This is a genomic window from Geodermatophilus sp. SYSU D00697 (assembly GCF_054050175.1).
Window position 1 is genome coordinate 114,717 of the sequence record NZ_JBJGYV010000008.1, and the last position, 50,782, is coordinate 165,498.

General features: G+C 75.3%; 51 protein-coding genes (1 of these 51 running past the window's edge). 33 read left to right on the plus strand and 18 right to left on the minus strand.

Going from position 1 to position 50,782, the window contains the following annotated elements; translation table 11 throughout:
* A protein-coding gene (locus ACI79C_RS09570) for a DUF998 domain-containing protein (protein WP_456945410.1) crosses the window boundary here: on the plus strand, positions 1-86 show its end. Its footprint begins 577 nt before the window's first position; only the last 86 of its 663 coding nucleotides appear in the window; the start codon falls outside the window, past its left edge; it ends in the stop codon at positions 84-86.
* Between the two features lie 35 nt (positions 87-121).
* Here ACI79C_RS09570 and ACI79C_RS09575 read toward each other — a convergent pair whose 3' ends face one another.
* The 3 genes from ACI79C_RS09575 to ACI79C_RS09585 form a co-directional block, all read right to left on the minus strand.
* Positions 122-1,492 carry a wax ester/triacylglycerol synthase domain-containing protein gene (locus ACI79C_RS09575; RefSeq protein WP_456945411.1) on the minus strand — a complete coding sequence of 457 codons (1,371 nt, stop codon included), beginning with the start codon at positions 1,490-1,492 and terminating at the stop codon, positions 122-124.
* Positions 1,493-1,555: 63 nt separating this feature from the next.
* Positions 1,556-1,768, minus strand: a complete 213-nt coding sequence (locus tag ACI79C_RS09580; RefSeq protein WP_456945412.1) for a hypothetical protein — start codon at positions 1,766-1,768, stop codon at positions 1,556-1,558.
* Positions 1,769-1,833: 65 nt separating this feature from the next.
* Entirely contained in the window at positions 1,834-3,435 is a 1,602-nt protein-coding gene (locus ACI79C_RS09585) for a DUF4389 domain-containing protein (protein WP_456945413.1), read from the minus strand.
* 349 nt (positions 3,436-3,784) lie between these two features.
* Here ACI79C_RS09585 and ACI79C_RS09590 point away from each other — a divergent pair, with 349 nt between their 5' ends.
* Positions 3,785-4,393, plus strand: a complete 609-nt coding sequence (locus tag ACI79C_RS09590; protein WP_456945414.1) for an Rv1733c family protein — start codon at positions 3,785-3,787, stop codon at positions 4,391-4,393.
* 30 nt (positions 4,394-4,423) lie between these two features.
* On the opposite strand, the gene ACI79C_RS09595 is transcribed toward ACI79C_RS09590, so the two are convergent.
* Both ACI79C_RS09595 and ACI79C_RS09600 read right to left on the minus strand, forming a co-directional pair.
* Positions 4,424-4,780, minus strand: coding sequence for a universal stress protein (locus ACI79C_RS09595; protein ID WP_456945415.1), 357 nt, complete (start codon positions 4,778-4,780; stop codon positions 4,424-4,426).
* 41 nt (positions 4,781-4,821) lie between these two features.
* Positions 4,822-5,070, minus strand: a complete 249-nt coding sequence (locus ACI79C_RS09600) for a hypothetical protein (protein ID WP_456945416.1) — start codon at positions 5,068-5,070, stop codon at positions 4,822-4,824.
* A gap of 270 nt (positions 5,071-5,340) precedes the next feature.
* Between ACI79C_RS09600 and ACI79C_RS09605 the strand changes: the two genes are divergently transcribed.
* The 10 genes from ACI79C_RS09605 (at position 5,341) to ACI79C_RS09650 (ending at position 16,706) form a co-directional block, all read left to right on the plus strand.
* Entirely contained in the window at positions 5,341-5,556 is a 216-nt protein-coding gene (locus ACI79C_RS09605) for a PLDc N-terminal domain-containing protein (protein WP_456945417.1), read from the plus strand.
* Between the two features lie 97 nt (positions 5,557-5,653).
* Entirely contained in the window at positions 5,654-6,814 is a 1,161-nt protein-coding gene (locus ACI79C_RS09610; RefSeq protein WP_456945418.1) for a site-2 protease family protein, read from the plus strand.
* A 61-nt stretch (positions 6,815-6,875) separates the two neighbouring features.
* Positions 6,876-9,296 (plus strand): phosphatase PAP2 family protein, encoded by a 2,421-nt coding sequence (locus tag ACI79C_RS09615; RefSeq protein WP_456945419.1) that lies wholly within the window; start codon positions 6,876-6,878, stop codon positions 9,294-9,296.
* Entirely contained in the window at positions 9,293-10,372 is a 1,080-nt protein-coding gene (locus ACI79C_RS09620) for a lysylphosphatidylglycerol synthase transmembrane domain-containing protein (RefSeq protein ID WP_456945420.1), read from the plus strand. Before ACI79C_RS09615 ends, ACI79C_RS09620 begins: the two co-directional genes overlap by 4 nt.
* A gap of 5 nt (positions 10,373-10,377) precedes the next feature.
* Positions 10,378-11,049, plus strand: coding sequence for a phosphatase PAP2 family protein (locus ACI79C_RS09625; RefSeq protein ID WP_456945459.1), 672 nt, complete (start codon positions 10,378-10,380; stop codon positions 11,047-11,049).
* A gap of 5 nt (positions 11,050-11,054) precedes the next feature.
* Positions 11,055-11,966, plus strand: coding sequence for a polysaccharide deacetylase family protein (locus ACI79C_RS09630; protein WP_456945421.1), 912 nt, complete (start codon positions 11,055-11,057; stop codon positions 11,964-11,966).
* 4 nt (positions 11,967-11,970) lie between these two features.
* On the plus strand, positions 11,971-14,586 hold the full coding sequence (locus ACI79C_RS09635) for a cation-translocating P-type ATPase (protein WP_456945422.1): 2,616 nt from the start codon (positions 11,971-11,973) through the stop codon (positions 14,584-14,586).
* A gap of 50 nt (positions 14,587-14,636) precedes the next feature.
* Positions 14,637-15,206: a flavodoxin domain-containing protein gene (locus ACI79C_RS09640; RefSeq protein ID WP_456945423.1), complete on the plus strand. Its 570-nt coding sequence runs from the start codon at positions 14,637-14,639 to the stop codon at positions 15,204-15,206.
* Positions 15,207-15,369: 163 nt separating this feature from the next.
* Entirely contained in the window at positions 15,370-16,368 is a 999-nt protein-coding gene (locus ACI79C_RS09645; protein ID WP_456945424.1) for an Acg family FMN-binding oxidoreductase, read from the plus strand.
* Between the two features lie 68 nt (positions 16,369-16,436).
* Complete coding sequence (locus ACI79C_RS09650) at positions 16,437-16,706, plus strand: DUF1876 domain-containing protein (RefSeq protein WP_456945425.1); 270 nt, start codon at positions 16,437-16,439, stop codon at positions 16,704-16,706.
* Between the two features lie 119 nt (positions 16,707-16,825).
* Here the strand turns inward: ACI79C_RS09650 and ACI79C_RS09655 are convergent, their stop codons facing one another.
* Positions 16,826-17,593 (minus strand): GAF and ANTAR domain-containing protein, encoded by a 768-nt coding sequence (locus tag ACI79C_RS09655; RefSeq protein WP_456945426.1) that lies wholly within the window; start codon positions 17,591-17,593, stop codon positions 16,826-16,828.
* Positions 17,594-17,889: 296 nt separating this feature from the next.
* Between ACI79C_RS09655 and ACI79C_RS09660 the strand changes: the two genes are divergently transcribed.
* Positions 17,890-18,780, plus strand: coding sequence for a universal stress protein (locus ACI79C_RS09660; protein WP_456945427.1), 891 nt, complete (start codon positions 17,890-17,892; stop codon positions 18,778-18,780).
* Between the two features lie 159 nt (positions 18,781-18,939).
* Positions 18,940-19,524, plus strand: coding sequence for a hypothetical protein (locus tag ACI79C_RS09665; RefSeq protein WP_456945428.1), 585 nt, complete (start codon positions 18,940-18,942; stop codon positions 19,522-19,524).
* A gap of 55 nt (positions 19,525-19,579) precedes the next feature.
* Here ACI79C_RS09665 and ACI79C_RS09670 read toward each other — a convergent pair whose 3' ends face one another.
* Positions 19,580-21,106: a carboxylesterase/lipase family protein gene (locus ACI79C_RS09670; RefSeq protein WP_456945429.1), complete on the minus strand. Its 1,527-nt coding sequence runs from the start codon at positions 21,104-21,106 to the stop codon at positions 19,580-19,582.
* Positions 21,107-21,166: 60 nt separating this feature from the next.
* On the minus strand, positions 21,167-24,400 hold the full coding sequence (locus ACI79C_RS09675) for a cation-translocating P-type ATPase (RefSeq protein WP_456945430.1): 3,234 nt from the start codon (positions 24,398-24,400) through the stop codon (positions 21,167-21,169).
* 233 nt (positions 24,401-24,633) lie between these two features.
* Between ACI79C_RS09675 and ACI79C_RS09680 the strand changes: the two genes are divergently transcribed.
* Together ACI79C_RS09680 and ACI79C_RS09685 are read left to right on the plus strand one after the other, a co-directional pair.
* The gene (locus ACI79C_RS09680) at positions 24,634-25,566 is read left to right on the plus strand and encodes a universal stress protein (RefSeq protein ID WP_456945431.1); all 933 of its coding nucleotides are present in this window, start codon (positions 24,634-24,636) and stop codon (positions 25,564-25,566) included.
* Entirely contained in the window at positions 25,563-26,333 is a 771-nt protein-coding gene (locus tag ACI79C_RS09685; protein WP_456945432.1) for a hypothetical protein, read from the plus strand. The genes ACI79C_RS09680 and ACI79C_RS09685 overlap by 4 nt, the downstream gene beginning before the upstream one ends.
* An 87-nt stretch (positions 26,334-26,420) precedes the next feature.
* Here the strand turns inward: ACI79C_RS09685 and ACI79C_RS09690 are convergent, their stop codons facing one another.
* Positions 26,421-27,239 carry a DUF6544 family protein gene (locus tag ACI79C_RS09690; RefSeq protein ID WP_456945433.1) on the minus strand — a complete coding sequence of 273 codons (819 nt, stop codon included), beginning with the start codon at positions 27,237-27,239 and terminating at the stop codon, positions 26,421-26,423.
* On the minus strand, positions 27,220-27,402 hold the full coding sequence (locus tag ACI79C_RS09695; protein WP_456945434.1) for a hypothetical protein: 183 nt from the start codon (positions 27,400-27,402) through the stop codon (positions 27,220-27,222). Before ACI79C_RS09695 ends, ACI79C_RS09690 begins: the two co-directional genes overlap by 20 nt.
* Before the next feature lie 641 nt (positions 27,403-28,043).
* On the opposite strand from ACI79C_RS09695, the gene ACI79C_RS09700 reads away from it, so the two are divergent.
* Positions 28,044-28,379, plus strand: a complete 336-nt coding sequence (locus ACI79C_RS09700) for a TraR/DksA family transcriptional regulator (RefSeq protein WP_456945435.1) — start codon at positions 28,044-28,046, stop codon at positions 28,377-28,379.
* A gap of 149 nt (positions 28,380-28,528) precedes the next feature.
* Positions 28,529-28,993: an anti-sigma factor antagonist gene (locus ACI79C_RS09705; protein ID WP_456945436.1), complete on the plus strand. Its 465-nt coding sequence runs from the start codon at positions 28,529-28,531 to the stop codon at positions 28,991-28,993.
* Positions 28,994-29,178: 185 nt separating this feature from the next.
* On the opposite strand, the gene ACI79C_RS09710 is transcribed toward ACI79C_RS09705, so the two are convergent.
* Positions 29,179-29,532 carry a hypothetical protein gene (locus tag ACI79C_RS09710; protein WP_456945437.1) on the minus strand — a complete coding sequence of 118 codons (354 nt, stop codon included), beginning with the start codon at positions 29,530-29,532 and terminating at the stop codon, positions 29,179-29,181.
* Positions 29,533-29,695: 163 nt separating this feature from the next.
* Between ACI79C_RS09710 and ACI79C_RS09715 the strand changes: the two genes are divergently transcribed.
* The 3 genes from ACI79C_RS09715 (at position 29,696) to ACI79C_RS09725 (ending at position 31,749) form a co-directional block, all read left to right on the plus strand.
* Complete coding sequence (locus ACI79C_RS09715) at positions 29,696-30,919, plus strand: PucR family transcriptional regulator (RefSeq protein WP_456945438.1); 1,224 nt, start codon at positions 29,696-29,698, stop codon at positions 30,917-30,919.
* Positions 30,920-31,085: 166 nt separating this feature from the next.
* The gene (locus tag ACI79C_RS09720; protein ID WP_456945439.1) at positions 31,086-31,298 is read left to right on the plus strand and encodes a hypothetical protein; all 213 of its coding nucleotides are present in this window, start codon (positions 31,086-31,088) and stop codon (positions 31,296-31,298) included.
* Positions 31,299-31,404: 106 nt separating this feature from the next.
* On the plus strand, positions 31,405-31,749 hold the full coding sequence (locus ACI79C_RS09725; RefSeq protein ID WP_456945440.1) for a VOC family protein: 345 nt from the start codon (positions 31,405-31,407) through the stop codon (positions 31,747-31,749).
* 50 nt (positions 31,750-31,799) lie between these two features.
* On the opposite strand, the gene ACI79C_RS09730 is transcribed toward ACI79C_RS09725, so the two are convergent.
* Positions 31,800-32,312 (minus strand): DinB family protein, encoded by a 513-nt coding sequence (locus ACI79C_RS09730; RefSeq protein ID WP_456945441.1) that lies wholly within the window; start codon positions 32,310-32,312, stop codon positions 31,800-31,802.
* A gap of 625 nt (positions 32,313-32,937) precedes the next feature.
* Between ACI79C_RS09730 and ACI79C_RS09735 the strand changes: the two genes are divergently transcribed.
* Positions 32,938-33,705: a hypothetical protein gene (locus ACI79C_RS09735; protein WP_456945442.1), complete on the plus strand. Its 768-nt coding sequence runs from the start codon at positions 32,938-32,940 to the stop codon at positions 33,703-33,705.
* A 488-nt stretch (positions 33,706-34,193) separates the two neighbouring features.
* The gene (locus tag ACI79C_RS09740) at positions 34,194-34,571 is read left to right on the plus strand and encodes a tyrosine-type recombinase/integrase (RefSeq protein ID WP_456945443.1); all 378 of its coding nucleotides are present in this window, start codon (positions 34,194-34,196) and stop codon (positions 34,569-34,571) included.
* A 404-nt stretch (positions 34,572-34,975) separates the two neighbouring features.
* Here ACI79C_RS09740 and ACI79C_RS09745 read toward each other — a convergent pair whose 3' ends face one another.
* Both ACI79C_RS09745 and ACI79C_RS09750 read right to left on the minus strand, forming a co-directional pair.
* Positions 34,976-35,227, minus strand: a complete 252-nt coding sequence (locus ACI79C_RS09745) for a Txe/YoeB family addiction module toxin (protein WP_456945444.1) — start codon at positions 35,225-35,227, stop codon at positions 34,976-34,978.
* A complete protein-coding gene (locus tag ACI79C_RS09750; RefSeq protein WP_456945445.1) occupies positions 35,224-35,469 on the minus strand; it encodes a type II toxin-antitoxin system Phd/YefM family antitoxin in 246 nt (81 codons plus the stop codon). The genes ACI79C_RS09745 and ACI79C_RS09750 overlap by 4 nt, the downstream gene beginning before the upstream one ends.
* A 377-nt stretch (positions 35,470-35,846) precedes the next feature.
* Between ACI79C_RS09750 and ACI79C_RS09755 the strand changes: the two genes are divergently transcribed.
* Positions 35,847-36,224, plus strand: coding sequence for an STAS domain-containing protein (locus ACI79C_RS09755; protein ID WP_456945446.1), 378 nt, complete (start codon positions 35,847-35,849; stop codon positions 36,222-36,224).
* 332 nt (positions 36,225-36,556) lie between these two features.
* Here ACI79C_RS09755 and ACI79C_RS09760 read toward each other — a convergent pair whose 3' ends face one another.
* A complete protein-coding gene (locus tag ACI79C_RS09760) occupies positions 36,557-37,342 on the minus strand; it encodes an enoyl-CoA hydratase/isomerase family protein (RefSeq protein WP_456850537.1) in 786 nt (261 codons plus the stop codon).
* Positions 37,343-37,639: 297 nt separating this feature from the next.
* On the opposite strand from ACI79C_RS09760, the gene ACI79C_RS09765 reads away from it, so the two are divergent.
* Complete coding sequence (locus ACI79C_RS09765; RefSeq protein ID WP_456945447.1) at positions 37,640-38,071, plus strand: hypothetical protein; 432 nt, start codon at positions 37,640-37,642, stop codon at positions 38,069-38,071.
* 60 nt (positions 38,072-38,131) lie between these two features.
* On the opposite strand, the gene ACI79C_RS09770 is transcribed toward ACI79C_RS09765, so the two are convergent.
* Positions 38,132-39,586, minus strand: coding sequence for a sugar porter family MFS transporter (locus ACI79C_RS09770; RefSeq protein ID WP_456945448.1), 1,455 nt, complete (start codon positions 39,584-39,586; stop codon positions 38,132-38,134).
* Positions 39,587-40,014: 428 nt separating this feature from the next.
* On the opposite strand from ACI79C_RS09770, the gene ACI79C_RS09775 reads away from it, so the two are divergent.
* Positions 40,015-41,145, plus strand: a complete 1,131-nt coding sequence (locus tag ACI79C_RS09775) for an FUSC family protein (protein ID WP_456945449.1) — start codon at positions 40,015-40,017, stop codon at positions 41,143-41,145.
* Positions 41,146-41,246: 101 nt separating this feature from the next.
* On the opposite strand, the gene ACI79C_RS09780 is transcribed toward ACI79C_RS09775, so the two are convergent.
* Positions 41,247-41,639, minus strand: a complete 393-nt coding sequence (locus ACI79C_RS09780; RefSeq protein WP_456945450.1) for a tautomerase family protein — start codon at positions 41,637-41,639, stop codon at positions 41,247-41,249.
* A gap of 238 nt (positions 41,640-41,877) precedes the next feature.
* On the minus strand, positions 41,878-42,615 hold the full coding sequence (locus ACI79C_RS09785) for a GntR family transcriptional regulator (protein WP_456945451.1): 738 nt from the start codon (positions 42,613-42,615) through the stop codon (positions 41,878-41,880).
* 215 nt (positions 42,616-42,830) lie between these two features.
* On the opposite strand from ACI79C_RS09785, the gene iolC reads away from it, so the two are divergent.
* Genes iolC through ACI79C_RS09820 form a run of 7 tightly spaced genes read left to right on the plus strand, consistent with a single transcriptional unit; the run spans position 42,831 to position 50,607 of the window.
* Positions 42,831-43,817: a 5-dehydro-2-deoxygluconokinase gene (gene iolC, locus ACI79C_RS09790; protein WP_456945452.1), complete on the plus strand. Its 987-nt coding sequence runs from the start codon at positions 42,831-42,833 to the stop codon at positions 43,815-43,817.
* Positions 43,810-44,733: a class I fructose-bisphosphate aldolase gene (locus tag ACI79C_RS09795; protein WP_456945453.1), complete on the plus strand. Its 924-nt coding sequence runs from the start codon at positions 43,810-43,812 to the stop codon at positions 44,731-44,733. The genes iolC and ACI79C_RS09795 overlap by 8 nt, the downstream gene beginning before the upstream one ends.
* 19 nt (positions 44,734-44,752) lie before the next feature.
* On the plus strand, positions 44,753-45,697 hold the full coding sequence (gene iolB / locus ACI79C_RS09800) for a 5-deoxy-glucuronate isomerase (protein ID WP_456945454.1): 945 nt from the start codon (positions 44,753-44,755) through the stop codon (positions 45,695-45,697).
* Positions 45,694-47,643 carry a 3D-(3,5/4)-trihydroxycyclohexane-1,2-dione acylhydrolase (decyclizing) gene (gene iolD / locus ACI79C_RS09805; RefSeq protein ID WP_456945455.1) on the plus strand — a complete coding sequence of 650 codons (1,950 nt, stop codon included), beginning with the start codon at positions 45,694-45,696 and terminating at the stop codon, positions 47,641-47,643. Before iolB ends, iolD begins: the two co-directional genes overlap by 4 nt.
* 26 nt (positions 47,644-47,669) lie before the next feature.
* Entirely contained in the window at positions 47,670-48,650 is a 981-nt protein-coding gene (locus ACI79C_RS09810; RefSeq protein ID WP_456945456.1) for a sugar phosphate isomerase/epimerase family protein, read from the plus strand.
* Positions 48,647-49,735 carry a Gfo/Idh/MocA family protein gene (locus tag ACI79C_RS09815; RefSeq protein WP_456945457.1) on the plus strand — a complete coding sequence of 363 codons (1,089 nt, stop codon included), beginning with the start codon at positions 48,647-48,649 and terminating at the stop codon, positions 49,733-49,735. Before ACI79C_RS09810 ends, ACI79C_RS09815 begins: the two co-directional genes overlap by 4 nt.
* Positions 49,732-50,607 (plus strand): sugar phosphate isomerase/epimerase family protein, encoded by an 876-nt coding sequence (locus tag ACI79C_RS09820; RefSeq protein ID WP_456945458.1) that lies wholly within the window; start codon positions 49,732-49,734, stop codon positions 50,605-50,607. The genes ACI79C_RS09815 and ACI79C_RS09820 overlap by 4 nt, the downstream gene beginning before the upstream one ends.
* Positions 50,608-50,782: the final 175 nt, after the last annotated feature.

A 50,782-nucleotide genomic window follows, 5' to 3' on the forward strand; every position in this document is an offset into this window, starting at 1 on the left:
TCTACCCCGTCGCCCTGTCGCTGGTCGTCCTGGGCAGCGCGCTGGCCGGCGCCGCGCCCGCCCCGGCCCCGACCTCGGACCGATGACGTCGGCGTCCTGACGGGGCCCGCCGCGATCCCGCTCACCCACCTCCAGCCGGACCACTCCTCCGCGGACCGTCCGCTGGGCGGCCGACGAGCGCCTCGAACTGCTGCTGCAGCGCTGCGGTGAGGACGGGCAGGTCGGGGACGCGGTCGGCGTCGACGACCGCGGTGACCGCCAGCATGCCGGCGTAGGACAGCGCGTCGAAGGCGACGGTGACGTTGCCGGCCTCCCCCGCCGCCACGGGCACGATCGCCTCGACGGGCCGGCCGGCGAGGGCGAGGGGCACCTCCGGCCCCCGCACGTTGCTCACCAGCGTGTGGAACCGGCGCTGGTGCCGGAGGTAGCCGCGGTAGCCACCGGCCGCGGCCACCACCCGGAACACCGGCCCCAGCAGCGCGATGAGCGGCGGTCCGGTGGCCGCGTCCCGGGCCGCGCGGACGGTGCCGGCGAACCGTGCCAGCCGGTCGGCCGGGTCGCCCTGCACCGGGACGGCCACCACGAGGGGGGTGGTCGCGTTGCCGAGGTCGGCGAGCCCGGCCGACCGCCGTGCGGTGACCACCACGGTCACGACGACGGGGTCGACGGTCTCCCCGCGGCTGTCCAGCAGCGCCCCGAGCGCGCCGGCGACCGCCACCAGCAGGACGTCGTTGACCGTGCCGCCGGCCCGGTGTGCCGCCGTCCGGAGCGGCTCGAGCGGGACCCGGACCACCGCGACGCGGCGGCGCGGCCCCGTCGGGGCCAGCAGCGAGCAGGGTGCGGCCCGCGGGCCGCGCATCCCGCGGGCGGCCCGCACCGCGTCCCGGACCTCGGCGGCACCCGCGCGCCACCGCGCGACCGCCCGTGCACGGGCCCGCAGCGCGTCGGCGGCCAGCCGTCGGTAGGGGGCGCGCGGAGCAGGCGGCGACGGCCCGGACGGCGGTCCGCCGTCCGCCGCGGCCCCGAGCAGCGCCAGCCCGCCGATCCCGTCGGCGAGCACGTGCGAGAGGACGACCACCACCCCGGTCCGCCCGCCGGCCAGGCCGGGGACGACGACCGCCGCCCACGCCGGCCGGTCCCCCGGCAGCCGCTCGGCGACCAGTCCCGCCGCGAGGTCCAGCAGCGCCTGCTCGTCGCCCGGCCACGGGCAGGCGGCTCGCCGCACGTGGGCGCCGGTGCTGAACCGCGGGTCGTCGACCCACACCGGGCGGCCGGCACCCGGCGGTACCCGCACCAGGCGCTGCCGGAGTCGCCGCACGCCGCCCAGCCGCTCGGCCAGCACCCGAGCGAGGTCGTCGGCCCCGGCGTCGGGACCTCCCGGGCGGGGGCCGAGCACCAGCACGGCGCCGAACTGCATCGGCACGTCGCCGCCGGCGTCGATGGCACCCATCGCCAGGTCCGCCGCGCCGGCCCGCGCGATCGGCACGGTCACACCACCTCCGCCCCGGCCCGCCGTCATCGCCGGCGGGCCGGGGCCGGCACCCGGCCGCACCGGTCAGGTCCCCGCTGCCCCGAGGCCCCGCAGCGGCTGGTCGACGGTCAGCTCCCCGACGTGCAGCCGGGCGATCCGGAGCTCCTGGATCTCGCCGCGGCGCAGGACGAGCCGGCCCACGGCGAGGGCGCCCACCGCCAGGGAGCCGACGGCGAGGCTGCCCAGAGCCAGACCCCCGGCCGCCGCGGCCGCGGTCGCCGCCGAGCGGACCGCCACGGCCCGGAGCCGGAGCTCCGGGGCAGGAGGCTGCCTGCGCCCGGCGCGGGCACTCCGGGCGCGCGTCACCGGTCACCGCCCGACGAGGTGCCGATCGCGGAGTCGGACGCCGGCGCACTGCGCGGTGCGGGTGCGCCCGCTCCGGGGACCTCCGGTGCCGGTGCGGGCGCCGGAGGCGGAACGGGCTGCGCCGACGCCGCTCCGGCCGGACCGGACCGTGCCCGGTGCACCGCGAGGGCGACGAGCAGCGCGCCGACGAGGGCGAGGACGCCGCCCGCGAGCAGCAGCCCGCCCCACAGCCACGGCAGTCCCGGGGCGGTGATGCCCGCCCGCGCCTCGACGTCGATGCCCGCCGACCCGTCGGCGCGCATCACGACGACGGTCCAGTCGCCGTCGGCCGGCGTCCACTCGAGCGTCCGGGTGCCCGGCCCCTGGGACTGCGCGACCCAGATGTCCTGCCCGCCGGGCGGGGACGACGGTGGACCGCCGGCCAGGTCCGCGCCGCCGGGGGTGCCGTCCGGGCCGATGGCGTCGAGCGCCCGCCGGCCGACCCCCTCCAGGTAGCCGCGGACGTCGGCGCTGGGGGCGACGCCCACGAAGACCTCGGTCGCGGGGTCCTCGGCGGTGACCTCCAGCCGGGCGTTCCCGAGCACGTCGTCCACCAGCCACTCCTCCCCCGCGGTGTCGAGGGTGAACGACCCGGCGACCAGTGCGTACCGCTCGGTGCTGAGGTCCTCGGTCGGCGCCCAGACGTACCCGTCCTCGCGCTGCGCGGTGTCGGCCCAGGCCAGCCCCGCTCCCCCCGCCAGCAGGCCGGTGGACGTGAGCAGGAGGACCGCGCCGACGACGACGGTGACCACCCGGCCCGCGCTCCACGACGTCGGCGGACGGTGCTGCGGCGGCCCCGTCGGGACGACCGCGGCTCCGGTGGGCGCGAGCACCCCGCCGCCGGCAGGGGGCGGCCCCACCGGACCCACGGGCTGCGTACCGGGGTCGGCGCCGCCCATGTCGAGCCGGAAGGGCGGGTAGCGGTCGGTCATGAGCGCGACGTAGGCGGCCACCCGCAGCACCCAGCGGTCCATGCCCAGCACGAAGTCGTAGACCGGACGCGGGTAGCGCCCCGAGAACAGCAGCACGATCCCGGCGACCAGCACCAGCAGGCCGACCAGCCCACCGGCGCCCCAGCCGTCGTCCCAGACGCCGTCGTCGGTGGCCGACGACGTGCCGATCCACAGCCCGCCGCCGACGAACAGGGCCACCACCAGCCAGTGCGGCAGCGCGAGCAGCCACGACTTCACCAGGACCAGCCCACGGGAGAGCCGCTCCGGGTAGGGCACCTCGAGCCGGGCCGGGTAGTCGGGCACGTCGGCCAGGGTGAACGGCGGGTACCGGTCGGTCCCCAGCGCGGCGTAGCCGTAGTAGTGCACGCGCCACGACCAGCGCAGGACCCCGACGTTGAAGTCGAAGACCGCCCGCGGGTACCGGCCGGTGACCAGGATGGCGAACCACGCCACCACGGTGAGCACGGTGAAGGCGATCCACAGGAACGCCAGGACGATCGCGTGCGGGATGAGCAGGAACCACTTCACGAGCCACAACCAGCGCGAGAGCGACGCGTCCATCGACGCGTCGACCCGCACGGGGTAGGGCGGGTGCTGTTCGGTCACCGTGTCCTCTCCTCCGCTCTCCCGCGCCGGGCCGGGCGGCCACCGCGGGGCGTGCCCAGCCTCCGGGCGACCGAGGGAGCCGGACACCGACCTCGGTCGGCCCCGGGCACGACGGAGGTCCCGCCGGGCCAGGGCCCTCGCACCCTCGGCTGCGCCGGGGCCGTCCCGTCAGGGCGCGGCGGGACGAACGTCGTCGGCGGCGTGGACCTCGGTCCCCCCGCAGGTGCTCCGCGAGGCGACCTGCGGCGACGGGGTCGGGGACCTGCGCCCCTCGGCGCCCCCAGCGGTCCCCCGCGACGCTCGTCCCGGGCCGGGGACCGGCCCGCGCCAGCTGGGAGAGGAGTCCTCCATGGCCACTCCGCAGGCTGGCCGGGTGCTGCGCTCCCTCCGGTGGTTCACCCTGGGTTCCGGCCCGCTCAAGCGCGGCAGCGACCGGGTGGAGTTCCTCGCGCGGCTGCTGGTGCTCGCGGTCGTCCTGCTCTCCGTGCCGGTGGCGCTCGCCGTCGGCACCGCGGTCCGATCCGACCTCGCGTCCGCCGCCGCGCGTCAGGCCGGGGAGCTCACCCGCACGTCCGCGACCGCGCTGGTGGACGCGGACGGGTACGCGGCATCGACCCCGCCCGCCTCGCACGGCCACGGCAGCGTCGTCCCCGCCCGGTGGACCACCCCCGCCGGGGCGCAGGTCGAGGAGCAGCTCCCCGCGCCCACCGGCACCCGTGCCGGTGACGAGTTCCCGATCTGGACGACGGCCGAGGGCCTGCGCGCCGAGGAGCCGATGAGCTCGTCCGACGTCACGCTGGCCGCCGTCGTCCCCGTCGTCCTCGGGTGGAGCGCGGGACTCGCCGTCACCGCACTGGCGCACTCGGTGCTGTGCTGGGTGCTCGGCCGGCAGCGGGACCGCCAGTGGGCCCGGGAGTGGGCGGCGGTCGAGCCGACGTGGACCCGCCGGGTGTCCTGAGGCGCCGCCTCCCGGGGGCTGCCCGGAGGCTCACGGAGGCGACGGCGCCTCGGGGCCCGGCTCGGAGTGGTGCTCGCCCAGGACGAGGACGTCGGACCCCGCAGCGAACGCCGTGAGCACCTCCGCCACGGGGCCGGCCACCAGCTCCGCGAGCGTCCGCCCGTGCACGCCGGTCTCCTCCACGGCCCGGCGGACGCGCTCGAGCAGCCGTGCCTCCTCGGCGGCGCGGGCCACCTCCGGACCGCCGGACCAGACGGTGACCGCGAGCACCCGGCCGTTCCGCCGTTCGGCCTCGCGCAGCGCCCAGAGCAGCGCGCCGTGGCTCTCCGCGGACGGCCCCACGCCGACGACCAGCCAGGGCGGTCGCGGGTCCGCCGGTGGGGACACCGGTGTCAGGGCACCCGGGAAGGAGTCCATCCCCGGTGGGTTCAGGCCCGACGGCGGAACAGCCGTCGCAGCAGTCCCCGCGTGCGACCCGCCGGTCGGACGGTGCCCGAGGCCCCCTCCTCCTCCGGTGCGGGAGGCCGCGGCCGCGGCACGGCCGACGCCGGCTCCCCGTGGGTCAGCCGCTCGTGGGCGAGATGGTGCTGGACCACGTCGGGCGAGGCCCGGTGACCCCGCGCGGCCACGTCGTGCCGCGCCTCCCACTCGGCCATCCGCTTCTCCGCCTCGGTCATACGCAGGGGGTCGCGGGCCGCGGACGGCCGCGGGCGGTGTGGGTGCTCGGATCCGTTGACGGTGCTCACCAGGCCTCCTCGCGCCGGTCCGTGGGCACCCAGGGTCACCCGTCGCACCGCCCACCGCGCAGGGCCCGAGGTCCTGGAGCGGGAGGACGCCCTCCCCCTGCCGGCGCCGCCCGGGTGCCCCTGCCGGACCAGGTGTGGGTCGGGCAGTGTGGCGGCGCCACACGAGAACGGCGCCACACGAGAACTCGGAGGGAGCCCGCCATGGCACTGCGCCGATGGCACGACCTGGGACCCCGGCAGCGCGCCGCACTCCTGGCGCTGGGAGCGGTGCAGCTCGCGCTGGTCGTCGCTGCCTGGGCCGACCTGGCCGGCCGCGCCCCGGCGGAGGTCACCGGCCGCAAGGGCGTGTGGGCGGCGGTCATCGCCGTCAACTGGGTGGGCCCGCTGGCCTGGTTCCGCTGGGGCCGTCGGCGCTGAGCTCTCCCGGTCGGGAGGGCCCCGCCGGTACCTCCGGCGTCCCGGGCGGGCCCTTCGGCCCTCACCCGGGGCCGCTCGCACGCCCAGAGTCGTCCCCATGGGAGGCACCGTCGCCGTGGGCCGGATCGCCGGCGTCGCCGTCAAGGCCCACTGGAGCGTCCTGGTCATCGCCGGCCTGCTGGCCTGGTCGATGTCCACCCGCGCCTTCCCGGACGCCGCGCCCGGCTCCTCGCCGCTGGCCTACTGGATCGCCGGCACGGCTGCTGCCGCGGTGTTCCTGCTGGGGCTGCTCGCGCACGAGCTCTCCCACGCGATCGTGGCCCGCCGGCACGGCGTGGCCGTGGACGACATCACCCTGTGGCTCTTCGGCGGGGTGGCCCGGTTGCGCGGCGAGGCGCCGGACCCGCGCGCGGAGCTGCGCATCGCCGGCGTCGGTCCGCTGGTCAGCCTGCTGCTGGGCGTGGGCTTCGGCGTGCTGGCGATCGGGCTGGCGGCCATCGGCGTCGCCGGGCTGCCCCTCGTCACGCTGAGTTGGCTCGCCGGCATCAACGTGCTCCTCGCCGTCTTCAACGTGCTCCCCGGCGCGCCGCTGGACGGCGGCCGGCTGCTCCGGGCCGCGCTGTGGCGCTGGCGCGGCGACCGGCTGTGGGCCACCGTCGCCGCCTCCCGCGCCGGGCGGGCGCTGGGCCTGGTGCTGATCGGGCTCGGGCTCTGGGAGTTCCTCGCGTACCGCGCGGCGGCAGGGGTGTGGCTGGCCCTCATCGGCTGGTTCATCCTCGGCGCCGCCGGTGCCGAGCAGCAGCAGGCGCAGCTGACCTCGGAGCTCGCTGGTGTGCGGGTGCGCGACGTGATGACGCCACAGCCGGACACCGCGCCGCTGGCGCTCGGTGTGGCCGCGTTCATCGACGGCTGGCTGCTCCAGCGCCGGCACTCGACGTTCCCGCTCCTCGACAGCAGCGGGCGGCCGGCCGGGCTGGTGACCGCCGCGCGGGTGAAGGCGGTCCCGCCCGCCCGACGCGCGACGACCGCGCTGTCGGAGGTCGCCCTGCCGATGGCCGACGTCCCCGTCGCGACCCCGGACGAGCCGCTGGCCGACCTCCTCCCCCGGCTGAGCAGGCGGACCGACGGTCGCACGCTGGTGGTGGACGACGGCCACCTGGTCGGCATCGTCTCGCCGGTGGACATCACGTGGGCCGTCGAGCGCGCGGCGGTGCGGGGCCGCCCGTCGGTCGCCACCCCCGGTCCGCGGGACCCGTGACGCACCCCCAGGGGCCGGAAGTCCCTGCGCGGCCCCGGACCCCGCAGGGTGGACTCTCGGCATGACCTCCCCCGTCGTCACCCTCTCCGGCCCCGAGCGGCGCGCGCCCCGCCCACCGGGTCCGGGTCGCCGGGCGGTGCAGCGGCACCCGGTCGACCTGGTGCGGGTGGTGCTGGGGCTGGCCGTCCTGGGGCTGGGCCTGCTGGTCGCCCAGCGCGGGGAGCTGCCGGTCCTCGAGCGGGACGTGTTCCGGCTGGTCAACGACCTGCCCGCGCTGGTCTTCCCGATCGTGTGGGTGGTCATGCAGCTGGGCAACGTGGTCACGGTGCCCGTGCTGGCCGGCCTCGCGGCGGTCACCCGGCGCTTCCGCCTGGCCCGCGACCTGCTGGTCTCCGGCGTCCTGGCCTACCTCGCCGCCGACCTGGTGAAGAGCCTGGTGCAGCGGGAGCGCCCGGGCGGCCTGGCCGGACAGGTCAACTTCCCCGAGGGGCCGGTCACCGGGCTGGGCTTCGTCTCGGGCCACTCCGCGGTGGCCGCGGCGCTGGCCACCGCCGCCGTGCCGTACCTGTCCCGGCGGGGACGGCGGTGGGCGTGGGCGCTGGCCTGGACCGTGGCGCTGGCCCGCGTCTACGTCGGCGCGCACCTGCCCCTCGACGTCGTCTGCGGCCTCGGGCTGGGCTGGGCGATCGGCTCGCTGGTCCACGTGGTGTTCGGCGTGCCCCGCCGGGAGGTGTCCGCGGGCCCGGTCGGGCGGCTGCTGGAGCGCTACGGCCTGCCGGTGACCGAGCTGCGCCCGGCGGCGGTGCGGGCGCGCAGCTCGCACCCCTTCGAGGCCCTCGACGAGCGCGGCCGCCGGCTGTACGTCAAGTTCCTCGAACCCGACCGCGCCGAGCGCGACTGGCTCTACCGGCTGTGGCGGCTGCTGGCCGTGCGCGACGTCAAGGACGCCGACGCCGTCGCCCCCCTCGGCCAGCAGGCCGAGCACGAGGCGGTCGCGGCGATGACCGCCCGGGAGCGCGGCGTCCGCGTGCCACCCGTGCTGCTCGCCCGCGGCACCGACCGCGGCGCCGTGGTCGTCCAGGAGTACGTGTGCGGCCGCGGCCTGGACGACCTGCCGCGCGAGCAGTGCACCCCCGCCCTGCTGGGCCGGGTCTGGCGCGAGGTGGCGCTCCTGCGGGCCGCCCGCGTGGCCCACCACGACCTGGTCACCGCCAGCGTCCTGGTCGACGCCGGCGGAAGGCCCTGGATCGTCGACTTCGGCAACGCCCTCACCGGCGCCGACGACGACGCGCTGGCCGACGACGTCGCCGAGCTCATGGCCTCCCTCTCGCTCCGGATCGACCCGGCGCTCGTGGCCGACACCGCCATCGACGTCCTCGGGGCCGACGCCGTGGCCGCCGCCCTGCCCGGCCTGGCACCGCTGAGCCTGTCGTCGGCCACCCGTGCACAGGTCCGGGAGGACCGCTCGCGGCTGGAGTCCCTGCGGACCGCCGTCCGCCGCCGACTGGACCTGCCCGACCCGGAACGCCCGGAGTTCGGGCCTCCGGGAGTCGGGGCGCGGGTCGCCGTCGCCACCGGAGCGGGCCTCGTCCTCGTCGGGGTGCCGCTGCTGGCGGGAACGACGCCGCTCCTGGAGTCGGTCGAGCACGGCGGCTGGCGGTGGCTGGGCGCGGCCCTGACACTGGCCGTCCTGGCCCGGGCCGCGCACGCGGCCGCGGCCCTGCTGACCGTGGACCGGCGGCTGGCCCTGGGCCGCACCTACGGTGCCGGCATGGTCGCCGACTGGGCGTCGCTGCTGCACGGCCACGAGGGATGGCGGCGGTCGGCGGCCCGCTTCCTCGAGCGCGCGGGGGTGCTGCCGGCGGCGGCCCGGGCAGCCATCGACCGGTTCGTCACCGGTGCCATCGTCGCCGCCGTCCTCGTCGCCGCGGGCACGCTGGCGCTGGCGGTGGTCGAGGGCGGGCTGGGCAACTGGCGGGCGCCGCAGGCCCTCGTCCCCGCCGTCGCGCTGGGCCTGTGCGCCTGGGGACTGGTCCTGGTCGGCCAGTGGATGGCCCGCCGCCACGACCCGGCCGGGGCCGGGCGGCGGGACCTGACGCACACGCTGCGGGAGGGCCTCACCCTGATGCGCGCCGGCACGGGCGCCCCGTGGCGGCGCGGCGAACAGCTGGCCTGGGCGGTCGTCGGCGTCGGTCTCGAAGGCGCGGCACTCGCCGCCGCCCTGCACGCGGTGGGTGGCTCGGTACCGCTGCTGGCCACCGCCACCGTGTACGCCGGGCTGCACATGCTCTGGTCGGTGCTGCCCGTGACCGGTGCACCGGGTGCCGCGGAGGTGGCGCTCGTGCTGGCGCTGACCGCGCTGGGCGCACCGCTGGCCAGCGCCTGCGCCGCTGCCCTGGCCTTCCGGCTGCTCACCTTCTGGGTGCCCGCCGTGCTCGGCGTGCTGCTGTCGGCTCGCTACGAGCACCGTTTCGGCGCGTGATCACGACCGCGCCACGCCCTCCGCGCAGCGCCGCCCGGCGGCTGCTACGCGGGCCGGCCGCCCGGACCGCCCTGGCCCTCGCCGTGGTCGTCGCGGTCTTCGCGGGGGTGCTGCCCCGGATCGCCGACTACTCCGCGGCCTGGGACCTCGTCCGCGGCATGACCGTTGCCGAGACGGGAACCGTGGCCGCCGTCGCCCTGGTCAACCTCTTCTCCTACGCGCCGCTGTGGATGGCGGCGATGCCCGGGCTGACCGTGTACCGCGCGGTGATGTCGGACTCGGCGTCCACCGCGGTGTCCAACACCGTGCCCGTGGGCTTCGCCTTCGGTGTCGGGACGAACGTGGCGATGTACCACTCCTTCGGCTTCACGGCCGGTGAGATCACCCGCGCGGTGGCCCTGACCGGCGTCTGGAACAACCTCGTGAAGCTCGCGATGCCGGCCGTGGCGCTGGCCGGGGTCGCCCTGGTCGGCGACGTCGACACCGGGCTCGGGGTCGCCGCGGTGCTGGGCAGTGCGACGCTGGTGCTGGCCGTCACGGGCCTCGTGCTGGTGGTGACCCACGGCCGGGCCGCCGCCGCGGTGGCCTCGGCGGGCGAGCGGATGGCCGGCCGCGCCGCCCGGGCCGTGCGTCGGCGGCCGCCGTCGGGGTGGGTCGCGGCCGCCGAGCGGTTCCGGAGCGCGTCCCGCGACCTGGTCCGCGCCCGCTGGCCGCACCTGACGGCCGCGGCCGTGGCCAGCCACGGCGCCCTGTTCCTGGTCCTGCTGACCTGCCTGCGCGCGGTCGACGGGCAGGGCGCGGACGTGCCCTGGGTCGTCGTCCTGGCGGTCTTCTCCATCACCCGCCTGGTGACCATCGTGCCCGTCACGCCCGGGGCACTCGGCGTCGCCGAGCTGAGCTACGTCGCCGGGCTGACCGCCGTGGGGGTGGATGCCTCGGCAGCGACCGGCGCCGTGCTGCTGTTCCGCTTCCTCACCTGGTTCCTCCCCATCCCGCTGGGCGCGGCGATGTGGCTGCTGTGGTCCCGCGGCGCCGGCCGCGCGTCCCGTGCCGACCCGGGCCGAGCCACCTGGTGACCGCGATGGCCCACCGCCGCCGCGCCGGTGACGCCTGGACCCTCCTCGCCGCGGCCGCCGCGACCGCGCTCTGCTCGTGGGCCGTCTCCTCCGGGGAGGTGGGCCCGTGGGAACGGGCGGTGTTCGCCGGCGTCAACCGCTGGCCCGATGCACTGGGAGGACTGCTGTGGGCCTTCCAGCTGGTCGGCGTGCTGGGGATGCCGCTGCTCGTGGCGGTCCCCGCGCTCCTGCTGCGACGGTGGCGGCTGGTCCTCGCCCTGGTACTGCTCGTGCCGCTCAAGCTGCTGGTGCACGGCGAGTTCATCAAGGGCCTGGTGCAGCGGGAACGCCCGGGCAGCACGATCCCCGGCGCGATCCTGCGGGACGTGCCGTCGGCCGGTGTCGCCTATCCGTCCGGACACGCGGTCATCGCCGCGGGCGTCGTGGTGCTCCTGGCCCCGTACGTGCGTCGCCGCTGGCTGGTCGTGCTGGTCGCACTCGCGCTCCTGAACTCGGTGGCCCGCGTGTACCTGGGCGGGCACGCGCCCCTGGACGTGGTCGGCGGCGCGACGACCGGCATCGCCATCGGCGCCGCGCTCAACCTCGTCGTGGGCGTCCCGGCGTCCCGGCGTGCCGTTGGTCCCAGCGCCGCGAGCCGTGTGCCACTGCCCGGGTCACCGACGGTGACGCTGGACTGACGGTCATGGACCGGTCGGGGACCAGGCGGTGGTGGGCGGTCGCCGCCGCGGTCGTGATCGCGCTGGCGGTCGCCGTGGGCGTCGTCCTCGCCGGTGGCGGGGGCGACGACGGCAGTCCCTCGGCCACCGGCACGAGGCCCGCCGGACCCTCGACGACCGCGGTCCCGGACACGACGACGGCTCCGGACACGACGACGGCTCCGGACACGACTGGGCCCGGGGCGACGACGCCCCTGCCGACCACGGGCCCGTCTCCGACGACGGCCGGGCAGGTCGGTCTGCCCCCGGAACTGCTGGGCCAGGACCTGACCGTCCTGCCGACCTCCCGCCGGGTGGTCGCCCTGACCTTCGACGCCGGGGCGGACTCCGCTGCCCTGCCCCGCATCCTGGCAACCCTGGCCGACGAACGGGTGCGGGCGACGTTCTTCCTCACCGGCCAGTGGGCGGCGGCCGACCCCGGAGGCGTGGCCTCGATCCGCGCCGGCGGGCACCGCGTCGGCAACCACTCGATGACCCACCCCGAGTTCACCAGCCTGTCCGACGCCGCGATCGCCGAGCAGCTCCGCAGCGCCGAGCAGGTGATCTCGGCCCGCGGCGCCGATCCCCGGCCGCTGTTCCGGTTCCCGTTCGGAGCGCGCGACGCCCGCACCATCGCTGCGGTCAACGACGCCGGTCACGTCGCGGTCCGCTGGACGGTGGACACGCTCGGCTGGCAGGGCACCAGCAGCGGACGCAGCGCCGAGGAGGTGGCCGACCGCGCGCTGGCCGGGCTGCGGCCCGGGGAGATCGTGCTCATGCACATCGGCAGCAACCCCGACGACGGCTCCACCCTCGACGCCGACGCGCTGCCGGCGGTGATCGACCGCACGCGGGCGGCGGGGTACGACTTCGTCACCCTCGACGCACTGTTCGGGTGAGCCGGTGAGCTGCGAGACGACGAGGACGGCCACGCCGTCCCTCCCGCGTGGGCTGACCTCCGCCGAGGCCACCGCCCGGCGGCTCCCCGGCGGCAACCGGCTGCCCGTGGAGTCCGCGCCCCACCCCGTGCGGCTGCTCGTGGCGCAGCTGGTCCACTTCTTCGCCCTCCTGCTCTGGGGCGCGGCCGTCCTGGCCTTCGTCGGGGGCATGCCGCAGCTGGCGGTGGCCATCGCCGTGGTCGTCGTCCTCAACGGCGCCTTCGCGTTCATCCAGGAGTACCGCGCCGACCGGGCCGCCGAGGCCCTCCGCGGCTTGGTGCCGCACCGGGTCACGGTGGTGCGCGACGGGCTGCGCCAGGAGATCGACGCGGTCGACCTGGTCCCCGGTGACGTGGCCGCCCTGCAGGCCGGCGACCGCATCGCCGCCGACCTGCGGGTCACCGAGGCGCACGCGCTGCGCGTCGACGAGGCGTCGCTGACCGGGGAGAGCGAGCCCGTCGGCAAGGACTCCGGCGACGCCGCCCACGCCGGGTGCTTCGTCGTCGAGGGAGAGGCCTGGGCGAGCGTCGAGGCCGTCGGGGCCGACACCCGCCTCGCCTCCATCGCGACGATGACCCGGTCCACCGCCCGGGCGCGGACGCCGCTCGCCCGCGAGCTGGCCCGGGTCGTCCGCATCGTGACGGTGATCGCCGTCGGCCTCGGCGTCGTCTGCTTCGGCGCGGGCCTGCTCATCGGCCTGCCGCTGAGCGACGGCTTCCTGTTCGCCGTCGGTGTCACCGTCGCGCTGGTCCCCGAGGGCCTGCTCCCGACCGTCACCCTCTCCCTCGCGCGCGGCGCCCAGCTGCTGGCCGGCCGGCAGGCCCTGGTGCGGCGGCTGGAGTCGGTGGAGACCCTCGGGTCGACGACGTTCATCTGCACGGACAAGACCGGCACCCTGACCCAGAACCGCATGGCCGTCGTGGAGGTGTGGACGCCGCGGGGAGGTGTCGCCGTCCGCGGCGAGGGCTACGAGCCGGTCGCCGAGCTCATCGGGCAGCCGGCCGCCGTGGTCGCGGCCCGGGAGCTGGCGCGGACGGCGGTGCTGTGCTCGACCGGGCGGATCCGGCAGGCCGACGGGGACTGGACCGCGATCGGCGACCCCATGGAGGCCGCCCTCGACGCGCTGGCCCGTCGAGCCGGCGCCACCGGGCTGGACGCCGCCGACGGGCCGGGCACCCGCCGCTTCCCGTTCGACCCGCGGCGCCGCCGCATGTCGGTGCTGGTGGACGGCGTCCTGCACGTCAAGGGGGCGCCCGACTCGGTCCTGGCCCGCTGCACGGACGTCCCTGCGGCGGCGCACGAGACGGCCGCCGCCCTCGCCGGCCGCGGGCTGCGCGTCCTCGCCGTGGCGCGGCGTGCGGTCCCCGCACCGGCCGGCACCGTCGCCGGCGCCGACGACGCCGAGCGGGACCTGACCCTGCTCGGCGTCGTCGGGCTCGAGGACCCGCCACGGGACGGCGTCGACGCGGCACTGGCCGACTGCCGCCGCGCGGGGATCCGCGTCGCCATGGTCACCGGCGACTCCGGCGCCACGGCCAGGGCCATCGCGCGCGAGATCGGCCTGACCGGGGACGACGCCCTGGTGGTGGAGGGACGCGACCTGCCGCAGGACCCCGGGGAGCTGGGCGCGCTGCTCGACCGGGACGGGGTCGTGGTGTGCCGCGTGGCCCCGGAGGAGAAGCTGCGCATCGCCCAGGCCCTGCGCGACCGCGGCCACGTGGTGGCCATGACCGGCGACGGTGTCAACGACGGGCCGGCCCTCCGCGCGGCCGACATCGGCGTGGCCATGGGGATGAGCGGCACCGACGTCGCCCGCCAGGCCGCGGACCTGGTCCTGCTCGACGACCACTTCGCCACGATCGTCACGGCCGTGCGGCAGGGCCGGACGACGTTCGCCAACATCCGCCGGTTCCTCACCTACCACCTGACCGACAACGTGGCCGAGCTGACGCCGTTCGTCGTCTTCAGCGTCACCGGCGGCGGGATCCCCCTCGCCCTGAGCGTCCTGCAGGTGCTCGCGCTCGACATCGTCACCGACCTCCTGCCCGCGCTGGCGCTGGGCGCCGAGCCCTCGTCGTCCCGGGTCCTCGACGGCCCGCCGCCGCGCCGCCGGCTGATCGACCGGAGCATCCTGCGGCGGGTCTTCGGGCTCCTCGGTCCCGTGGAGGCGACGGTCTCGATGGGCGCCTTCCTCGCCGTGCTGCTGGGCGCGGGGTGGTCCTACGGCCGGCCGGTGTCCGCGGCGCTGCTCGCCACGGCGTCGGGGGCGGCCTTCACCGCTGTCGTGCTGGGCCAGTTCGCCAACGCCTTCGCCTGCCGGAGCACCAGCAGGCCGCCGTGGCAGCTGCGCGGGCGGCCCAACCGCCTGCTGGTCTGGGCGGTCGGCATCGAACTGCTGGTGCTCGTCGCGGTGCTCGTCGTCCCGCCGGTGGCCGACCTCCTCGGCCACCGGCCGCCCTCACTGGTGGGTCTGGTGCTCGCGGTCTGCGCGGTCCCCGCCGTGCTCGGCGTGGACGCCCTCGACAAGGAGCTGCGGCGCCGGCGCCGGGCCCGCGGGTCGGCGACGTCCGGCACGTCCTGACGGGCCCTCCGTCCCTCCCCCTGGTCCCGCGGAGCCAGCAGCGTGGACCCATGGCAGCGGACACGCGGGTCCTCGTCGGGTACGCCACCTCGGCCGGCTCCACCCGGGGCATCGCCGAGCGGATCGCCGCGGGCCTCGCCGAGGTCGCCGACGTCACCGTCGGCCCGCTGGGGCCGGACGTGGACCCGGCCCGGTTCGACGCGTTCGTCATCGGTAGCGCGGTGCACGACATGGCCTGGCTGCCGGCGGCCGCGGAGTTCCTCCGAAGCGGGCGCGCCGTCCTCGGGGACCGGCCGTTCTGGTGCTTCAGCGTGGCCGGCGTCGCCCCCCGCGGGCCGGTCAGCCGTGCCGTCGTGGGCATGGAGGTCCAGCGGATCGGCAGCACGTTCCCCTCGGGCCTGACCCCCCGGGACCACCGGGTCTTCGCCGGCGTCGTCGCCCTCCAGGGGATGCCGCTGTGGGGCAAGCTCTTCTGGCTGGCCGTCGGCGGCCGTCCCGGCGACCACCGGGACTGGTCGGCCGTCGACCGATGGGCCGGCGAGGTCGCGGCGGCGCTCCGCGACCTGCACCCCGGCCGGGACCGGACGCCGGCCGGGCCCGTGGAACCGCCCGCTGTCTGACCAGGACGGCGATCGGCGCCGCGGGGGTCGCGCCGTCGACCCGGTCGCCCGCGGGGACGAGCGGCCCACCGGCCCGGGACCTCGGCCACTCCCCCGCTCCCCCGACGCCGGCGGAGGCTCGGCACCAGCCCGCCCCTGCTCGAACCGGCCCCGAGGAGCGACCGTGCTCACCGCCCACCTGGACCGCACCACCGCCCGGACCGTCGTCGCGCTGGCCAACCGTGCTCCCTCGGTGCACAACTCGCAGCCGTGGCGGTGGCGGATCGCCCCGACCTCGATCCACCTGTTCGCCGACCCGACCCGCGCCCTGCCCGCCACCGATCCCGACGGTCGCGACCTGCGCATCAGCTGCGGCGCTGCGCTGCACCACCTGCGGGTGGCGCTGCTCGCCTCGGGGCTGTCCACGCGGGTGCACCGCATGCCCGACCCGGCGCACCCGGGGCACCTGGCAGCCGTGGAGACCGCTCCTGCCCAGCCGACCGCCGACGACCTGGCCCTGGCCCGGGCGATCGAGAGCCGCCGGAGCGACCGCCGGGTGTTCTCCACCTGGCCCGTGCCGGCGCAGTTCCTGGCCGACCTCGTCCGAGCCGCCGACGCGGAGGGCGCCGCCCTGCACGTCCTCGACCGCGAGACCGAGCGGTGGAGCGTCAGGCGGCTGGTGGAGCGCGCGGCGGTGGAGCAGGCCCTGACACCCGGGCTGGACGGGGAGACGGCCGGGTGGACCGGTCGCAGCCGCTTCTCGCGGGAGGGCGTCCCTGCGCAGAACGTCCCCGAAGTGCCCGGCGGGACCGTCCCGGTGCGGCACTTCGCCGGTGGGGAGCAGCGGCAGAACGAGCTCGGCGCGGAGGAGTCCGACGGGACCGTCCTGGCGGTGCTCGCGACGTCCACCGACGAGCCGGTCGACCAGCTGCGCGCCGGGGAGGCGCTCAGCGCCGTCCTGCTCACCGCCACGCGGTACGGGCTGGCCACCGACCCGATCAGCCAGCCGCTGGAGGTGCCCGCGACCCGCGCGGAGCTGCGCCGGGTCTGTCAGGACGGCGAGGGGGAACCGCAGCTGCTGCTGCGCCTGGGCTGGGCACCGATGAGCGCCGTCCCCGTGCCCCTGACCGGCCGACGGCCCGTCGACGACACGATCGACCCGCTCGACGCCCCGTGGGCCTGACCGCGCGCACCGCGGTGGACGCGGCTGTCCGGATCGTCGGCCCAGGACACCGACCGGAGGAGGACGGCATGGGCGAGGTGACGACATGGACGGTCTCGATCGAGCTCGACGAGCACGACGGCCACACCCGTGCGGTGGCGCGGCTGCACACGCGGGACACCGACCGGCTGAGGGGCGTCGGCCTGGCCCGGCTGGACCCGGCCGACGCCGACGTGCCGGAGATCGGTGAGGAGATCGCCGCCGCCCGGGCGCTCTCCGACCTCAGCCGACGGCTGCTCCAGACCGCGAGCGAGGACGTGGAGCAGTCCACGGGCACGCCGGCCCACCTGACCATGTGACGGCCGGTGTCGTCGACCCGGACGCGGCCGGGTCGGCGACGCCGGACGGCCGCGCGGCCAGCTCCCCCACGCGCGGTGCTGCGCCGCCCGCGCGCCGGCTCTCGCCCGGAGGACGACGGTCAGCGATCCGGGACGGCCGGGTCGGGCGACCCGGGCTGCGGCCCCCTGCCGGGGTGCGGTTGGACCGAGGCGACCAGGTCGGCCGCCACCAGCCGCAGCTTCCGGCCCTTGCGCTGCGACTTCGTCACCAGGCGCTCGAAGGCCTCGTCGGGGGTGCACCCGTGCCGCTCCATCAGGACGCCCTTGGCCTGTTCGATCACCGCCCGGGACTCCAGGGCGGTGCGCAGCTGGGCGACGAGGTCGGTGGCACCGGCGTACTGGGCGGCGTTGTCCACCGTGACCGACGCGTGGTGCGCGAAGCGCGTGACCAGCTCCGCGGCCGCGCCGTCCAGCCGCCCCCCGGCGCAGTAGACGTTGAGCGAGCCGACCAGCCGGTGCTCGAGCGGCAGCCCGACCGACAACACGCTCGTCACGCCGAGGCGACGGGCCAGCACCGCGAAGTCGCGGTGCACGGCCTCGTCCGACGTGTCCTCGATGAGGACCGGCGCACCGGTGAGCGCGGCCTCCATGCACGGCCCGAACCCGGTCGCGTACTGGCGCTCGTCGAGGGCCGCGGCCAGCGGGCCGGTGACCCCCACGCTGCGCGCCTCCCCCCGCTCGATCAGGGTCACCGACGCCGCTGCGGCCCCGGGGACGGCCTCCCGCGCCAGCTGGGCGATCCGGGTCAACGCGGCCGACAGGGGCTGGGCAGCCAGCGAGATCCGGCTCAGCTCGTCGAGGGGCAGGCCCGGCCCGCCGGAGACGCCGCGGGTCTCCCCTGCAGCCATGGCGCCCTCCGTGGCCCCGGGCGACGGGTGGAGGTCCCCACCGCCGCCGCTCGCCGGACAGCGGTCGCCGCCCACCGCACAGCGTGACCGGGGTGCGGACCGCCCCCCAGGGACGTTGTGCCCAGGTCCGGAGGCGTTGGACCCGCCCGACCTCCCCGGCCGGGCAGGGAGGCCGACGGCCGCACCCCGCGACGACCTTCGGCCCTGTCGGGCTCCTGGCACCGGACGGTCCGATGACGCGGCCACGTCCCGCGGGCACTGACCGCGCCCGCCACCGTCTCTCCCGGGAGGTCCTCGTGAGCGTTCCGAGCACCGGTCAGCAGGCCGCCGGGCGGATCGTCGTCGGGGTCGACGGGTCCGCCTCGTCCGAGGATGCGCTGCGCTGGGCCGTGGAGCAGGCCCGGCTGACCGGCCAGCAGGTGCACGCCGTCTGTTCCTGGGAGCTCCCCATGTCCTACGACGGGCCGCTCACGGGGGACCTCGACCTGTCCGGGGACGCCGCCGCGCTGCTGGAGAAGACCGTCGGGAACGCCCTGGACGCGGCCGATGCCGCGGGGGTCGTCCGGCAGGTGCAGCAGGGACATCCGGCGAGGGTGCTGATCGACGCCGGCCGCGACGCCGACCTGCTGGTCGTGGGCTCCCGGGGGCACGGGCGCCTCCCCGGCCTCCTGCTCGGCTCGGTGAGCCAGCACGTGACGGCCCGGGCCTCCTGTCCGGTGGTCGTCGTCCGCCGGCACCGGGCCGCGACCGGGCTGGTCGTCGTCGGCGTGGACGGGTCGCCGGAGTCCGAGCAGGCGCTGCGGTGGGCGGCCGGGCAGGCCCGTACCACCGGCGCCCGCCTGCGCGCGGTCATCGCGTGGGACGTCCCGCTCGCCTACGGCATCACGGCGCGCAGCGAGCCGGACTGGCCCGCGCACAGCGCACACACGCTGGCCACGAGCGTCGCCGGAGCACTCGGTGGAGAGGGCGCCATCCGGGTCGAGCAGGACGTCGTCGAGGGCGACCCGGCGGCCGCACTCCTGGCCGCCGCGGAGAGCGCCGACCTGCTGGTGGTCGGCCGGCGGGGCCGTGGTGGCTTCGCCGGCATGCGCGTGGGCTCGGTGAGCCGGCACGTGGTGACGCACGCCCCCTGCCCCGTCGTCGTCCACCCCGGCGCGCCGGAGTCCCGGCCCGCGCGGGAGCCGTGACCCGTCCTCGGTGGTCCTGAGGCGGCCGCGTCAGCGGGAGCCCGGCGGAGAGCGGTCCACCAACGGCCCTCACGGCGGCGACGAACGGCTCTCCACCAGGCGCGGGCGTGCTCGGGACCATGAGGCCGATCCGGTGGCCCCGGCACGGAGGAGGTCTCGATGACCGGCGTCGGCGCGGCGAGGACGTCGTCCCGCCCGGTGCGGGGGGTCCCCGTGCGGGCACTGCTCGTGGCCGCCTGCCTGCTGGCCGCCTGCGGCCAGGACAGCGGGACCGGGACCGCGGAGGACGCCGGTGACGCCTCGCTCCCTGCCGCGACCGAGCCGTCGCCCACCCCCCGGGACACACCGACGGCGACGGCGGCCGACGTCGAGGACGTCCTCGTCCGCGCACTGACCCGGGAGCACGAGGCGAAGGCGACCTACGACAACGTGGTCGCGGCCCTGGGTGACGTCGCCCCCTTCAGCGCGGTGGCCCCCGCCCAGGCCCAGCACATCGCCGAGCTGGAGCAGGTGGCGCGATCGAGGGGGGTCGACGTCACCGGGATCGCCGTCGTCGGGGCGCCCGCACCGTCGACCCTCCCGGAGGCCTGCCGGACGGGCGTGGCGACCGAGCAGGCCGTCATCGCCCTGTACGACGAACTGCTCCCCCAGGTGGCTGCCCAGCCGGACGTCGAGTACGTCCTCAGCAACCTCCGGTCGGCCTCCCTGGACAACCACCTGCCGGCGTTCGAACGCTGCGCCTGAGCCGGGGACGTGAGGACGTCGAGCGGCGTCACCGGACCACCGCGGCGCGCAGCGCTCAGCGGACCCCGGTCCACAGGACGCGCTCCCGGGCGTACGGGTCCTCCATCACCGACGGGGAGGTGTCCAGGCGCATCACGGCCCGGCGGTCGAGGTCGTAGCGCGGCCAGCCCGGGTCGCCCGTCGTCGCGAAGGCCACCCACGCGCCGTGCACCAGGTCGGCGAGCTGCTGGGGCGGGTCCTCCCCCAGCGCCCCGCCCAGCATCTGCCGGCGGCCCAGGTCGAGCGTGTCGAAGACGAACGGGATCTCCAGGCCGTGGCAGGCACCCAGGCGCCCGCCGAAGGCCGGGGAGGGCCAGGCGAACTCGTAGGCGAAGGTCCCCGCCCGGGCGGGGGCGTGCGCATCGGCCAGCCGGAGCGCCGGCACGCGGACCCACCAGTCGGTCAGCACCGCGGCGAGCAGGTCACCGGGGCTCGCGTCGGGGTGGGCGGCCCGGTAGGCGGGCAGTGCGGTCTGCGCGGACAACCCGAACGCGGCGAGGCTCTGCGCGCCGTGCACCTCCACCGGCCCGGTCAGCGTCTCCTCGGTGACCCGGTCGATGGCGCCGCTGAGGACGGGGAACAGCCGCCAGTCGTCGGAGTTCGTGCCCACCATCACGTCGACCTCCGCGCCGGCCCCCGCGGCGATCTGCTCGATCGGCACGCCCGGGACGACGTCGCCGTCGACGACCGGGTGGAACGGCATGGTGCTGGCCACGACCTCGGCGCCCCAGCGCGCCGGGTCGGGGGCCGCCGCCACCTCGGCGTCCACCTGTGCCTGCGCCTCCAGCAGGCGCTCGACCGGCACCGCCGCGAGCGCCTCCCGCGTGGGCGGGACGCCGAGGAGCCCGGCCAGCCGCGCACCGATCCGCGCCGCCTCGGCGGCCGGGACGACGTGGTGGGCCGCGCCGCTCTGCAGCACGGCCCTGCGGAAGAGGCCCTGGGCGCGCGGCATCGACAGCAGCACGCCGATGGACATCGCCCCGGCGGACTCACCGAACAGGGTCACCCGGTCCGGGTCCCCACCGAACGCGCTGATGTTCTCCCGGACCCACGTGAGGGCGGCGAGGTGGTCGAGCAGCCCGAGGTTCGCACCGTCGTCCCCCTCGCCCAGGTAGAGGAAGCCGTCCGCGCCGGTGCGCCAGCTGAGGGTCACGCACACCACGCCGTCGCGGGCGAAGCGGCTGCCGTCGTAGCTGCTGCCCGAGGAGTAGTGGAACGCGCCGCCGGGGCTCCAGACCACGACCGGCAGCCCGGCCGCGCCGGGGTCGGGGGTCCACACGTCGAGGTTCAGGCAGTCCTCCCCCGGCACGGCGGGGTCGTAGATCATCCCGGTGGGGTCCTCCCCGGGGAACTGCGGCTGCGGCGGCTCCGGCCCGATGACCGTGGCGTCGCGGACCCCGCTCCACGGCTCGACCGGCCGCGGCGGCCGCAACCGGTTCGCGCCGACGGGGGGTGCCGCGTACGAGATGCCCAGGAAGGCGCACACACCGCCGGTGGTGGTGCCGCGCACCTGCCCCTGCCGGGTCCGGACGATCGTGTCCATGGCCGTCCTCCTCGAACGCCGGTGGCGAGCCGGGCTCTGCCGTCCACCCGGGCCCTCAGGTCACCAGCCGCCGCGGGTCGCGCCCAGAGGCGCCGTCCCTCCCGGGGCCGGGCCTTCCGCCACCTGGGGACGCCGGAGGCCCCGGACGACCAGCAGCAGGGCGGCGGGCACGAGGGCCGCCGCCGCGCTCCCCGCGAACTCGGCGGCGGTGAGCGGCTCGGTGCCGAGCAACGTCGAGAGGCCGGGCAGGTAGACAGCACCGACCAGGAGCAGGGCGCTCCCCCCGACGGTCACGGGGAGCCACCAGGCAGTGCGCCACGACCGCCACGCACCCCTCGGCCGCAGGGTCAGCGCGAGGGCGAGCTGGGCGAGGGCCAGCGTCACGAACAACTGCGTCTGCCAGGGGCCGTCCCCGGCGCGGGCGACCACGGCCACCGCGAAGCTCACCCCGGCGACCGCGGTCGACAGCCCCACCACCTGGAGCACCAGCCCCCGGTCGAACACGCCCGACGTGGGCGGTCGCGGTGCGCGGCCGAGCACGTCGGGTGCCGGCGGCTCACCTCCCATCGCCACCCCGACCGGCCCGTGGGTCAGCAGGTTGACCCAGAGCACCTGGGCCGGGAGCAGCGGCAGCGCCAGCCCGGCGAAGGGGCCGAGGAGCATGACCAGCACCTCGGCGACGCCGCCGGCGACCCCGAAGCCGACGAACCGGCGGACGTTGTCGAACACGCGTCGCCCCTCGGCGACCGCCGCGGTCACCGTGGCGAGGCTGTCGTCGGCGAGCACCAGGTCGGCAGCCTCCTTGGCCACCTCCGTCCCCCGCTGCCCCATCGCCACCCCGATGTCCGCGGCCCGCAGCGCCGGGGCGTCGTTCACCCCGTCGCCGGTCATCGCGACCACGTGCCCCTCGCCCTGCCAGCCGGTGACCAGCCGCAGCTTCCCCTCCGGCTCCACGCGGGCGAGCACGGAGTCCTCCACCGGGTGCCGGTCGTCGACGAGCCCCACCGCCCGCGCCACCGCAGCGGCGGTCCCCGCGTGGTCCCCGGTGACCAGCACCGGCCGGATCCCCGCCCGGTGGCACGACGCGATCGCGGCCGCCGCCTCGGGCCGGACGGGGTCGTCCATCCCGACCAGGCCCAGCGGGACGCCGTCCCTGGTGACCGCGAGCAGGCGGGTGCCGTCGGCCGCCCACCGTGCGGCCACCTCGTGCGCCGCGGCCTCCCCGGGGAGCCCCGGCAGCACCGCCTCCGGCGCGCCCTTGGTGACCACCGTGGCGCGGCCGCCGGGGTCCCGGTGGGTCGTCGTCATCCGGCGCGTGACGGCGTCGAAGGGCTCCTCGGTGAGGCGCGGGTGTGCCGACCGCACCGCCGGCACGTCGATCCCGGCGCCCACGGCCGCCCGCACCAGCGCCGTCTCGGTGTCCGCGGTCCCCGCAGACCCCGCGGCGCCCGCGCCGGTCGGGTCGGCGTCGTTGCACAGCACGGCCGCCTCGAGCAGGCCGCGGACCGACGGGGGCAGCGCGGCGCCGTCCAGCCGCCGCTCCCCGTCGGCCGGCGTCCACACCCGGTCGGCGACCATGGCCCCCGCCGTCAGCGTCCCGGTCTTGTCGGTGGCCAGCAGGGTCACCGACCCGAGGGTCTCCACCGCCGGCAGGGACCGGACGACGGCGCCGCGCCGGCTCATCCGCGCGGCGCCGCCCGCCAGCGCGAGCGCGACCACCGCCGGCAGCGACTCGGGCGTGGCGGCCACCGCGAGCGCCACCGCGGCCACGACCGTGGTCTCCCACGGCTGCCCGCGCAGCAGGCCCGACACCACGAACAGGACGCAGGCGACCCCCACCGCGAGGGCGATCTGCCGGCCCAGCCGGGCCAGCCGCCGCTGCAGCGGGGTGAGCGGCTCCGCGGCCCCCTGCACCAGGGACGCCACGCGGCCGACCGCGCTGGCCGCCCCGGTCGCCGTCACGACGGCCTCGCCGGTCCCCCGGACGACGGTGGTGCCCGCGTGCACCATGCCCGCCCGGTCGCCCAGGGACGTCCCCGGTCGCGCCACCACCTGCGCCGACCGGTCCACCGGCAGCGACTCCCCCGTCAGCAGTGACTCGTCCACCTGCAGGCGGGTGCTGCGCAGCAGCCGGGCGTCGGCACCGACGACGTCGCCGGCGGCCAGCCGCAGGACGTCGCCGCGCACCAGCTCCCGGGTCGGCACCCACCGGTCCCGCCCGCCGCGCAGCACCCGGGCACTGGGCGCCACGAGCTGCCCCAGTGCGGCCACCGCCCGCAGGGCCCGCCGCTCCTGCACCACGCCCAGCGTCGTGTTGGCCACCACGACCAGCAGGATCACCGCGAGGTCGACCAGGTCCCCGGCCACCGCGGTGAGCACCGCGGCGCCCAGGAGGACCAGGATCAGGGTGTCGGTGAGCTGGGTGAGCACCGAGCGGGCCAGGGACACCGGGCGGTGCGTCTGCACCTCGTTGGGCCCCTCGGCGGCCAGCCGGGCCGCCGCGGTGGCGTCGTCCAGCCCGGTGGCCGGGTCCACCGCCGCCGCGGCGGCGACCTCCCCGGGGGGGAGGGCCCACGGCGTGGACCCGTCCGGCACGACGGTCCCCTCCGGCCGGGCGGCGGGCGCCGGCACACCGAGCAGCCGGACGAGCCCCCACCCGGTCACGACGGCCACCGTCCCGGCCATAGCGACGCCGCCGGCGATCCCGATCAGGGCCACGGCGACGAGGCCCTGTCCCGGGTGCCAGAGCGGGGTGGTCACCGCCGTGAACACCGCGAGGCCCGCCAGCCAGCCGGCGGCGACCCAGCCGACCCAGCGCCCGGCCCGGGGCACGCACCGCCGCAGCACCGACCACTGGGCGACCCCGAGCGAGCCCAGGAGCGCGGCTCCGCCCACCGCGCCGCCCACGAGCTGCAGAGGCAGCGGCCAGGCGGCCACCGCGCCTCCCAGCGCGGCCGGTGTCAGCCCCACCGCCCAGGCCACGGACGCCGCCACCGCGGTCCGCAGGGTCCAGTCGCGACGGCGGAAGCCCGGCAGCGCCCGCCCGAGCACGCCGGCCTGGGCCCACCCGAGGACGGCGCCCTCCCCGGCGCCGGCCAGCAGCAGGAGCAGGGAGGACCGGGGGTCGCCGGGGTCGCCGGCGCCGCTGAGGACGACGAGCACCGGGACCAGGAAGCCGAGGGTCTCCCCCAGCGTCGTGGCCAGGACCCACCGGCGCCACAGGGTCCACCGGTCCTCCGGCACCCGGACGGAGGCGCGCGAGCCCGCTCCGGAGGTCGTCGTTCCCGTGCTCACCTGCGAAGCCTGGGGGACACCCGCGTGTCGGGCTCAGGGCGGAAGGTCCTCCGCGCACGGGACCCGCGACCCGCGGCGCGGCCCATCCCCGGGCAGGAGGCTGCAACCACGCCGTCCGGAGGAGGAACCCGTGATGCCCCGTCCGCTCCCCTCGCCGCCGTCAGGAGCACGGGCATGACGGCGACCCCGGTGCAGACCGGCCGTGCTGGACGCCGCCCGCGGCGGAGCCGGCCGTGACCTCCGGGCCGGTCCTCCCCGTCGTGGCGGGGGTCGACGGTTCGCGCACCTCCGTGGCCGCGGCCCGGCTCGCCGCTCGGGAGGCCCGGGACAGGGACGCGCCGGTCGAGCTCCTGTTCGCCTACCCCTGGACGACGCGGGACCGCATCCCGGCACCCGAGGGTTTCGACGCCCTGACCGCGCTGCGCGCCGCCGCCGACCTCGCCCTGGCGACCACCGCCGACGTCCTCCGTCGCGAGCACCGCGGCGTGCCGGTCCGCACCAGGCTCACGGAGGGTCCCGTCGTCGACGTCCTCCTCACCGCCGGGGAGGCGGCCCAGCTGCTGTGTCTCGGGTCGCGGAGCACCGGCTCGCTCGGGGACCTGCTCCTGGGGTCCACGGCCGCCGACGTCGTGCGGGCCGCCCCGTGCCCGGTCGTCGTCGTGCCGGACCGGCCGACGACGACGGTGTCCGAGCGCACCGGTGTCGTCGTCGGCGTGGAGGGCGGCCCGGGCGAGGACGAGGTGCTGGGGTTCGCCGTGCGGGAGGCCGCCCTGCGGGACACCGGCCTCGTGGCGGTGCACACCTGGCAGCACACCGTGCCCGGGGTCGGGCACGTCGTGGCCGAGCCGTTCGTCGACGAGCGCATCGCGCAGCGCCGGGAGGAGGCCCTCCTCGACGACGCCCTGGAGCGCGCGGGAGCCGGCGACCGGCCGGTGCGGCGCATCGTCGAGCGCGGCCCGGCGGCTCCCGTGCTGGTCGCCGCCGGCCTCGGCGCCGACCTCCTCGTCGTCGGACACCGGCACCGGCGCGGCGGTGCCGTGGGGAACCTGCGGTCGGTGACCAACGCGGTCCTGCACGCCGCCGCCTGCCCGGTGGCGGTCGTCCCGCTCCACCAGCGGGACGTCGCAGGGGCCGGGCGCGCCGGGGCCACCGGGGCGTCGCGGTGAGCGCCGGTCCCGCGGGGCCGGACCCGCTGCTGGAGGCGGCGCTCAACCTGTCCCGGTTCCACAACCAGCACGAGCGCTTCTACGCCTCCTCGCCGCTGGAGACCGCGCTGCGGCTGCAGCGGCACGCCCGGGCCCTGCAGGCACTGGCCGACCGGTGGGCCACCGCCGAGCCGTCCCCTCGTCCGGCACCCAGTCCCTACGCAGGCGCCGAGGACCTCAACAGCGAGGCCGCCACCGCCCTCGACGGCGTGCTCTTCCTCGAGGGTGGGGGCCGCCCGGCCGAGCTCACCGCGATGGTCGGCGAGCTGCGCACCGCCGCTGACGGCTTCTCCAGCGGCGGCGAGTGGCTGGCCGGCGCGATGCAGGCGTCGTGGGACGTGGCCGCGGCGCTGCTGGAGATCGACGCCCTCGCCGACGTGATGGGCGAGCGGCACCGGATCATCACCAACGACTGGCTGGCCGCCCACCTGCAGTCGCGGGTCGGGACACTGCTGGCCCGCGCCGCCGACATGCTCCAGCGCGTCGACCTCACCCCGGCCGCACTGCGCGCCGACCTCGCCGGGGCCCGCGTCGCGTCCCGGCGGCTGTACGCCACCGCCGAGGTGCTCTCCCACGCCGCGGACCTGTGCTGCCAGTCCGCGCAGCTGGTGCACGACAACGAACGCCGCTGGCGGGTCACCCGCGGCCGGATCGAGCAGGTCGTGCACGAGAGGACCGCCCACACCGCAGCGGCGACGCCCGCCGGCGAGGACGCCACCGGCGGGTGAGCAGCCGGTTCGGCGGGTCGTCCCGCCGTCCGCGGGCGGGCGCCCCGCGCGCGGACCCGACGAGGACGGGCGGACCCAGCAGCCCGGTCACCTGCCCGGAGGGACGTCGAGGTCGAGGCCGCGGAGGGTCATCTCGCCGTAGCGGAACTCCCCGTCGGGCAGGTGCCAGACGGCGGCCCCACCGGTCGGGTGCGGTCGCCCGTCGACGACGTCCCAGCCGGCCACGGGTGTGGTCCACGGTGCCCGCACCGGCCCGCCGGGGAGGTCGGCCCAGCGGTCGGTGGTGCGGAAGTCCCGCGGCCGACCCCGATCGTCGACGAGCACCTCCGCGCTCACCGTGTGCCCGGCGTCGGTGACCGACACCCGGAAACCGTCCTCGGCGACGGCGTCCCAGCTGGTGCGGGGGTGCAGCAGCATGCCGGGTGCCAGCAGCACGGCGTCGTTGAGCCAGGTGGTCAGCTCGCTGACGTCGAACTCCGGCCCGGAGCCGTCGGCGACGGTCACCAGACCCAGCGCCTTGCCCAGCATCCGCCCGGTGCCGCCGCGGTAGGTGTCCCAGCCCCACATCGGCAGCACCCGGGCGACGGTCAGCCGCATCCGGAACAGCCGGGCCACCTCCAGGGCGGAGTTGTACTGCCAGGCGTCCAGCGGCAGCCACGGCTGGTCCGGCCCGCGGCGGAAGCGGCCGGTGAAGTGCGCCCGCAGCGACCAGGTGCGCGGCCGGCCGACCACGCCCATCGCCTGCAGGTACCGGGCCGCGACCGGTGGCAGCGCCGCGAGGTCGGCGTGGCTCACCGGGTTCGTCGACGCGGACCGGTCCGGCAGCCCGGCGGCGGCCACACCCCGGAGGAAGGCGCGCGGCGGACGCGCCCCGGTGCCGGGCCGCTCAGCCGTGGTCGTGGACACCGAGGACCTCCGTCGTCGCGCTCGTCGCCGCCGCGGGGACGGCGGTCCGCGGACGCGCCGGCGACCGGACACCGGCAATCCGGAGGCCGACGACCCCGACGACCGCGACCGGCGCGGCGGGCACGGCCGCCAGACCCGACGACCAGCGCAGCGCTCTGCCCACCAGGCCTCCCTCGACGTCTCAGCGGCGGCCGGCCGGGTCGGGCCGCCGGCCCGTCCGTGCAGTGTCGCGGCCCGACGGACCCCCGGTCGACCGGAGCAGCCTCCGGGACCGGCGGAGGGCCGGCCGACCCGGGACCACCGTCATCCGTGGTGATTGCCGACGGTCGGCAACATCGCCCGGGGTGAGTTGACCGGTGACGGCCCTGTCCCCGCCGCCGGCGTGCGGCGATGGTGGTCTCGGGTCCGCGGAGGGCGTGGAACGACACCGCTCCCCGCGATCCCGGCCATCGTCCGCCACCCCGTCGTGCGTAGACGTGGACGCGTGCTGGGAGGGCTCTCCGGCTCCGCGCTGACCCACGACGAGAGGAGAGGGTGACCCTGGTGGACACGTGCTCCCCGCCGGTCTCCGGCCCAGTGGCACTCGCCGGGTCCCCCTCGCGCCGTCCCGCCCCGGTGACCGGCGGTGGGCTGTTGGCCCTGGAGCTGAGCCTGCGTGCTCGGGGGTTGCGCGGCCTCGACGTGCTACGACGCAGCCAGGACCGGGCGCCTCCGGTGAGGTGCTGACCCCCGCCGGTCGTCGGCCCTCGCCCCTGCGCGTCCTGCTCCGGCGGGACGCGTCCGTCGTCATCCAGGAGAACCACCATGACCTCGCTCGCCACCCCGGCCACCGCCACCGCGTCCCCAGCTGAGACCAGGGACCGGGCGCCGTTCCGGATCCTGCTCCAGACCCAGCGGGCGGACTGCGTCCGGCAGCGCGAACTCGCCCTGGCCGAGACGGCGACGTCGATGCCGGACCCGGTCGCGGTCAACCGCGCAGCGAGCCTGGCGCGCACGATCGAGGAGATCGACGAGGCGCTGCGGCGCATCGCCGCCGGGACCTACGGCCGCTGCGTCCGGTGCGGGGACGCCATCCCCGCCGAGCGACTGGAGTTCCGGCCGTTCGCGGCCACCTGCGTCTCCTGCCAGCAGGCGCACTGAACGGCCTGCGCCTCGGCCGCGCATCCCTGCGCGAACCGCGGGTCCGCCTCCCTCGGCACCCGCCGGTGCCGGGTCCGGCGCCCCGGTGGAGAGGGCGCCCGTCGACCCGCTGCGCTGATCCGCCCCGCACCCCACGCCTGGAGGCTCCCGTGCTACACACCCCGGTCCACCGGTCCACCCCCGATCCCGATCAGCTCCTGTCGGTGCAGACCCTTCCCGACCCCCGCCCCGGCCGGGTCGTCGTCGAGGTCGTCGGTGAGGTCGACAGCTACACCGCCCCCGCGCTGGACCTCTGCCTGACGTCGCAGGCACGCCAGCGTGGCGTCCGCGAGCTGGTCGTCTCCCTGGGACAGGTGACGTTCCTCGGTGCGGCCGGTGTCGGGGTGCTGGCGCAGGCCGATCGTCGCTGCCGGATGCGCGGCGGCCGGCTGGTCGTCCGGACCGGAGGACGGCCGGCCGTCCTGCGCGCGCTGCAGATGACCGGCCTGGCCGACCTCGTCGCCGTCGACCCTGACGGCGTCGACCCGCAGCCGCACGGCCCGCGGACGACCGGGCGACCGCGGACGAGCCCGCGCCGCCCCTCGGCGCGGCGTCGCCGGCGGGTGTGCCGGTGACCTGAGCGACGACCTGGGTACCGCGCTCGCCGCCCGCGTGCAGGCGCTGCTCGCAGAGGTGCACGGTCAACCGGACGAGGCGTCGGTGATCTCGGCGCGGGGGACGCCCCCGGCGGCACTGCGAGTGACATCCGGGCCCGCTCCCGCTCATCACGGTTCCCGCGTGTGCCGCCGTCCGGGGCGGCTCACCGCTCCCGCGCCCCACCTCCCGGGTGGCGCGCGGCGGTCGAGCCGCGGTGCACCTCTCCGAACACCGACCACGCCGTGGCCGAGCCCATCCCGCCCAGCCGGGGCCAGTGGCGCCACACCGCCCATCCGGCAGCGGTGGCCACACCGACCGCCAGTCCGGCGTCCGGCACCCCGAAGATGACCAGCAGGATCGTCGCCCAGACGCCGGCGACCACGAGGGCGGGCGGATCGGGCGGGTCCTGGGACGCCCGGCGGCGCGAGAGCGGCGCGGATCGGGCGGGTTCCTGGGCCTCCTCGGCCCAGGAACGCACGACGTCGTCCCACACCCGCTGCTCGTGATCGTCCAGCACGTCCGACCTCCTCCTTGCCGACTTCGACCATGTCAGTTGCGGAGGAGCCCCGGCTACGGTCTACCCGGGCCAGATGAGGCACGCTGTCCTTGCCGGTCGTCGGCAAGGACGGCGAGGCTGCGGATCGGTTCCCCGGCGAGCCGCGGCCGGGAGAGGAGCGGACGTGTCCCGCAGCACCGGACAGCGGCGCCCCGGCGGGACCGCCGCGTCGTCGGAGGAGTGGCTGGCCTCGGTCGGGGCCTCGGCAGCTGCCGCCGCCCAGGCACCGGCCGACCTGCTGGGTGAGTACCTTCCCCTGCTGGCCGACGCCGCGATCACGGGGCGACGTCCCGACGAGTGGGAGCTGCACGCGGTCCACGAGCTGGGGCGGCGCGCGGCGGCGCAGGGCGTCGGGGCCCGCCGCGCGGTGGACCTGTACCTGTCGGCGGCCTGGCGGCTGTGGCGGCAGCTGCCCGTCGTCGTGCGCTCGTCCGACCCGGAGAAGGTCCGCGCGGCCGCCGAGGCGGTGCTGCGGGTCCTCGACGACGCGGTCGGCGTGCTCGTCGACGGCCACCAGGCCGAACGCCGGGAGATGATCCGCCGCGAGGAGGTCCTGCGGGCGGAGTTCGTCGACGACCTGCTCCGCGGGGACGCCGACGTGTCGCGGATGGTGCAGCGCGCCCAGCTGTTCGGCATCGACCTCGGCAAGCCGCACCACGTCGCCCTGGTCGCGCCCCGCGACCCCGACGGCGGAGTGGACCGTGCGGCGACCGCTCTGGAGCGGGCGGTCGTCGACCGGTTCGGGGACCGGGAGGTCCTGGTCGCGACGAAGGACGGGCGCGTCGTCGTCCTCGTCCCCAGCGCCGCCACCCCTGCGGGAGCTGCCGCGCGCGGCGCCGACCTCGGCGAGCTGCTGCAGGAGGACCTGCGGCGGCTGCGGATCGCCGGCCGGTGGCGGGTGGCCGCCGGACGGGCGTTCCCCGGGGTCTGGGGTGTGCCGCGCAGCTACGAGGAGGCGCGGGAGGCACTGGCCCTCGCCGACCGGCTGGGCTCCGACGACGACGTGGTGCACGCCCGGGACGTGCTGGTGCACCGGGTGCTCGGTCGCGACCAGGCGGCGATCGTGGACCTGGTCCGCGACGTGCTCGGCCCCCTGGAGCAGGTCCGCGGGGGCGCGCAGGTACTGCTCGAGACCCTGCAGGGGTACTTCGACGCCGGTGACGTCGCCACCGAGGCGGCCCGACGGCTGCACGTCTCGGTCCGCACGGTGACCTATCGCCTCGCCCGGGTCGCGCAGCTGACCGGGTACAGCGTGTCCCGGCCCGACCAACGGTTCGCCCTGCAGGCCGCGGTGCTTGGCGCCCGCCTGCTCGAGTGGCCCACCGTGCCGCTGCCGGCCGACCCGTGACCGCTCGGACGTCGGGCGGGCGGTCGGTGCGAGCCGCGGTGGAGCCCACCACGGGCGTGGCCGACGCGGCCGTGCCAGCCTGGGCGGATGCCCGTCCCGTGGGTGCACGCCTTCGTCGACGCGGCGGCCGACCGCGTCGACGCCGCCCGGGGCATTCTGGTCGGCGGTGACCGGCTGGCCACCCGGCGAGCCGTGGCCCGGCCACCCGGAGTTCGTCTCGCTCGTCCCGCCGTCCGGGGCGCCCTACCTGCACGTGCAGGAGGTCGGCGGGCCGCCGCGGGTGCACCTGGACCTGCAGGGCTCGCTCGCCGCCGACGTCCCCGGCTCGCGGAGCTGGGCGCCCGGCCCGGGCCGGTCGGCGCCGGGTGGCGGGTCATGAGCTCGCCGGCCGGCCTGCCGTTCTGCGTCTGCGAAGAGGCGTGGCCGCACGAGCGCCCGAGCGCGGTGACGTGGCCGGACGGACACCGCACCCGGCCGGTGCAGCTGTGCGTCGACGTCCCGGCCGACCGGTACGACGCCGAGCTGGGATCTGGCGGGCGGCGACCGGGTGGGCCGACGAGCCGGTGGACTCCCCCGAGTTCTCCCGGCTGGTGCACCGCTCGCAGAGCCCGCTGGCGCTCCTGGTCCAGCGCCTCGGGGACGACGACGGCGGGGAGCACGCGCGCGCCCACGTGGACCTGGGCAGCGACGACGTCGCCGCCGAGGTGGACCGCGTGCGCGCACTCGACGCCGAGCTGCTGTGGCAGGGCGACGGGTTCGTCGCGCTGCGCGACCCGGTAGGCCTGCCGTTCTGCGTGACCGCCAACCACCCCGACCGGGGCGCCGGCTGACCGCGCTCACCTCACGGCCGCACGTCCCGCGGTGACCACGGGCGCCGGTGTCAGCCCATCGTCTTCTGGCCGTCGATCGACTCCCGCAGGATGTCGGCGTGGCCGGCGTGCTGAGCGGTCTCGGCGATGACGTGCAGGAAGACCCGCCGGGCCGACCAGCGGGCGCCCGGCTCGAACCAGGGCGCCTCCGGCAGCGCGTGCTCGGCGTCCAGGTCCGGGAGGGTGGCGACCAGCTCATCGGTGTGCCGGGCCACCGTCTCGTAGTCGGACAGCACGCCTGCCAGCGTCTCCCCCTGCGCGAGGTGCCAGTGCCGGGTCACCGCGTCGGGGCCCCAGTTGCGGTGCATCGCCTCGGCCCCGCCCTCGGCGAACCGCACCCACTCGGCCTCCGTGGCCGCCACGTGCTTGATCAGCCCGGCCAGGTTGAGTGAGCTGGCGGTGGGCCGTCGCACCGCCTGCTCGTCGGTCAGGTCGCGGACGGTGTACCGCAGGAAGGCCCGGTGTCGCCGCAGCGACTCGATCAGGTCGGCCCGCTCGCGAGTGAGGGTGGTCGTACCGGTCATGGGATCCCCTTCCGTCGTCCTCCGGTGGGCCGGTGCCGACGCTAGGGGCAAGGAGTGCCGGATGGGACGGGTCGGCATCCGCAGGCCGCCTGTCGCGGAGGAACGGTCCTGTCGCGTCGACTGGTCCGTGTGCGTCAGCGCCAGTGAGGTGCGGACGGCTTCTCCGGCGCACGTAGAGAGCTCACGACGAGGGAGCAGGCCAGCCCGGTCATCCCAGGACGGCAAGACGCTGGCGTTCGGCCGCAGCGGCTCCGGGGAGATCGGCGCCGCGCCAGCTCAGGATGCGACCACCTCGGATCAGCGCTGCATGAGCCATCCACGGTTGCGACCTCTGCTGCCCACCGGCGAGTGGAGCAGTGAGCCGGCACGCCGGGTCGACCAGCGTCAGCGTCGAGAGCATCGCTGGTTGGTGACGATGCCGTGACACGACGCCCGGACACTTGTAGCGGCCGCGCCGCCCTGGCGGCCGACTTCAGCGACGAGCAGGCCACGGGAAGTGGGGGCCAAGATGCGCGGCGGTCTGCGGCAGCAACCCACGTCACGGCCGGTGGTTGCTGGGCGCCGCAACGGGCCCGGCGCCCTGCCGTCCCCTCACAGCGCGCCACCTGCCGAGTCCGGGAGTGGTGTGACCCGACGAGACCTCCTCGTAGCCGGGATCGGCATCGCGACCGGAGTGGTCACAACAACCGTCACCAACGTCGCCGTCGAGCGACTAGGGCCGTCCATGGCGTCATCAGACCTGGACGCATTCCCCGCGATCCAGTGGTCACCGGACGGCTCGTTCCTCTTCTACGCCGAGGCACCAGTTGACCTGTCGGATCAGCCCGAACGCTTCGGTACCCCAGAAGGAGGCTACGCACAGGAGGCAATCGACTACCTCGTTGCCCGAGGCTGTGTACGGTCCTCACCGCTGATCGTCAACCTCCACTTCTCACGACCAGGGACCGCGCCCGCAGTCATCCGGGACATACGACTGATCAACCATCGACGTGCTGCGGCGCCCTCAGGGGCGAGCTATCACCACGAGACTGCCGGAGCCAACTCGAACACAGTCTTGGCCGTCGACCTGGATGCGAACTCCCCGGTCCTTGTGCAGTCCACCTACGAGGAGCTTGTCTCGACAGCCGACGTGAGCGGACGTCCGCCAGCCTTCTCCACCACCACCTTCTCCATCCAGCCGCACCTGACGGAGACGATCACGGTCGGCTTCATGACGCGGGAAGGACAACATGGCTTCCAGCTGGCTGTGGACTACTTCGTCGAAGGCCGCGAGCACAGCCTCGTCATCCCGACTGACGTTGACCTCCTACGCGTCACTGGAGTTGTCGAGGCGCGAGAGACGTATGAGTTCCCCTGGTATGACCAGGTCTATCGATTCGTGAGAACGAGTTGAAGTAGCAGCATGGCAAGATCGGTCTCATCTGGCGGAGCAGGGAAAGCGATGAGCTACGCGGCGCGATCGTTGCCAGACAAGCGCTGCCAGCCAGGCATCCCAGTTGGGATCGAGCGACAGCGGACAGGCCAGCGTCGTGTACGCCGGTGTCCACACCTCGAGGCGGAACCGCATCGTCGCGGGCACCGACCCCCACTTCAGCTCGGGGGCTCACAATCAGACGCGGTCCTGGCGCCCGGCGTCGAGCGCAGGGACGCGCCCACCTGACCGTGGAGGAAGCGCAGGCGCTCCTCGAGTCGATCCGGGGCGATCGATGGGAGAGCCTGTTCGGCCTGGTGCTGGCCACCGGGCTGCGCCGCGGAGACGCTGGCCCTGCACCGGTCCGACGTCGACCTCGACGCCGGGTCGCTGCGGGTCCGGTGGGCACTCCAGGACGTCTCAGGGGCTGCAGCTTGACGAACCCACGACCCGACAGGTCCCGCAGGACCGTGGTCCTCCCCCCGCACGGCCATCGAGGCACTCCGGGCCCACCGGACACAACACCTGGAGGAACAGCGCACGGCCGCCGGAGCCTGACAGGAGCACGGCCTGGTCTCCACCACCGAGATCGGGACCCCTCTCGAGCCCGCAACGTGCTGCGCCGCTTCGAGCTCCTCGCGGAGCGGGCCGGCCTCCGCGGCGTCACCCTCCACACCCTGCGGCACTCCGCAGCCAGCTTCGTGCTGGCAGCCGGAACCGACACCAAGGTCGTCCAGGAGCGCCTCGGCCACTTGTCCTACGCCATCACTGCGGACATCCACAGCCACGTGGGTCCCGCCCAGCAACGCGAGGCCGCCGACCGGCTCGACCAGGCGCTCCGCTGGTGACCGTTGCTGACCTCTCGCCGCGTTGCTGTACGCGTTGCCGCGGACATGCGAGAGGGCGGGCCGCCCGTTTCGGTCGACCCGCCCCTCACCTGCGCTGTCGGGCTGACAGGATACGAACCTGCGACCCCTTGACCCCCAGCCGACGGCCGCGGGTCCGCGGCCGTTCGTCGGAGCCTATTCGCGCAGCTCAAACGGCATACGGAACGACGGCGGACCGCAGCGGACGGGCCCGAACGGGGTGCAATGGTGGTCAAGGACCGCCATCCTGACCAGCGCGAACGCCGCTGGAAGCGGCTCAGATGACTGTCACCGAGCGTGACGATGTCTCGAAAGGGCACACCCTGGCAGCGCCCGCGTCGCAGCCAGTCCGAGCGGACCTCCACTGGGCTTCCGCGGATGAAACGTCAGTAGTGGTAGCGCGCCTGGAGGACGACGAGCTGATCACCGTCGACCGTGTAGACCAAGCGGTGCTCCTGGTCGATGCGACGCGACCAGCAGCCCGACAGGTCTCCGCTGAGCCGCTCGGGCTTGCCGGCACCGGTCGCTGGGTCACGGGCCGCCTCGCGGATCAATCGGTTGATCCGCGCGAGCACCTTCCGGTCCCCGGCCCAGCTGGTGCAGTCTTCCCAGCCGTTCGCCGTGAACGCGATCCTCACTCAGCCAGCTCGTGCGGCTCCACCGAGCCCGCCGCGACGTCGGCGAGGCTCTCCCGGAGGCGCTGGGCGTTGCGCGGCGACTGGAGCAGGTACACGGTCTCCTTGAGCGACCGGTACTCGTCAGCCGAGACCAGGAAGGCCGTGCCCTTCTTCGAGACGATCTCCACCGCGTTCTGATCGGCATTGACCTGCTCGATCAGCGGGAACAGCCGCTGACGCGCCTCGCTGGCAGTCACGGACATGGACACTCCATCGGCTAGTTGTACGAGAAACCGTACCACTATGGGCCGCCTTCTGGCGCGCCCGTCCGTGTCGACCGGGATCCGTGGTCGCAAACCGCCGCGCGCACCGGCACGGACGGCGCCCTAGGGCAGCTCAGCCTCATCGCCGGCCGACCGGCTCCTGCAGCTCTCCCGAGTTCCACTCAGCCGAGCCTCGTCAGGACCACGGGTGGAGGATGCCAGCCCCTGGCGACGAGGCGCCGGCGCGGGCCGCGCCGGTAGGCGGGTCCACCCTCGTGGTGAACCGGCTGCATCCGCACGGCGTGGAACCACCGAAGAACCTGGTGCAGCGGCGGACACCCCCGGCACCCCCTTCCGGGTCCCGCCGGAGAGGAGCGATGTCGGTGACCACATCTGGCCTTCCCACGGAGACGGGCGCGGGTGGGGACCCGGACGAGGATGTGCTGTCCCTCGACATCCAGACCGACCCCGACGGAACGGTGACCGTGTCCGCTGCCGGGGAGGTGGACACGTTCACCGCCCCGATGTTGCAGGCGGCCCTGGAGATCCAGCTGGAGCGGCAACCGCCGGAGCTGGTGCTCGATCTGCGCGGCGTGCAGTTCCTGGGCTCGGCCGGACTGGCCTTGCTCGTGGAGACGCAGAAGGCAGCCGACGCGCGCGACATCCGTCTCCTGCTGATCGCCACCACGCGTCCGGTGACCCGGCCACTGCAGGTCACCGGGCTGCTCGACATCTTCACCGTCGTCAGCGCATGAGCCGCCCTCGGGATCGATGGAGGCCGTGGTCGGCCGCGGAGATGGACTCGTCACCCTGATCCGCGCGCTTCCCCAGGCTCGTCGCTGGCCCCCAGCGGACCAAGCGGCTTCGCCCACACTCGACGAACGGCACAGCGCTTGCCATGACACCCACCGGGTCGTGTACCGCACGTCGAGGACACCCGCACCGTCACCGACATCAGCACCTGCCCCGGCTGGCGTCGCGGTCGGTGCGCTGGGACGGGAGGCAGATCGCACGTCGCTCACCAAGGCGCGGATGACAGCGGCGGTGGATGGCTCGAGCCTCGCCCATCCACCGCCGCCAGGACGACTCAGGCCTCGCTGTACCCGCCCTGCTCCTGGAGGAGCTTGGCGTAGTCCTCGACCTTCTTCGCGAAGTCCTCGTGGGAGAACACCATGCCCTCGGCGAAGAGGCTGCCCATGCCCGTGATGTTCATCGAGTGGCGCATGTACTGGTTGAGCCACTTCTTGGAGAACCGCACGCCGACCTGGTCGTAGGAGCGCAGCTTCGCCACCATGCCGTCGACCTCCGCGTCCAACCGGTCGGCCGGCACGGAACGGTTGATGAGACCCATGTCGAGCGCCTCCTGAGCCGTGGCGATGCGGTCGAGCATCAGGAACTCGCGGGCCCGGCTCAGACCGATCCGCGTGGGCCAGACGAGTGATCCGCCGTCACCCGGCACCACGCCGAAGCCCGAGAGGTGCGGGTCGCTGAAGGTGGCGTCGTCGGCCGCGACGACGAAGTCACAGGCCAGCGCGATCGATGCACCCAGGCTGTGCGCCCCGGGGGCGTAGACCTTGGCGATCGTCGGCTTCTCGCAGTTGATGATGTCGCGGACGATGTCCTCGGCTTCCTTGAAGATCTTCAGCATGTCGTTGTAGATGGCCAGGTGCTTGACCCACTCGATGTCGTAGTTCATCGGGTTGAGGAAGCTGCGGTCCTTCCCGGTGACGACGACGACGTCCGCGGACGACTCGTGCGCGGCACGGAAGACCTTCGACAACCCCTCGTGGGTGGCGTCGTCCAGCCGACCGATCTCGATGGTGTAGACGCCGTCCTCGTCGGTGATGTCGATGTTGCCGAATCCACTGGCCACTGCGCTGCTCCTCCGGAAGGGGTGGTCCGGCCCGGCACCGCCTGGAACTCGGTCGCCGACCCGACGGTCGGGGACCGGATGCCGTGGTGGTCGACAGGTCCCGCGATCGCATCCTCCACCTGACCAGCGCGTTCGGTCCACCGGGGCGGCCGGGCCACGGCCAGGGTGGGTGGTCGTCTCCGCCGACATCGCGGCAGCTCAGGCTCTCGGTGCCGGCCCAACTGGATCAGGTCCCGCTCCGGCAGGTCTGGAGCCTGAGGCGAGGCCGAGGACGCCCGAGGCCATAGCATCGGCGAGGTGCATGACCGCTCGCACGTCCAGGTCTCCCTGGGCCAGCAGCTGTACCCCGTGCTCGAGCAGTGCAGGAAGCCCGAGGTCCTGTGGGCGAAGCTGGCCACGGGCCACTACGACTGGCTCGGCGTCCGGCGCAACGGCAAGTACGTGCTGGGACGGCCGCGGCTGTCGGCCCTCGTCCCGGAGGAGGCCGGTCCGCCACCCGACGACGCGCGGGCGCCGCACCGCATCGAGGCACTGGCTCCGCTGCAGCGGATCCCGCGATGGGAGGCCTACGCGACGGCCGAGGAGGCTCAGGACACCTTCCGTCGCCTGGCGCAGGGCGATCCGATCACCCCGCTGCGCACCTCCGGTGTGTGGCGGGCGCGCCTGGTCCTCGACGGCCGGCCGGTCGAGGAGCGCCTGGTGGTCCGGCCGCTCCCCCGGCTGCTCTGACCCCGGACACGGCGGTGCCCGCCACCCCGTCCTGCGGGATGGCGGGCACCGTCGCGGTCGTCAGCCGCCGTGGACACCGACCGGGGCCTCGCGGACCTCGGCCGGCGAGTGGGTCCGGAAGTCGTCCTCCAACTCCTCCAGCGAGCGACCCCGGGTCTCCGGCGCGAACTTCGTGACGAAGAGCAGCGACCCGACGTTGACCAGCGCGAAGAGTCCGAAGGTGGCGGTGGCGCCCAGGGCCTCCACCAGGGGCGGGAAGGCGAAGGAGATCGCCGCGTTGACCGTCCAGAGGACGAAGACCGCGATCCCCATCGCGAACCCGCGGATCGTCATCGGGAAGATCTCCGAGAGCAGCAGCCACACCAGGGTGCCGATGAACGTCTGCACGAAGAAGACGACGAACAGCATCGCGGCGAGGATGAGGTAGCTGCGGAAGCTCGACTCCGGCAGCAGGAAGGACAGGGACAGCACCGCGTGGCCGGCGGCGACCCCGGTGAACCCGGTGAGCAGCAGCGGCCGGCGGTTGACCCGCCCGATCAGCCAGATGCCGAAGACCGTGCCGATGATCGCCACGACGCCGACGGTGATGGTGAGGATCAGCGACGCGCTGGCACCCAGCCCGGTCGACCGGAGGATCGTCGGGGCGTAGTAGTTGACCGTGTTGATGCCGGTCGCCTGCTGCACCGTGGCCAGGCCGCAGCCGATCCACAGGATCCTTCGCATCCACGGGTAGGCGCGCAGGTCCCGAAGGGCTGCCCCCTTGTCCTCGGACGTGTCCCGCTTGGCGTGCTCAGCGATGACGTTGTACTCCTCCGCGGCCTCGGCCGGCTCCCGACTGAGGCCCAGCACCCGCCTGGTCTCGGGCAGCCGGCCGCGGACGGCGTACCAGCGCGGCGAGTCCGGCAGGAAGAACATCCCGACGAGCAGGGCGATCGCGGGGACGGTCGCGACGCCGAGCATCCACCGCCACACGTGCGGGTCCTTGATGAGGGCGTCGAGCAGGGCGTTCATGGCGAACGCGAGGAACTGGCCGGTCACGATCATCAGCTCGTTGATGGTGACCATCCGGCCGCGCCGGTCGGCGGGTGCCATCTCGGCCAGGTACAGCGGGCACGTCACCGCGGCGGCCCCGACACCGAAGCCCAGGAGGATCCGGCCGATGGTCATGACCACCACGTTGGGCGCGATCGCGCAGATCAGCGCGCCTCCGAGGAAGAGCCCGGCACAGACGAGCAGGCTCCCCTTGCGACCGAGGGCGTCGGCGAGCTTGCCGCCCAGGAGTGCGCCGAACGCCGCGCCGGGGAAGAGCAGGGAACTGACGACGACGGCCTCGCTGAACGTCGTGAGCTGCAAGTCGTCCTTCATGTACAGGAGGGCGCCGGAGATGACCCCGGTGTCGTAACCGAACAGCAGACCTCCCAGCGTGGAGATCACCGTCAGCTTGACCAGGAACCGGTTGTGCGCAGGCGATCGTGGCGCTGCGCTGGACGTCCCGGAGGACGAGTGGATCGACATGGGCCGCTCTTTCGAGGAGGAGGGCGTCATGGCCCCGGGTGGAGGTGGGGTGGTTCAGGTGGACGACCGGGCTCGCCCGTGCGGGCGGGGTCCCGGGTGTGCAGAACGGGTCCGCGGGAATGCGTCGTCGGCCGGCCGAGCGAGGGAGCGGAGTCCCGGCCGCGCGGCCGGACACAGGGGTCGCGCCCACGGACGGGAACGCCGGGGCGGCGGACCGCGTCGTCGATGTGTGCCGGGCCTGACAAGCGGGGGAACACGGCGACCCACGTCGCCCGGCGAGCCGGGTGCGGCCTCCCGTCGACGTCGCGGAGGATGAGGTCGTGAGCCCCCAGCTCAGAGGCGGGCGAGCGTCCGTCAGGGACCTCGCGGTCCGCTCCGTGCGCCTGGTGCGCCGGCGCGGCCGGTCTGCGGCGTTCCGTGCGCTGCGCATGACCGGGGCGACCGTGGCGGCCTATCTCGTCGCCCAGGGCGCTGGCCTGCATGAGCCGCCGCCGTTGATCGCGGCGCTCACCGCACTGCTCGTCGTGCAAGCCACGCTCACGAGCACCCTGGTCAACGGGGTCCAGCGGGTGCTCGCCGTGGTCTCCGGCGTGGCGCTCGCGGTGGTGTTCGCCGCCGTCGTGGGGCTCACCTGGTGGAGCCTGGGGGCTCTCGTGGCGGCCGCCATCGTCGTCGGCCAGCTGCTGCGCCTCGGACCGCACCTCGTGGAGGTGCCGATCAGCGCCATGCTCGTGCTGGGGGTCGGCGCGTCGGGCGCCGAGTCCGTCGGTGGTGACCGCATCCTCGAGACGTTGATCGGCGCGGCCGTGGGCATGTCGGTGAACGTCCTGTTCCCCCCGGCCGTGCAGACCAGGTACGCGGTCCGGTCGGTCGAGCGTTTCGCCGGGGAGATCGCCGCCCTGCTCGACGAGGCCGCGGGTGTCCTGGTGGCCGGCCCGGTGACCCCCGAGCAGACGACACGCTGGCTGCAGGCTGCGCGACGTCTCAACCGGCACGTACCCCGGCTGGACCGGGCGCTCGCGCACGCCGAGGAGAGCCGCCGGCTCAACGTGCGGGCCCTGCGGTCCCCGTGGGCGACCACCGGCGTCCGCGCCGGCTTGGACGCGCTGGAGTACACGTCGGTCTCGCTGCGGACGCTGTTCCGCGCGATCGACGACGCGACCCGCGAACGCACCGGTGTCCAGGACGACGCCGCCTACGCCGACGCGGTCCGGCGGACCACCGCCAGTCTGCTGGCGCGCATGGGGACCGTCGTCCGGGAGTTCGGCCGGGTCCTGACGACGGAGCCCGGAGACGCCCGGGCCGCCGGGGCGGACCGGCTGGCCGGCTCGCTCGCGGCCATGGTGAGCGGGCGTGCGCTCGTGGCAGACCTGCTGATCGGTGACCCGCGCAGCAGGACGGGGCTGTGGGAGCTGAACTCCGCACTGCTCACGACCGTCGACCGCGTCGTCGACGAGCTCGGCCCGGGGTCGGCGGAGGACGTCCCGGTCCTGCCCGTTCGGCCCCGCGCCACGCAGCGGGCGACGGACCGGTTGCGCCTGGGCCGCCGCCCGTCCTGACGTCGCGGGGCGCCGGCCGACGACCGTCTCTCGTGCGGACACGTCGTCCCTCCTTCCGGGGCGTGAACGGGCAGGGTGGGCCGGGGACAGGGGCCCAGGGATCAGAGGTCGCCGTCGAGGAACTGGGCTCGGCCCAGTCCGAAGGACCAGTCGGCCCGGGTGTTGCCGACGACAGACACCACGAGGTCGCCGGGTGCCAGGGCGGTGGCCTCGCCGAGCCGTCTGCACAGACCCGCGTAGAGGGCCCGCTTCTGCTCGTCGGAACGCCCCTGCTGGAACACCTGCAGCACGACGAGGTCGTCGGTGCGCTCGATGCCGAGCCCGGTGTCCTCGCAGATCAACTGGTCCGGCTTGTGCTCGGTGATCACCTGGTAGCGGTCTCCGGGCGGGGCGGCGAAGACGTCGAGCACGACCTCCTGGACGGTGTCGGCCAGCAGGCGGAGCTCCTCGGGCCTGCGTCGTCCCTCGACGACGTCGATGCGGATCAGGGGCACAGGGCCTCCCTCGACGATGGGTCGACCGGCGTGACGCCGGCCACACAGTCGAGGACTATGTCAGGACATTAGGACTTTGTGAAGACGCGTTTGGCAGTCTTCGCGGACGCGGCGGGCGTCGACGCGCCGCGGGGACCCACCGACCGTGCCCGCGGGACGCAGGTGGACCCGCCGGAGGTGCGAGGAGGCCGACGACCCGCACGAAGAGGTGCCGGCCATCAGGCAGGGGCGCCGCAGATCAGCGGCCGACGAGCGTCGTCTCGAAGTCGTAGCGAGAGGCGCGGTAGACGTGACGGCCGTGCTCGACGGGAGCGCCCTTGTCGTCGAACGCCGTGCGCTGCATCGTCAGGAGGGCCGACCGCGGGGGTTCGCCGAGCAGCCGCGCCTCGTCAGCCCGGGCCAACCGGGCCCCGATGCGCTGGTGGGCGACCCGCAGGTGGACCCCCTGGCCGCGCAGGTACTGGTACAGCCCCCGCTCGGTCAGCTCGGCGACCGTCGGTTCGAACCGCCCGGGCAGGTAGTTGGTCAGGATCGCCAGCGGCTCGCCACGGGTCCGGCGCAGGCGGCGGAGGGCCACGACCTCCTCGTCCGGGGCGACGTCGAGCTCCGCGGCGACGTCGGCGGGAGCGGGGACCCGCTCGAGCGAGAGGACCTCTGTCGACGGCGTCTCGCCGCCGCGGGTGAGGTCGTCGTAGAGGCTGGTGAGCTCCACCGACCGCCGGACGTGGGGCTGGATGACCTGGGTCCCCACGCCGCGCTTGCGGACGAGCAGGCCCTTGTCGACGAGCTCCTGGACGGCGCGGCGGACCGTCGGCCGCGACAGGCCGTAGTGCTGCGCCAGGAGGAGCTCGTTCTCGAGCTTGGACCCGGCCGGCAGGGCCCCCTCGGAGATGGCCCGCTCGATGGCCTGCGACAGCTGGAAGTACAGCGGGGTCGGGCTCGACCGGTCGATGTCGAAGGCGGGCGTGACGGCCACTCGTCCTCCTCGTCCGTGCCCGGCGGAACGGCGCCCGTCGGCACCGCTGACCGCATCCTCGCACCCGGGACCCCGGCGCCACCTCACCACGTCGGGGCATCGGGACATCCCGACGTCCTGCTGTCCTTATGTCCTGACAAACTCTTGACGCGGTCATGTGGCGTGCCGCACAGTCTCCCCACACCGCAGGACGACGCACAGGGACGGAGCGCACCGTGCAGAACGCACCGGACGTGGTGGTCATGGGCCGCAGCGGCGTCGACATCTACCCGTTGCAGGTCGGCGTCGGGCTCGAGGACGTCAGCACCTTCGGCAAGTTCCTCGGTGGCAGCGCGGCCAACGTCGCCGTCGCCGCCGCCCGTCTCGGCCACTCCCCCGCCCTCGTCACGGGGGTGGGCGACGACCCCTTCGGCCGCTTCGTCCGCCGGGCGCTGCGCGAGCTGGGGGTCGACGACAGCCACGTCGTCGTCGACCCCGAGCACCCGACGCCGGTGACGTTCTGCGAGATCTTCCCGCCCGACGACTTCCCGCTGTACTTCTACCGCCGGCCCGCGGCTCCCGACCTGCAGGTGCGCCCCGCGGACCTCGACCTGGCGGCCGTCCGCCACGCCCGGCTGTTCTGGGCCACCGTCACCGGCCTGTCCGAGGAGCCCTCCCGCTCGGCCCACCACGCCGCCTGGGAGGCGCGCGGACGGGGGCGGCACACCGTGCTCGACCTCGACTACCGGCCCGTGTTCTGGTCCTCGCCGGCGGCGGCCACCGCCCAGGTCCGGGCGGCGCTGCCGCGCGTGACCGTGGCCGTCGGCAACCGCGAGGAGTGCGAGGTCGCCACCGGGGAGACCGATCCCGACCGGGCCGCCGACGCCCTGCTCGACGCAGGCCTCGAGCTGGCCGTCGTCAAGCAGGGGCCACGCGGCGTCCTCGGCAAGACGCGCAGCGAGCGCGTCGTCGTGCCGCCCACGCCGGTCGAGGTGGTCAACGGACTCGGCGCCGGTGACGCCTTCGGCGGCTCGCTCGTGCACGGCCTGCTCACCGGCCTGCCGCTGGAACAGGTGCTGCGCAACGCCAACGCGGCCGGGGCGATCGTCGCCTCCCGGCTGGAGTGCTCGACCGCCATGCCGACCGCCGACGAGGTCGCCGCCCACGTGGCGGCGCACGCCCACTCCCCCGCCGCCAGCACCATGGAGAGCACCCGTGTCTGACACCGCCCTGGACCTGCCCGACGTCGGGACGAGCGCACCGATCTGTTCCTCCTACGCCGAGGTCACCGACCTGCGCAGCCGTCACCCCGAGGCGATCGCACAGGCGCTGGCCACCCGGCGGCGGCGCCCGTCGTTCCTCCCCGAGGACGGCCGGCTCATGCTGGTCGCCGCCGACCACCCCGCCCGTGGCGCGCTGGCCGCGCAGGGCCGGCCGACGGCGATGAGCAGCCGTACCGACATGCTCGACCGGTTGCGCACCGCGCTGGCGCGGCCCGGCGTGGACGGCCTGCTGGCCACCGCCGACATCGCCGAGGACCTCCTGCTCCTGGGTGCGCTGGAGGACAAGGTGGTGGTCGCCTCGATGAACCGCGGCGGCCTGGCCGGCTCGGCCTTCGAGCTCGACGACCGGATGACCGCCTACGACGTCCGGGGCGTGGTCGAGGCCCGCTTCGACGCCGCGAAGATGCTCAACCGCTTCGACCTCGACGACCCGGGGACCGTGGCCTCGATGGAGTCGGCCGGCCGCGCGGTGACCGACCTGGCCCGCGCCGGGGTGATCGCCATGCTCGAGCCGTTCCTGTCCCGCCGGATGGACGGCCGGGTGGTCAACGACCTGTCCCCTGACGCGGTCATCAAGAGCGTGCACATCGCCCAGGGTCTGGGCGCGACCTCGGCCTACACCTGGCTCAAGCTGCCGGTGGTCGACGAGATGGAACGCGTCATGGACGCGACCACCCTGCCCACCCTGCTGCTCGGCGGCGACCCGTCCCGGCACCCGGAGGAGACCTTCGCGCAGTGGCGCGACGCGCTCGCCCTGCCGTCCGTGCGCGGCCTGGTCGTCGGCCGGACGCTGCTCTACCCGCCCGACGACGACGTCGCCGACGCCGTGGACACCGCGGTGTCCCTCGTCCACTGAGCCGGCCCGGAGGCACCCCGTGACCACTGCCGCTCGTGACACCCGCACGCTGCACCTGCCCGCCGGCAGCGCGGCCACCCGGGACTACGCCCTCGAGGTCACCCCCGAGTCGGCGGGCTGGAGCCACTCCGGCCTGCGCCTCCTCGAGCTGACCGCCGGTGGCGGGCACACCCTGCACACCGGCGAGGACGAGGTCCTCGTCGTCCCGCTGTCCGGTGGCCTCGTCGTCTCCTGCGACGGCCGAACGCTGGCCCTCGCGGGCCGGGCGCACGTCTTCGCGGGTCCCACCGACTTCGCCTACCTCCCCCGCGGGGCCACCGCCGACCTCTCCAGCGAGGGCGGTGGCCGGTTCGCCCTCTGCGCGGCGCGTGCCCACCGCACCCTGCCGGTGCGCCACGGCCCGGCCTCGGGCGTGCCGGTGGAGCTGCGCGGGGCCGGCTCCTGCAGCCGGCAGGTCAACAACTTCGCCACCGCCGGGGTGTTCGAGGCCGACTCGATCATCGCCTGCGAGGTGATCACCCCCGGCGGCAACTGGTCGAGCTATCCGCCGCACAAGCACGACGAGACCTCCGCCGTGGAGAGCGAGCTCGAGGAGATCTACTACTTCGAGGTCGCCCCCGGCCCGCAGGGCCAGCCCGGCCTGGCCTACCACCGGGTCTACGGCACGCCGGAGCGGCCGATCGACGTGCTCGCCGAGGTGCGGGACGGCGACGTCGTCCTGGTCCCGCACGGGTGGCACGGTCCCTCGATCGCCGCGCCCGGCCACGACCTCTACTACCTCAACGTCATGGCCGGCCCCGGTCCCGAGCGGGCCTGGCGCATCGTCGACGACCCGGTCCACGCCTGGGTGCGCGACACCTGGGCCGAGCAGGACGTCGACCAGCGGCTGCCCCTGCACTCCCCCGACCGCGCGGCCGCACCTCCTCCCACCCGCCCCGACCAGAACGGAGCGACCCGACCGTGAGCGCGCCGTCCCACCCCCCGGCCCGGACCGAGACCACCCGGCTGACCGTCTCCCAGGCCGTCGTCCGCTTCCTGGCCCAGCAGCACACCGAGCGCGACGGCGTACGCCAGCGGCTGTTCGCCGGCTGCTTCGGCATCTTCGGCCACGGGAACGTGGCCGGCCTCGGCCAGGCGCTCCTGCAGGCCGAGATCGACGACCCCGGCGCGCTGCCCTACGTGCTGGGCCGCAACGAGCAGGCCCTGGTGCACACGGCCGTGGCCTACGCCCGGGCGAGGGACCGGCTGCAGACCTGGGCGGTCTCCACCAGCGTGGGTCCCGGCGCGACCAACATGGTCACCGGCGCCGCCCTGGCCACGATCAACCGGCTCCCCGTGCTGCTGTTGCCGGCCGACACCTTCGCCACCCGCTCCGCCGGGTCGCTGCTGCAGGAGCTGGAGCTGCCCGCGTCCGGTGACGTCACCGTCAACGACGCCTTCCGGCCGGTCTCGCGGTACTTCGACCGCATCTGGCGGCCCGAGCAGCTGCCCAGCGCCCTGCTGGCCGCCATGCGGGTGCTCACCGACCCAGCCGAGACCGGCGCGGTCACCCTGTGCTTCCCGCAGGACGTGCAGGCCGAGGCCTTCGACTGGCCGGTGGAGCTCTTCGCCGAGCGCACGTGGCACGTGGGCCGGCCGGCGCCCGAGTCCGCCGCGCTGGCCCGCGCCGTCGAGGTGATCCGCTCGGCCCGCCGGCCGCTCGTCATCGCCGGTGGGGGCGTCATCTACTCCCGGGCCACCGAGGCCCTGGACGCGTTCGCCACCGCCACCGGCATCCCGGTCGGTCAGACCCAGGCCGGCAAGGGGGCACTGCCCTTCGACCACCCGCAGTCGGTGGGCGCCATCGGCTCCACCGGGACGACGGCGGCCAACGCCCTGGCCCGCGATGCCGACGTCGTCATCGGCCTCGGCACCCGCTACCAGGACTTCACCACCGCGTCGCGGACCGCGTTCAGCGACCCGGACGTGCGCTTCGTCAACGTCAACGTCGCCTCGCTCGACGCCGTCAAGCACGCCGGCGTGACGGTGCAGGCCGACGCCCGCGAGACCCTCACCGCGCTCACCGAGGCGCTCGCCGGCTGGTCGGTCGAGGACCGGTACCGCGCCCGCACCGCCGAGCTCGCCGCGGAGTGGGAGCGCACCGTGGAGGCCGCCTACCACCCGCCGACGCCGAGCGCCGGTGCGGGCGGCCGGCTCACCCAGAACGAGGTCATCGGCCTGGTGAACGAGGTCTCCGGCCCGCGCGACGTCGTGGTCTGCGCGGCCGGCTCGATGCCCGGTGACCTGCACAAGATGTGGCGGGTCCGCGACCGGAAGGGCTACCACGTCGAGTACGGCTACTCGTGCATGGGCTACGAGGTGGCCGGCGGACTGGGGGTGGCCATGGCCGACCCCGACCGCGACGTGTTCGTCATGGTCGGCGACGGCTCGTACCTGATGATGGCCACCGAGCTGGTCACCGCCGTGCAGGAGGGCGTCAAGCTCGTCGTCGTCCTGGTGCAGAACCACGGCTTCGCCTCCATCGGCGCGCTGTCCGAGCAGCTGGGCTCCCAGCGCTTCGGCACCCGCTACCGCTCCCGCGCGCGGAACGGCCGGCTGGAGGGCGGCGTCCTCCCGGTCGACCTCGCCGCCAACGCCGCCAGCCTCGGTGTCGACGTCCTCACCGCCCAGGACGGGCCCAGCCTCGAGGCCGCGCTGCGCAAGGCCAAGGCCAGCGACCGCGCCACCGTCGTCCACGTCGAGACCGACCCGCTGGTCGACGCCCCCTCCAGCGAGTCGTGGTGGGACGTGCCGGTCAGCGAGGTGTCCACCCTCGAGTCCACCCAGCGCGCCCGCGCCGTCTACGAGCAGTGGAAGGCGCGCCAGCACCCCTACCTGACGCCGTCCGAGCGCGGTCCCGCGCACTCCTGAGCAGCCCACCCGGAGGAGACGAACGAATGACCGCGCAGCACTCGGCGGCCCCGGCCGCGCAGGCGACGGGCAGCGCCCGGATCCGGGTCGGATCGGCGCCCGACTCGTGGGGCGTCTGGTTCCCCGACGACCCCCAGCAGGTCCCCTGGCAGCGGTTCCTCGACGAGGTCAGCGCCGCCGGCTACGAGTGGATCGAGCTGGGCCCCTACGGCTACCTGCCCACCGACCCGGCCCGGCTGGGCGACGAGCTGGCCGCCCGTGGCCTGCGCGTCTCGGCCGGGACGGTGTTCGAGCACCTGCACCGCCCTGACTCCTGGGACGACGTGTGGCGCCAGGTCGGCGACGTCGCCACGCTCACCCGCGCCATGGGCGGCACCCACGTGGTCGTCATCCCCGACGTCTGGCGCGACCACAAGACCGGCGCGGCCATCGAGCCGCGCGAGCTCACCGGCGAGGCCTGGCAACGCCTCGCTGCCGGCATGGACCGCCTCGGCCGGGCGGTGCAGGAGGAGTACGGCCTGGACATCGCCTTCCACCCACATGCCGACAGCCACGTCGGACACCAGCGGGACATCGAGCGCTTCCTCGCCGAGACCGACCCCCGCTACGTCCCCCTGTGCCTGGACACCGGCCACGTCAGCTACTACGGCGGCGACAACCTCGACCTCATCCGCCGCTTCCCCGAGCGGATCGGCTACCTGCACCTCAAGCAGGTCGACCCGGCGGTGATCGAGCGGGTGCACGCCGAGGACATCCCCTTCCCCCAGGCCGTGCAGCTCGGCGCCATGACGGAGCCGCCCAACGGGGTGCCCGACCTCCGGCCGCTGCTGGAGGAGGTCGAGCGGCTCGGCCTGGACGTGTTCGCCATCGTCGAACACGACCTCTACCCCTGCCCGCCCGACGTGCCGTTCCCCATCGCGCAGCGCACCCACCGGCACATCGGCGGCTGCGGGCTGCGGTCCCTCGAGATGGGCACGCCCAGGACCTCCCAGGAGCGGCAGGCATGACCACCACCGAGACCCGGGCCGGGGTGCTCCCGGTCATGGCCGACGTCCCGGCCCGCGGCCTGCGCGTCGCCGTCCTCGGTGTGGGGTTGATGGGCGCCGACCACGTTGCGCGGCTGCACAGCCGGATCTCGGGCGCCCAGGTCGTGGCGGTCAGCGACGCCTTCACCGAGAAGGCGGAGGAGGTCGCCGCGGCGGTTCCAGGCTGTCGGGCCGTCGCAGACCCGCTGGCGGTCATCGCCGACCCGGAGGTGGACGCGGTCGTCATCGCCACCCCCGGCCAGTTCCACCGGGAACAGGTCCTCGCCTGCATCGAGCACGGCAAGCCCGTGCTGTGCGAGAAGCCGCTGACCACGGACGCCGACAGCTCGCTGGCCGTCGTCCGGGCCGAGGACGAGTACGCCGCCCGCACCGGCCGGCGCCTCGTGCAGGTGGGCTTCATGCGCCGGTTCGACCCCGAGTACGCGCAGCTGCGCCAGCTGATCGCCTCCGGGCACCTGGGAGAGCCGTTGGTCGTGCACTGCGCACACCGCAACGCCGCCGTCCCGCCGCACTTCACCAGCGAGATGATGATCACGGACTCGGTGGTGCACGAGGTCGACGCCGCGCGCTTCCTGCTCCACGAGGAGATCGCGGCGGTCACCGTGCTGCGGCCGAGGGCGACCCGACACGCGGTCGCCGGCCAGTCCGACCCCCTGTTCGTGCTGCTCGAGATGGCCAGTGGGCGCATGGTCGACGTGGAGTGCTTCGTCAGCACCGGTGTGGGCTACGAGGTGCGGACCGAGGTCGTGGCCGAGGACGGCATCGCGCTCATCGGTCTCGACACCGGCCTGGTGCGGCAGAGCGCCGGGGCGGGCGGTGCGGTCCGCAGCAGCGGCATCACGCCGAGCTTCAAGGAGCGATTCGGCCGCGCCTACGACATCCAGATCCAGCGCTGGGTCGACGCGGCCCGTCGCGGCGGGATCGACGGCCCCGGGGTCTGGGACGGCTATGCAGCTGCAGCGGTCGGGGAGGCCGGCGTGGCGGCGCTGCGCACCGGCCGTCGCACCGAGGTCCGGCTCGAGTCGCGGGAGTCGACGCAGTCATGAGGATCGCCCTGGACCCGCAGATGCTGCGAACCACGCCACTGCTGGACCTGCCCGACCTGGTGGCCGGCATGGGCTACGAGTGGATCGAGCTCTCGCCCCGCGAGGACTTCATCCCCTTCTTCAAGCACCCCCGGGTGGACACCGCCACCGTCCGCACGTTCAAGGCCAGGCTGGCCTCCGCCGGCGTCGGGATCACCTCGCTGCTGCCGGTCATGCGCTGGTCCGGGCCCGGTGAGGCGGAGCGGCAGGCCGCCGTCCGGTACTGGAAGCGGGCCATCGAGATCTGCGCCGAACTCGGCGTCGACACGATGAACAGCGAGTTCAACGGCCGACCCGAGGCCCCTGAGCTCGCCGAGGCCATGTTCTGGCGGTCGATGGAGGAGCTGCTGCCGGTCTTCGAGCGAGAGGGCATCAAGCTCGCGCTGGAGCCGCACCCCGACGACTTCATCGAGCTCGGGCACCCGGCGATCGACATGGTCCGCGGCATCGACTCCCCGTGCGTCTCCTTCCTGTACTGCCTGCCGCACACGTTCCACCAGGGCGACGACGCGCCGGGGATCATCGCGCACGCCGGCGACCTGCTCACCCACGTGCACGTCGCCGACTCCATGGACCACACCGCCTCCGACGGGCTGCGCTACATCACCAACCCGCCCGGCAACCCGATCCGTGTCCACCAGCACATGGAGATCGGCCGCGGGGACGTCGACTTCGACGAGGCCTTCGCCGCCCTGGCCGGGATCGGCTTCGACGGCGTCCTGACCACCTGCGTCTTCGGCTGGGACGAGCAGGCCCGCGAGTCGGGCACCCGGATGCTCGCCGCCATCCGCGAGCTGGTCGCCAAGCACTTCCCCCACGGCACGACCCCCTGACCCGTCCCGCACTCCACGAGAGGCAGCACCATGGCTGAGCACATCCCCCACTGGATCGACGGCGCCCGGCGTGAGGGCACCAGCGGCCGCACCGGCGAGGTGACCGACTCCGCGACCGGCGAGGTCACCGGCGCGGTCGCGCTGGCCTCCACCGAGGAGGTCGACGCCGCCGTCG

Bases quoted from the DNA above. Each gene is read 5' to 3' on its own strand.
- ACI79C_RS09640 (WP_456945423.1), top strand. From the start codon at position 14,637: ATGGCAGCGGACACGCGGGTCCTCGTCGGGTACGCCACCTCGGCCGGC.
- ACI79C_RS09730 (WP_456945441.1), bottom strand. From the start codon at position 32,312: ATGACCGGTACGACCACCCTCACTCGCGAGCGGGCCGACCTGATCGAG.
- ACI79C_RS09650 (WP_456945425.1), top strand. From the start codon at position 16,437: ATGGGCGAGGTGACGACATGGACGGTCTCGATCGAGCTCGACGAGCAC.
- ACI79C_RS09810 (WP_456945456.1), top strand. From the start codon at position 47,670: ATGACCGCGCAGCACTCGGCGGCCCCGGCCGCGCAGGCGACGGGCAGC.
- ACI79C_RS09615 (WP_456945419.1), top strand. From the start codon at position 6,876: ATGACCTCCCCCGTCGTCACCCTCTCCGGCCCCGAGCGGCGCGCGCCC.
- ACI79C_RS09750 (WP_456945445.1), bottom strand. From the start codon at position 35,469: ATGTCCGTGACTGCCAGCGAGGCGCGTCAGCGGCTGTTCCCGCTGATC.
- ACI79C_RS09700 (WP_456945435.1), top strand. From the start codon at position 28,044: ATGACCTCGCTCGCCACCCCGGCCACCGCCACCGCGTCCCCAGCTGAG.
- ACI79C_RS09770 (WP_456945448.1), bottom strand. From the start codon at position 39,586: ATGTCGATCCACTCGTCCTCCGGGACGTCCAGCGCAGCGCCACGATCG.
- ACI79C_RS09605 (WP_456945417.1), top strand. From the start codon at position 5,341: ATGGCACTGCGCCGATGGCACGACCTGGGACCCCGGCAGCGCGCCGCA.
- ACI79C_RS09815 (WP_456945457.1), top strand. From the start codon at position 48,647: ATGACCACCACCGAGACCCGGGCCGGGGTGCTCCCGGTCATGGCCGAC.
- ACI79C_RS09775 (WP_456945449.1), top strand. From the start codon at position 40,015: ATGACCGGGGCGACCGTGGCGGCCTATCTCGTCGCCCAGGGCGCTGGC.
- ACI79C_RS09820 (WP_456945458.1), top strand. From the start codon at position 49,732: ATGAGGATCGCCCTGGACCCGCAGATGCTGCGAACCACGCCACTGCTG.
- ACI79C_RS09670 (WP_456945429.1), bottom strand. From the start codon at position 21,106: ATGGACACGATCGTCCGGACCCGGCAGGGGCAGGTGCGCGGCACCACC.
- ACI79C_RS09610 (WP_456945418.1), top strand. From the start codon at position 5,654: ATGGGAGGCACCGTCGCCGTGGGCCGGATCGCCGGCGTCGCCGTCAAG.
- ACI79C_RS09590 (WP_456945414.1), top strand. From the start codon at position 3,785: ATGGCCACTCCGCAGGCTGGCCGGGTGCTGCGCTCCCTCCGGTGGTTC.
- ACI79C_RS09630 (WP_456945421.1), top strand. From the start codon at position 11,055: ATGGACCGGTCGGGGACCAGGCGGTGGTGGGCGGTCGCCGCCGCGGTC.
- ACI79C_RS09655 (WP_456945426.1), bottom strand. From the start codon at position 17,593: ATGGCTGCAGGGGAGACCCGCGGCGTCTCCGGCGGGCCGGGCCTGCCC.
- ACI79C_RS09755 (WP_456945446.1), top strand. From the start codon at position 35,847: ATGTCGGTGACCACATCTGGCCTTCCCACGGAGACGGGCGCGGGTGGG.
- ACI79C_RS09625 (WP_456945459.1), top strand. From the start codon at position 10,378: ATGGCCCACCGCCGCCGCGCCGGTGACGCCTGGACCCTCCTCGCCGCG.
- ACI79C_RS09600 (WP_456945416.1), bottom strand. From the start codon at position 5,070: ATGACCGAGGCGGAGAAGCGGATGGCCGAGTGGGAGGCGCGGCACGAC.
- ACI79C_RS09665 (WP_456945428.1), top strand. From the start codon at position 18,940: ATGACCGGCGTCGGCGCGGCGAGGACGTCGTCCCGCCCGGTGCGGGGG.